This window comes from Lacrimispora brassicae (assembly GCF_054772055.1).
Genome location: NZ_BRYH01000014.1, coordinates 1 through 57,671, shown reverse-complemented (window position 1 = coordinate 57,671; position 57,671 = coordinate 1). Strand labels below are relative to the sequence as shown.

60 protein-coding genes and 1 pseudogene (1 of these 61 running past the window's edge) are annotated in these 57,671 nt (G+C 41.9%); 54 read left to right on the top strand and 7 right to left on the bottom strand.

Features of this window, described 5'->3' with window-relative positions; genetic code table 11:
* Nucleotides 1–1,078, bottom strand: partial view of a UxaA family hydrolase gene (locus tag ACYVD3_RS08730; RefSeq protein WP_460642127.1) — the 5' portion only. Its footprint begins 404 nt before the window's first position; 1,078 of the gene's 1,482 nt are visible here — the first part of the coding sequence; the start codon lies at nucleotides 1,076–1,078; its stop codon lies beyond the left edge, outside the window.
* 287 nt (nucleotides 1,079–1,365) lie between these two features.
* Here ACYVD3_RS08730 and ACYVD3_RS08725 point away from each other — a divergent pair, with 287 nt between their 5' ends.
* The 24 genes and pseudogenes from ACYVD3_RS08725 (at nucleotide 1,366) to ACYVD3_RS08610 (ending at nucleotide 25,822) form a co-directional block, all read left to right on the top strand.
* Nucleotides 1,366–2,373, top strand: a complete 1,008-nt coding sequence (locus ACYVD3_RS08725; RefSeq protein WP_460642126.1) for a LacI family DNA-binding transcriptional regulator — start codon at nucleotides 1,366–1,368, stop codon at nucleotides 2,371–2,373.
* Nucleotides 2,374–2,614: 241 nt separating this feature from the next.
* Nucleotides 2,615–2,971, top strand: a complete 357-nt coding sequence (locus ACYVD3_RS08720; protein WP_460642125.1) for a DUF6145 family protein — start codon at nucleotides 2,615–2,617, stop codon at nucleotides 2,969–2,971.
* A complete protein-coding gene (dusB, locus tag ACYVD3_RS08715) occupies nucleotides 2,968–3,960 on the top strand; it encodes a tRNA dihydrouridine synthase DusB (RefSeq protein ID WP_460642124.1) in 993 nt (330 codons plus the stop codon). The genes ACYVD3_RS08720 and dusB overlap by 4 nt, the downstream gene beginning before the upstream one ends.
* A gap of 84 nt (nucleotides 3,961–4,044) precedes the next feature.
* Nucleotides 4,045–4,527: a transcription elongation factor GreA gene (gene greA / locus ACYVD3_RS08710; protein ID WP_460642123.1), complete on the top strand. Its 483-nt coding sequence runs from the start codon at nucleotides 4,045–4,047 to the stop codon at nucleotides 4,525–4,527.
* A gap of 117 nt (nucleotides 4,528–4,644) precedes the next feature.
* A pseudogene (gene lysS, locus ACYVD3_RS08705) lies at nucleotides 4,645–6,138 on the top strand (lysine--tRNA ligase); the annotation flags it as partial.
* A 349-nt stretch (nucleotides 6,139–6,487) separates the two neighbouring features.
* The gene (locus ACYVD3_RS08700; protein ID WP_460642122.1) at nucleotides 6,488–7,771 is read left to right on the top strand and encodes a LysM peptidoglycan-binding domain-containing protein; all 1,284 of its coding nucleotides are present in this window, start codon (nucleotides 6,488–6,490) and stop codon (nucleotides 7,769–7,771) included.
* 566 nt (nucleotides 7,772–8,337) lie between these two features.
* Nucleotides 8,338–8,547, top strand: a complete 210-nt coding sequence (locus tag ACYVD3_RS08695; RefSeq protein ID WP_460642121.1) for a (2Fe-2S)-binding protein — start codon at nucleotides 8,338–8,340, stop codon at nucleotides 8,545–8,547.
* Between the two features lie 264 nt (nucleotides 8,548–8,811).
* Entirely contained in the window at nucleotides 8,812–9,069 is a 258-nt protein-coding gene (locus tag ACYVD3_RS08690; protein ID WP_460642120.1) for a hypothetical protein, read from the top strand.
* 875 nt (nucleotides 9,070–9,944) lie between these two features.
* Entirely contained in the window at nucleotides 9,945–11,486 is a 1,542-nt protein-coding gene (locus ACYVD3_RS08685; RefSeq protein WP_460642119.1) for a flotillin family protein, read from the top strand.
* A 456-nt stretch (nucleotides 11,487–11,942) separates the two neighbouring features.
* On the top strand, nucleotides 11,943–12,431 hold the full coding sequence (locus ACYVD3_RS08680) for a hypothetical protein (RefSeq protein ID WP_460642118.1): 489 nt from the start codon (nucleotides 11,943–11,945) through the stop codon (nucleotides 12,429–12,431).
* 393 nt (nucleotides 12,432–12,824) lie between these two features.
* Nucleotides 12,825–13,904, top strand: a complete 1,080-nt coding sequence (locus ACYVD3_RS08675; protein WP_460642117.1) for a sulfurtransferase — start codon at nucleotides 12,825–12,827, stop codon at nucleotides 13,902–13,904.
* Between the two features lie 162 nt (nucleotides 13,905–14,066).
* Nucleotides 14,067–14,498 (top strand): hypothetical protein, encoded by a 432-nt coding sequence (locus ACYVD3_RS08670; RefSeq protein WP_460642116.1) that lies wholly within the window; start codon nucleotides 14,067–14,069, stop codon nucleotides 14,496–14,498.
* The gene (locus tag ACYVD3_RS08665) at nucleotides 14,491–15,171 is read left to right on the top strand and encodes a TVP38/TMEM64 family protein (protein ID WP_460642115.1); all 681 of its coding nucleotides are present in this window, start codon (nucleotides 14,491–14,493) and stop codon (nucleotides 15,169–15,171) included. Before ACYVD3_RS08670 ends, ACYVD3_RS08665 begins: the two co-directional genes overlap by 8 nt.
* The gene (locus ACYVD3_RS08660) at nucleotides 15,161–16,162 is read left to right on the top strand and encodes a (Fe-S)-binding protein (protein WP_460642114.1); all 1,002 of its coding nucleotides are present in this window, start codon (nucleotides 15,161–15,163) and stop codon (nucleotides 16,160–16,162) included. The genes ACYVD3_RS08665 and ACYVD3_RS08660 overlap by 11 nt, the downstream gene beginning before the upstream one ends.
* Nucleotides 16,155–16,859 carry a TVP38/TMEM64 family protein gene (locus ACYVD3_RS08655; RefSeq protein WP_460642113.1) on the top strand — a complete coding sequence of 235 codons (705 nt, stop codon included), beginning with the start codon at nucleotides 16,155–16,157 and terminating at the stop codon, nucleotides 16,857–16,859. The genes ACYVD3_RS08660 and ACYVD3_RS08655 overlap by 8 nt, the downstream gene beginning before the upstream one ends.
* 26 nt (nucleotides 16,860–16,885) lie before the next feature.
* The gene (locus ACYVD3_RS08650; protein ID WP_460642182.1) at nucleotides 16,886–17,314 is read left to right on the top strand and encodes a C-GCAxxG-C-C family protein; all 429 of its coding nucleotides are present in this window, start codon (nucleotides 16,886–16,888) and stop codon (nucleotides 17,312–17,314) included.
* Nucleotides 17,315–18,652: a TIGR04283 family arsenosugar biosynthesis glycosyltransferase gene (locus ACYVD3_RS08645; protein WP_460642112.1), complete on the top strand. Its 1,338-nt coding sequence runs from the start codon at nucleotides 17,315–17,317 to the stop codon at nucleotides 18,650–18,652.
* Nucleotides 18,653–18,793: 141 nt separating this feature from the next.
* Complete coding sequence (locus tag ACYVD3_RS08640; protein ID WP_460642111.1) at nucleotides 18,794–19,798, top strand: phosphotransferase; 1,005 nt, start codon at nucleotides 18,794–18,796, stop codon at nucleotides 19,796–19,798.
* A 144-nt stretch (nucleotides 19,799–19,942) separates the two neighbouring features.
* A complete protein-coding gene (locus ACYVD3_RS08635; protein ID WP_460642110.1) occupies nucleotides 19,943–20,845 on the top strand; it encodes a rhodanese-like domain-containing protein in 903 nt (300 codons plus the stop codon).
* 100 nt (nucleotides 20,846–20,945) lie between these two features.
* Nucleotides 20,946–22,190: an ABC transporter substrate-binding protein gene (locus ACYVD3_RS08630; RefSeq protein ID WP_460642109.1), complete on the top strand. Its 1,245-nt coding sequence runs from the start codon at nucleotides 20,946–20,948 to the stop codon at nucleotides 22,188–22,190.
* Nucleotides 22,190–23,071 (top strand): ABC transporter permease, encoded by an 882-nt coding sequence (locus tag ACYVD3_RS08625; RefSeq protein ID WP_460642108.1) that lies wholly within the window; start codon nucleotides 22,190–22,192, stop codon nucleotides 23,069–23,071. The genes ACYVD3_RS08630 and ACYVD3_RS08625 overlap by 1 nt, the downstream gene beginning before the upstream one ends.
* A 2-nt stretch (nucleotides 23,072–23,073) precedes the next feature.
* Nucleotides 23,074–23,895, top strand: coding sequence for an ABC transporter permease (locus ACYVD3_RS08620; protein WP_460642107.1), 822 nt, complete (start codon nucleotides 23,074–23,076; stop codon nucleotides 23,893–23,895).
* Nucleotides 23,896–23,923: 28 nt separating this feature from the next.
* Complete coding sequence (locus tag ACYVD3_RS08615; protein ID WP_460642106.1) at nucleotides 23,924–24,946, top strand: ABC transporter ATP-binding protein; 1,023 nt, start codon at nucleotides 23,924–23,926, stop codon at nucleotides 24,944–24,946.
* Nucleotides 24,947–24,952: 6 nt separating this feature from the next.
* On the top strand, nucleotides 24,953–25,822 hold the full coding sequence (locus tag ACYVD3_RS08610) for a nucleoside hydrolase (protein ID WP_460642105.1): 870 nt from the start codon (nucleotides 24,953–24,955) through the stop codon (nucleotides 25,820–25,822).
* A gap of 127 nt (nucleotides 25,823–25,949) precedes the next feature.
* Here ACYVD3_RS08610 and ACYVD3_RS08605 read toward each other — a convergent pair whose 3' ends face one another.
* Both ACYVD3_RS08605 and ACYVD3_RS08600 read right to left on the bottom strand, forming a co-directional pair.
* A complete protein-coding gene (locus ACYVD3_RS08605) occupies nucleotides 25,950–26,957 on the bottom strand; it encodes a serine hydrolase domain-containing protein (RefSeq protein ID WP_460642104.1) in 1,008 nt (335 codons plus the stop codon).
* A 16-nt stretch (nucleotides 26,958–26,973) separates the two neighbouring features.
* A complete protein-coding gene (locus ACYVD3_RS08600) occupies nucleotides 26,974–27,525 on the bottom strand; it encodes a MarR family winged helix-turn-helix transcriptional regulator (RefSeq protein ID WP_460642103.1) in 552 nt (183 codons plus the stop codon).
* Nucleotides 27,526–27,730: 205 nt separating this feature from the next.
* On the opposite strand from ACYVD3_RS08600, the gene ACYVD3_RS08595 reads away from it, so the two are divergent.
* The 8 genes from ACYVD3_RS08595 to ACYVD3_RS08560 all read left to right on the top strand — a co-directional run bounded on the left by ACYVD3_RS08595 (nucleotide 27,731) and on the right by ACYVD3_RS08560 (nucleotide 35,646).
* The gene (locus tag ACYVD3_RS08595; protein ID WP_460642102.1) at nucleotides 27,731–28,537 is read left to right on the top strand and encodes an MBL fold metallo-hydrolase; all 807 of its coding nucleotides are present in this window, start codon (nucleotides 27,731–27,733) and stop codon (nucleotides 28,535–28,537) included.
* Nucleotides 28,538–28,608: 71 nt separating this feature from the next.
* The gene (locus tag ACYVD3_RS08590) at nucleotides 28,609–29,085 is read left to right on the top strand and encodes an HD domain-containing protein (protein WP_460642101.1); all 477 of its coding nucleotides are present in this window, start codon (nucleotides 28,609–28,611) and stop codon (nucleotides 29,083–29,085) included.
* Between the two features lie 571 nt (nucleotides 29,086–29,656).
* Nucleotides 29,657–30,232, top strand: coding sequence for a TetR/AcrR family transcriptional regulator (locus ACYVD3_RS08585; protein WP_460642100.1), 576 nt, complete (start codon nucleotides 29,657–29,659; stop codon nucleotides 30,230–30,232).
* 15 nt (nucleotides 30,233–30,247) lie between these two features.
* On the top strand, nucleotides 30,248–30,508 hold the full coding sequence (locus ACYVD3_RS08580; protein ID WP_460642099.1) for a zinc ribbon domain-containing protein: 261 nt from the start codon (nucleotides 30,248–30,250) through the stop codon (nucleotides 30,506–30,508).
* A gap of 5 nt (nucleotides 30,509–30,513) precedes the next feature.
* Nucleotides 30,514–30,825, top strand: a complete 312-nt coding sequence (locus ACYVD3_RS08575) for a carboxymuconolactone decarboxylase family protein (protein ID WP_460642098.1) — start codon at nucleotides 30,514–30,516, stop codon at nucleotides 30,823–30,825.
* Between the two features lie 466 nt (nucleotides 30,826–31,291).
* Nucleotides 31,292–32,134, top strand: coding sequence for a BglG family transcription antiterminator LicT (gene licT / locus ACYVD3_RS08570; protein ID WP_460642097.1), 843 nt, complete (start codon nucleotides 31,292–31,294; stop codon nucleotides 32,132–32,134).
* 104 nt (nucleotides 32,135–32,238) lie between these two features.
* Nucleotides 32,239–34,122 carry a beta-glucoside-specific PTS transporter subunit IIABC gene (locus tag ACYVD3_RS08565; RefSeq protein ID WP_460642096.1) on the top strand — a complete coding sequence of 628 codons (1,884 nt, stop codon included), beginning with the start codon at nucleotides 32,239–32,241 and terminating at the stop codon, nucleotides 34,120–34,122.
* Between the two features lie 57 nt (nucleotides 34,123–34,179).
* Nucleotides 34,180–35,646 carry a glycoside hydrolase family 1 protein gene (locus tag ACYVD3_RS08560; protein WP_460642095.1) on the top strand — a complete coding sequence of 489 codons (1,467 nt, stop codon included), beginning with the start codon at nucleotides 34,180–34,182 and terminating at the stop codon, nucleotides 35,644–35,646.
* A gap of 209 nt (nucleotides 35,647–35,855) precedes the next feature.
* On the opposite strand, the gene ACYVD3_RS08555 is transcribed toward ACYVD3_RS08560, so the two are convergent.
* Nucleotides 35,856–36,278: a pyridoxamine 5'-phosphate oxidase family protein gene (locus ACYVD3_RS08555; RefSeq protein WP_460642094.1), complete on the bottom strand. Its 423-nt coding sequence runs from the start codon at nucleotides 36,276–36,278 to the stop codon at nucleotides 35,856–35,858.
* A gap of 93 nt (nucleotides 36,279–36,371) precedes the next feature.
* Between ACYVD3_RS08555 and ACYVD3_RS08550 the strand changes: the two genes are divergently transcribed.
* The 15 genes from ACYVD3_RS08550 to ACYVD3_RS08480 all read left to right on the top strand — a co-directional run bounded on the left by ACYVD3_RS08550 (nucleotide 36,372) and on the right by ACYVD3_RS08480 (nucleotide 51,475).
* On the top strand, nucleotides 36,372–37,313 hold the full coding sequence (locus ACYVD3_RS08550) for a helix-turn-helix transcriptional regulator (protein WP_460642093.1): 942 nt from the start codon (nucleotides 36,372–36,374) through the stop codon (nucleotides 37,311–37,313).
* Between the two features lie 304 nt (nucleotides 37,314–37,617).
* Nucleotides 37,618–38,406, top strand: coding sequence for a PTS mannose/fructose/sorbose/N-acetylgalactosamine transporter subunit IIC (locus ACYVD3_RS08545; RefSeq protein ID WP_460642092.1), 789 nt, complete (start codon nucleotides 37,618–37,620; stop codon nucleotides 38,404–38,406).
* Complete coding sequence (locus ACYVD3_RS08540; RefSeq protein WP_460642091.1) at nucleotides 38,399–39,238, top strand: PTS system mannose/fructose/sorbose family transporter subunit IID; 840 nt, start codon at nucleotides 38,399–38,401, stop codon at nucleotides 39,236–39,238. Before ACYVD3_RS08545 ends, ACYVD3_RS08540 begins: the two co-directional genes overlap by 8 nt.
* Nucleotides 39,239–39,274: 36 nt before the next feature.
* Nucleotides 39,275–39,700, top strand: a complete 426-nt coding sequence (locus tag ACYVD3_RS08535; protein WP_460642090.1) for a PTS sugar transporter subunit IIA domain-containing protein — start codon at nucleotides 39,275–39,277, stop codon at nucleotides 39,698–39,700.
* 23 nt (nucleotides 39,701–39,723) lie between these two features.
* Nucleotides 39,724–40,197 carry a PTS system mannose/fructose/N-acetylgalactosamine-transporter subunit IIB gene (locus tag ACYVD3_RS08530; protein WP_460642089.1) on the top strand — a complete coding sequence of 158 codons (474 nt, stop codon included), beginning with the start codon at nucleotides 39,724–39,726 and terminating at the stop codon, nucleotides 40,195–40,197.
* Between the two features lie 25 nt (nucleotides 40,198–40,222).
* A complete protein-coding gene (locus ACYVD3_RS08525; protein ID WP_460642088.1) occupies nucleotides 40,223–41,077 on the top strand; it encodes a MurR/RpiR family transcriptional regulator in 855 nt (284 codons plus the stop codon).
* Between the two features lie 19 nt (nucleotides 41,078–41,096).
* Nucleotides 41,097–42,023: an N-acetylmuramic acid 6-phosphate etherase gene (murQ, locus tag ACYVD3_RS08520; RefSeq protein WP_460642087.1), complete on the top strand. Its 927-nt coding sequence runs from the start codon at nucleotides 41,097–41,099 to the stop codon at nucleotides 42,021–42,023.
* Complete coding sequence (locus ACYVD3_RS08515; protein WP_460642086.1) at nucleotides 42,004–43,017, top strand: serine hydrolase domain-containing protein; 1,014 nt, start codon at nucleotides 42,004–42,006, stop codon at nucleotides 43,015–43,017. The genes murQ and ACYVD3_RS08515 overlap by 20 nt, the downstream gene beginning before the upstream one ends.
* Nucleotides 43,018–43,190: 173 nt before the next feature.
* Entirely contained in the window at nucleotides 43,191–43,811 is a 621-nt protein-coding gene (locus tag ACYVD3_RS08510; RefSeq protein ID WP_460642085.1) for an HD domain-containing protein, read from the top strand.
* A gap of 200 nt (nucleotides 43,812–44,011) precedes the next feature.
* Nucleotides 44,012–44,971, top strand: coding sequence for a Gfo/Idh/MocA family protein (locus ACYVD3_RS08505; protein ID WP_460642084.1), 960 nt, complete (start codon nucleotides 44,012–44,014; stop codon nucleotides 44,969–44,971).
* Nucleotides 44,972–45,615: 644 nt separating this feature from the next.
* A complete protein-coding gene (locus tag ACYVD3_RS08500) occupies nucleotides 45,616–47,142 on the top strand; it encodes a hypothetical protein (RefSeq protein WP_460642083.1) in 1,527 nt (508 codons plus the stop codon).
* Between the two features lie 893 nt (nucleotides 47,143–48,035).
* A complete protein-coding gene (locus ACYVD3_RS08495; protein WP_460642082.1) occupies nucleotides 48,036–48,749 on the top strand; it encodes a LytR/AlgR family response regulator transcription factor in 714 nt (237 codons plus the stop codon).
* 3 nt (nucleotides 48,750–48,752) lie between these two features.
* Nucleotides 48,753–50,054, top strand: coding sequence for a GHKL domain-containing protein (locus ACYVD3_RS08490; RefSeq protein ID WP_460642081.1), 1,302 nt, complete (start codon nucleotides 48,753–48,755; stop codon nucleotides 50,052–50,054).
* Nucleotides 50,055–50,274: 220 nt separating this feature from the next.
* Nucleotides 50,275–51,267: an IS110 family RNA-guided transposase gene (locus ACYVD3_RS08485; protein ID WP_460642080.1), complete on the top strand. Its 993-nt coding sequence runs from the start codon at nucleotides 50,275–50,277 to the stop codon at nucleotides 51,265–51,267.
* 40 nt (nucleotides 51,268–51,307) lie between these two features.
* Entirely contained in the window at nucleotides 51,308–51,475 is a 168-nt protein-coding gene (locus ACYVD3_RS08480) for a hypothetical protein (RefSeq protein WP_460642079.1), read from the top strand.
* A gap of 151 nt (nucleotides 51,476–51,626) precedes the next feature.
* Here the strand turns inward: ACYVD3_RS08480 and ACYVD3_RS08475 are convergent, their stop codons facing one another.
* Complete coding sequence (locus tag ACYVD3_RS08475) at nucleotides 51,627–51,803, bottom strand: hypothetical protein (RefSeq protein ID WP_460642078.1); 177 nt, start codon at nucleotides 51,801–51,803, stop codon at nucleotides 51,627–51,629.
* Nucleotides 51,804–51,916: 113 nt separating this feature from the next.
* On the opposite strand from ACYVD3_RS08475, the gene ACYVD3_RS08470 reads away from it, so the two are divergent.
* The 7 genes from ACYVD3_RS08470 (at nucleotide 51,917) to ACYVD3_RS08440 (ending at nucleotide 55,932) form a co-directional block, all read left to right on the top strand.
* Nucleotides 51,917–52,375 (top strand): ABC transporter substrate-binding protein, encoded by a 459-nt coding sequence (locus ACYVD3_RS08470; RefSeq protein WP_460642077.1) that lies wholly within the window; start codon nucleotides 51,917–51,919, stop codon nucleotides 52,373–52,375.
* 188 nt (nucleotides 52,376–52,563) lie between these two features.
* The gene (locus ACYVD3_RS08465) at nucleotides 52,564–52,968 is read left to right on the top strand and encodes an ABC transporter permease subunit (RefSeq protein ID WP_460642076.1); all 405 of its coding nucleotides are present in this window, start codon (nucleotides 52,564–52,566) and stop codon (nucleotides 52,966–52,968) included.
* Nucleotides 52,956–53,252: an ABC transporter permease subunit gene (locus ACYVD3_RS08460; protein WP_460642075.1), complete on the top strand. Its 297-nt coding sequence runs from the start codon at nucleotides 52,956–52,958 to the stop codon at nucleotides 53,250–53,252. Before ACYVD3_RS08465 ends, ACYVD3_RS08460 begins: the two co-directional genes overlap by 13 nt.
* A gap of 49 nt (nucleotides 53,253–53,301) precedes the next feature.
* Complete coding sequence (locus tag ACYVD3_RS08455) at nucleotides 53,302–53,454, top strand: hypothetical protein (RefSeq protein ID WP_460642074.1); 153 nt, start codon at nucleotides 53,302–53,304, stop codon at nucleotides 53,452–53,454.
* An 11-nt stretch (nucleotides 53,455–53,465) separates the two neighbouring features.
* A complete protein-coding gene (locus ACYVD3_RS08450) occupies nucleotides 53,466–54,125 on the top strand; it encodes a branched-chain amino acid ABC transporter permease (RefSeq protein WP_460642073.1) in 660 nt (219 codons plus the stop codon).
* 48 nt (nucleotides 54,126–54,173) lie between these two features.
* Nucleotides 54,174–54,620 (top strand): transposase family protein, encoded by a 447-nt coding sequence (locus ACYVD3_RS08445; RefSeq protein ID WP_460642072.1) that lies wholly within the window; start codon nucleotides 54,174–54,176, stop codon nucleotides 54,618–54,620.
* Nucleotides 54,601–55,932, top strand: a complete 1,332-nt coding sequence (locus ACYVD3_RS08440; RefSeq protein WP_460642181.1) for an ISL3 family transposase — start codon at nucleotides 54,601–54,603, stop codon at nucleotides 55,930–55,932. Before ACYVD3_RS08445 ends, ACYVD3_RS08440 begins: the two co-directional genes overlap by 20 nt.
* Before the next feature lie 378 nt (nucleotides 55,933–56,310).
* On the opposite strand, the gene ACYVD3_RS08435 is transcribed toward ACYVD3_RS08440, so the two are convergent.
* Complete coding sequence (locus tag ACYVD3_RS08435) at nucleotides 56,311–57,165, bottom strand: AAA family ATPase (protein WP_460642071.1); 855 nt, start codon at nucleotides 57,163–57,165, stop codon at nucleotides 56,311–56,313.
* 66 nt (nucleotides 57,166–57,231) lie between these two features.
* A complete protein-coding gene (locus ACYVD3_RS08430) occupies nucleotides 57,232–57,501 on the bottom strand; it encodes a phosphopantetheine-binding protein (protein ID WP_460642070.1) in 270 nt (89 codons plus the stop codon).
* Nucleotides 57,502–57,671 lie beyond the last annotated feature (170 nt).

Here is a 57,671-nt window from a genome sequence, read left to right as displayed (position 1 = left end):
AGCCCAGGGATTTGTCCTCCAGGGTGGAGATGCCGCCCTTTTTGTTGCCTGGGGAGGGGTTTTCGTATATGGTCTGGTTATAACTGGTAAAATAATTCTTGAAATCATTGATCAGATCAACGGTTTTTTCAAAGGTTTCTTCATCCAGGCAGCGGTTCATGAGAAGAGTTTCCGCGCCGAACATCTCAGGGACCTCTGTGAGAATGGTGGTTCCGCCTTTGGAAACCAGCATATCGGAGAATGCCCCTACTGTGGGATTGGCCGTAATTCCAGATAAACCGTCAGAACCGCCGCATTTCATACCGATGATAAGTTGGCTGCAGCTTACAGGCTCTCTGTGGAAGGTACCTGCATATTCAGCAAGCTGACCGATGAGTTCCATGGCATCCGCCATTTCATCTTCAGACTCCTGAGCTACCAGGAACTTTACCCTGCGCTCATCATAGTCGCCAATATATGGCTTCAGCTCGGTAATGTTGCTGTTTTCACAGCCAAGCCCCAGAATCAGAACGCCGCCTGCGTTGGGATGGTTGATCAAATCAGCCAGAATGGTCCTGGTGTATTCCTGGTCATCACCCATCTGGGAGCAGCCGTAAGGATGGGGGAATGCGGCCACTTCGTCAATGGTGCCGCCTACGTATTTCTTTGCCATGCGTTCCAGTGCTGTGGCAATGTTATTAACACAGCCAACCGTAGGAATGATCCAGATCTCATTGCGTACGCCCACTTTTCCGTCCGGCCTGCGGTAACCCTGAAAGGAACGTTCGGCCGTGGGAGCAACTGCTGTTTCCTGCTTTTCGTAAGTATAAGTCAGCAAATCCCCCAAACCTGTTTTTAAGTTATGGGTGTGAATCCAGGCACCTGTCTTAATCTGTTCCTTTGCCATGCCAATGGCACAGCCGTATTTGATGACGGATGAGCCGGCAGGTATATCGGTAAGGGAAAATTTATGACCCTGTGGGATATCTTCCAGGAGTGTAACAATATTTCCTCCGATCTCTGCGGCAGTGCCGGAAGAAAGCGGCTTTAATGCAACTGCAACATTATCTCCGGAATGAATTTTGATAAAATCCTGCATAAGCTTCCTTTCCTTTCTTAGTATCAAATTCAATTGACACACGTAATGTAAGTACTTACATAAAACATACACTATTTTAGTGCAGACGTCAATAGGGAAAGAAAAAAAGAGATTTTTCTTTTTATTTAAGGGAATAACTTAAGAAAACGAAATGATTTTTCCATGGATAAAATCTAACGATAACAGTTGCTTTACCGAAAGTTATCCTGTATAATGAATCAAGAAAAGTGTAAGCGCTTACCTCACTTTCTGTATGGAAATTTGATGATGCCAAAGGGACAACCAGAATGAACATTTATGATATTGCACAGCTTGCAGGAGTTTCCATCGCTACCGTGTCTCGGGTGGTGAACGACAGCCCCCGTGTGAGTGAGAGAACAAAACAAAAGGTCAGGACGATTATGGAAGAGAATGGCTACACCCCCAATGTATTTGCCAGGGGCCTGGGGCTTGATTCCATGAAAACCATCGGGATTTTATGTCCGGATGTGTCTGATGCCTATATGGCTACAGCGGTAGCCCATTTAGAGAGCCGTATGCATGAGCACGGTTACGACTGCATTTTGTGCTGCAGCGGATTTGAACAGTCTGTAAAGGAAAAATATGTCAGCATTCTCCTTGCGAAACGGATCGATGCCCTCATTATGGTTGGTTCCACTTATGCCGGGACAGGAGAACCGGATAAGAACACACAATATGTCCGGGAGGCGGCAAAGCAGGTTCCTGTGTTTCTGATCAACGGATATTTGGACAGTGAAAATGTATACTGTGCCTATGGAGATGATTATCAGGCAACCTACAATGTAACCAGCCAGATGATTGAAGCGGGGCGGCGGCGGATCCTGTTTCTCTGTGACTCCCACTCCTACAGTGCGACTCAGAAGCTGGCTGGCTATGAAAATGCTTTAAAAGCCAATGGACTTCCTGTGCTGGGAGATTTAAAGCTTTATGTAAAAAACCGGATTCATACGGTAAGGGATATCCTTCTGGAGCGCCGTGATTTGAGATTTGACAGCGTGGTGGCCACAGATGACGGTCTTGCCGTAGGGGCGATTAAATATGCCAATGCAAAGCTTTTAAAGATTCCGGAAGATTTGTGCATTACAGGATTTAATAATTCTGCCTTGTCGATCTGCAGCGATCCTGAGCTTTCTTCCATTGACAACAGGGCCGAGGAATTGTGCAACATTACCGTTGATAATATGATGAAGATCCTTCTGGGAGAAGAAGGGGAGGTCAGCAGGAGCAACCGGATTCCCTGCCGGCTGGTAAAACGGTGTACAACTGATTTTTGACCTATTGTCATTTCTTTTCGTGTATGCTAAAATATAAAGTCAGTAAAACAATGGAAATACTCAAGGGCATACCTTTATGAGCAGGGCAGGCTCCATCCGGTAACACGAGGTGGGCTCTGCCCAAAAAGCGTGGGCAGCAATAATGAAATACCCTGCAGGTATCCCTTTACACCCGGTAACGCGGGGTGGGCCCTGCCCAAAGCACATGGGCAATAGTGAGGAAAGAGGGGTGGCAGGAACGATGGAGCATGATGGAGGCAATGTGGTGCTTTGCGGCGCCAATTCCTATGAGCAGAAATATTATTTTAACCAGCAGTTTTCAAGTCTTCCGGAGAGTGTTAAGCAGGAGCTTCAGATCATGTGCGTGCTCTATACAGAAGACGTAGGAGGAATCCTTTTTTTGGAATATGACGAGGACGGAACCCTGGAATTTAAGGTGACGGCAGAAGAGGGGGATTACCTGTTTGATGAGATCGGAAGCGTGCTGAAGATCAAGCAGTACCGGAAGGAAAAAAGGGAACTTTTGGAAGCTCTGGAAATGTATTACCGGGTGTTTTATCTGGGAGAAGAATTGGAAGACGGAGATAGAGATACGTGAAGCTTAGAATTGGAAATGTGACGTTGGACAACAACCTGATACTGGCACCTATGGCAGGAGTTACTGACCTGCCATTTCGTTTTCTTTGCAGGGAGCAGGGCTGTGGTATGGCAGTCACGGAGATGGTCAGCGCCAAGGCCGTTTTATATAAAAACAGAAACACAAAAGAGCTGCTGGAGGTGGCTCCTGAAGAGGGTCCTGTAAGCGTTCAGCTTTTTGGTTCTGACCCGGAAATCATGGCGGATATTGCAGCCCAGGTAGAAGATGGGCCTTATGTATTTCTTGATGTGAATATGGGCTGTCCCATGCCCAAGATCGTAAATAACGGAGAAGGTTCGGCACTTATGAAGGACATCAGGCTTGCGGAACGCATCTTGACTTCCATGGTAAAGGCGGTAAAAAAGCCTGTGACCGTAAAATTCAGGAAGGGCTTTACAGAAGACGACTGCAATGCAGTGGAATTTGCCAAAATGGCGGAAAGCTGCGGAGTGGCGGCAGTGGCTGTTCACGGAAGGACCAGGGAGCAGTATTATTCGGGAACAGCGGACTGGAATATTATAAGGAAGGTAAAGGAAGCTGTGGCCATTCCTGTCATCGGTAACGGCGATGTATTTAAGCCGGAGGATGCAAAGGCTCTTATGGACGAAACCGGCTGTGACGGGGTGATGATCGCCAGAGGAGCCAAGGGAAATCCCTGGATCTTTTCAAGGACCCTTCATTATCTGGAAACAGGAGAACTGCTGCCGGGGCCGGACAGAGAGGAGATCTGTAAGATGATCATCCGTCATGGTGCCCTTGAGACGGAGCACAAAGGCGAGTTAGTGGCCATGCGTGAGATGCGCGGGCATATGGCATGGTATACGGCCGGGCTTCCCCATTCCGCAAAGCTTAGAAACGATATCAACCAAGTGGGAACCATGGATGAGTTAAAGTGGTTCGCGGAAGAAAGGATCGGAAAATTCCGATCAGAGAAATGGAATCAGGAATAGTTGTATTCTTGACATTTCCAGATGTTTACGCTATAATATCTGGAATGCGAATGAGCGAGTATGAAACCAGGAGGAATCAAAACCATGGTAGACAAGAAGAATATCTTAACCTATGAAGGTCTTAAAAGATACGAGGATGAGCTTCAAAATTTAAAGGTAGTAAAAAGAAAAGAGGTCGCCCAGAAGATCAAGGAAGCCAGAGAACAAGGCGATTTATCTGAAAACGCTGAATATGATGCTGCAAAGGATGAGCAGAGGGACATTGAGCTGCGTATCGAAGAGCTGGAGAAGCTCCTTAAAAATGCAGAAGTAGTGGTTGAGGATGAGATAGATTTAGATAAGATTAACATTGGCTGCAAGGTGAAAGTCTACGATGTTGATGAGGACGAAGAGATGGAATTCAAAATCGTGGGTTCCACAGAGGCAAACAGCCTTCAGAATAAGATTTCCAACGAATCCCCGGTAGGTCATGCACTGGTCGGCAGGCAAGTGGGAGATGTCGTAGACGTAGAGACACAGTCCGGAGTGATCCAGTATAAGGTACTGGAAATCCAGAGAGTGTCTTAATATAATTTTCTTTACAGAGCCAGGCACAGCGCAGGCTGAGTCTGGAAAATAAGCCGTTCGATGAGCCGTCTGGCGAATCGGACTTCCTTAATACAGTTCACAAAGGAGTGCAAACAGGTGGCAGAACAGCAGAATCAAAACCAGAATCAGGTTATAGAAGAGGACTTAAACCATTTGCTGAAGGTCCGCCGGGAAAAGCTGGCAGAGCTTCAGGAAGCGGGAAAGGATCCGTTTAAAGTTACAAAGTACGATGCAACCGTACACAGCAGTGAGATCAAGGAACAATATGAAAAATGGGAAGGAAAGGAAGTATCCATTGCAGGACGCCTTATGTCAAAGCGCGTAATGGGGAAAGCTTCCTTCTGTAATGTACAGGATTTAAAGGGCAATATTCAGTCCTATGTGGCCAGAGACAGCATCGGAGAAGAGGAATACAAGGAATTCAAGAAGCTGGATATCGGTGATATTGTAGGCATTAAGGGAATTGCGTTTACAACAAAAACGGGAGAGGTTTCCATCCATGCCGAGAGCGTTCTCCTGCTTACCAAGAGCCTTCAGATCCTGCCGGAGAAGTTCCACGGTCTGACCAATACGGACATTCGTTACAGACAGAGATATGTGGATCTGATCATGAATCCTGAGGTAAGGGATACTTTTGTAAAGCGTTCCCAGATCATCAAGGCCATCCGTGACCATTTAGATGCTCAGGGCTTCATGGAGGTGGAAACGCCTATGCTGGTCGCTAATGCAGGCGGCGCTGCGGCAAGACCCTTTGAAACTCATTACAACGCCCTTGATGAGGATGTAAAGCTTCGCATTTCTCTTGAGCTTTATTTAAAGAGACTGATCGTAGGCGGCTTGGAAAGAGTTTATGAAATCGGGCGGGTTTTCCGAAATGAGGGCGTGGATACCCGTCATAACCCGGAATTCACCCTGATGGAATTATACCAGGCTTATACTGATTACCACGGCATGATGGATCTGGTTGAGAATTTATTCCGGTCTGTTGCCCTTAAGGTCCTTGGAACGGCAGTGGTGAACTATGATGGTGTGGAAATTGACTTATCAAAGCCATTTGAACGCATTACCATGGTAGATGCTTTAAAGAAATATAAGGACATTGATTTTACCGCCATTCATACGGATGAGGAAGCTAAGGCTCTGGCAGACCAGTGCCATGTTGAGTATGAGGCCCGCCATAAGAAGGGCGATATTTTAAGCTTGCTTTTTGAGGAATTTGTAGAAGAGCATTTGGTTCAGCCGACCTTTATTATGGACCATCCCGTTGAAATCTCTCCTCTAACCAAGAAAAAGCCTGATGATCCGGATTATACGGAGCGTTTCGAGCTGTTCATTACAAAGCGTGAGATGGCAAATGCATATTCTGAGTTAAATGATCCCCTGGATCAGATCGAGCGTTTTAAGGCCCAGGAAGCACTTCTTGCGGCGGGAGACGATGAAGCCAATACCATGGATGATGATTTTGTAAATGCCCTTATGATCGGTATGCCCCCCACTGGCGGTATTGGAATCGGAATTGACAGGTTTGTTATGCTGCTTACGGATTCTTATGCAATCAGGGATGTGTTGTTGTTCCCGACGATGAAGAGCAAGGACGTTTAAAATATCTTACAGCATTGGTACGTATTGCTATCATAAATAGAATCGTATGACATCTTATAAGTCCATATGCTTGTAGAAATATGAGTATATGGGCTTATTTTAGTGCCTGAATTGATCGGGTGAAGAAAACACACTGACTGACATAAGTTTGGATGAGAAGTGAAGTAACTACGAAAGGCTTCTCAGACCGTGTGTGGATATATGCTCAAAAAGCTTGTTTAACAAGGAATCCATAGCCGGTTTGTAATAGGAAAAATAGCAGATATATTTTGATGAAGTAATATGAACAGGTAAGATTGGCATATAATAGAATTAATAAGATCATTTGAGAGAAAACATGACCATACACGTTGTTCAACCTGGTGAAACCATATTTTCAATATCAGAGTATTACAAAATTCCTGCTGACAGATTAATATTGGAAAACGGAATTATAAACCCTAACAATTTAGCAATTGGCCAAACCATCGTGATTGTTCAACCGGAAACACTCTACACCATCCAGTCCGGCGATACTTTGGAGAGTATTGCAGAGCAGCATGGTGTTTCAACAATGGAATTATTAAGAAATAATCCCTATCTTTCCGATAGACAATTTATCTACCCCGGTGAAATCATAGTCATAAGTTATCAAACGAATAAAACAAGAACAATTGCCACTAATGGTTATGTCTTTTCTTATATAGATAAATCTGTTTTAATAAAAACACTTCCTTTTTTATCATATCTGACCATATTCAATTATAGGGCTACAAGTGAGGGAGAAATTGTCTCCAGCGCTGACGACACGGAACTTATTCAGCTTGCAAAAGTTTACGGTGCTGCACCCATGATGTTTGTTTCCACTATGACAGATGAGGGAATTGTCAGCCGTGAAGTGACCTACAATATTTTAAATAATTCTTCTGTGCAGGCAAGCCTTATTGATAACGCGCTTCGCACAGTGAAAACGAAAGGTTTTTCCGGTATAAACATATATGCCGAAAACATCACTTATGAAAACATCGATATCATTGCAGAATATTTGAAAAGAGCTTCTGAGATATTTCATTCAGAAGGTTACAAGATAATGATTACCATAACACCGATTACGAATATTGACACCCCCAGCATCAGTTTTGAAAAAATAGACTATTCAAAATTATCTGAATTTGTAGATGGAATCATATTTTCTTCTTATGATTGGGCAAGGTCTTCCAGCTATCCGAACGCAATTTTTCCGGTTGATATGTTAAAGGAATTATTAGATTACATGGTTAGTATTATTCCCCCTGAAAAGATTTTTCTGGGAATCACCGCTCTAGGTTATGACTGGACACTTCCCTATGTTCCCGGTGCAACAGAAGCTACTGTAATTACCTATAATAGTGCAGTGCAAATTGCATCGGATAACAATATACCAATACAATTTAATGAAGCAGCACAGTCACCTTACTTCTACTATATGGATAGCGATGGGGTTCTGCATATCGTATGGACTAAAGATGCAAGAAGCTTTGATGCAAGGGCTGGGCTGGTAGAGGATTATGGTCTCCAGGGCTTATCTTTTTGGACCGTTATGAGATTCGATGCCCAAATGTGGTTTGTTATTAATACTCAATATTACATAGAAAAGTTTTAAATGAGTATTTCCCATAAGTATTTCATATAGAATAAATATTTGTTCCATAGGAATTGTATTTACATGGTACAATTCCTTTGTTTTTGCTTATTTTTCAGGGTTTCCGTGAGAAATTGGTCCTGATAGAGTTGAAAAACCGGCTATGGCTCTGTACTTTAGGGAACACTTTAGTTTGATGAAAATCATAATCGGAGCAGGCATTGCTTTTTAAAAGACGGGCAGATTCAAAATGAGCTGATAAATTCTGCGGCGGTATACGGACGAATGGCCTTGATCATAAAGAAAAAGGCTGAATTATAATATCTGATCATAAGATAATGGCATCTTGACATCTTGTGTAACTTGAATTACTATTTCAATATAAAATCAGCCGTTAACGTTGAAGAATTGGAGTATAGACAGATACTTCCATTTTCCTGTCCGGTTGTTGTTTTCAGAGGGAAACAGATAAAGAGTGACATTAATACGAAACAACAATGAATTCATTATTGATCCTCTGGTGCCGGGTATTAACATGATGGAACTTCAACGGCGAAATTATTGATTAGGAAAGGAAAAATTTAATTATGGACAACCAGGAAATTATTGATAAATTAACGAAGGTATGTATCTGCAAAGGAGTTTCCAAACAAACAATAAAGAAAGCGATTTCAGAAGGTGCAGATACCGTTGAGAAAGTATGGAGTATGACGAATACCGGCAATGGCAGTTGTAAAGGAAAACGATGTGGAGGCAAAATTCAGCAGATTCTGGATCAATGGAAAGAAGAGCAATAATCAGAATAGCTATTATTCATAGAATAAAAAAGCCATCAACATATAGACTGGCGGCGGCCTGAGAGACCTAAAGATGTAAGGTCTCTTTTTTTTAGACCTAACATTTTGGATAGATATTTTCAACAATTGAAAATATAACAAGTTTGTGATATATTTTATCATATTATGAGGTTTAATTTATGCAATGTACCATAAATAAAATAGGCTGCAGACAAAACAACATGGCCATTATGGTTCCAAGGAAAAAAGGAGAGGAAGAATATAGTGGAATTTTATTTTAAGTCAAAAGGAGCAAAGATACATCTTTACCGGGAGAATGGGTTTATTGATGAGGATTTAGGAGAACTGACGGAAACATTCACTGGAAAACTGAAGACTAAAAATTTCTTAGGGGAAAACTTTGAGTTGGAAGATGTTTCTGGTTTCTTTTCAAAGGGTAACAGATATTCTATTAAAAGTACTAAAGGACTTAATGGCATTATTGAGAAAAAGGGATTCGGCGACAGATACATTCTGAAATAATAATTGTTTTTCATGGGAAGATCCATTGATGTTAAACGATTATGATAGGTTATATCATTGCCATAAAGTATGCTGGCACATTGATATAAGCTGTAAAAGGGGCATTGGAAGAATATTCCTATGCCTTTTGTAGTAGTAATAATAGTAAAAACTTAAATTAAACAATTGGAGGTGTCAAATTACATTGTCATAGAAAAAACATACAAGATTAAAAGTGTCAAGTCAGTTTATACACAGTGGTCTGAGAACTACAGAAAGATATTCTGTTTAGTAAAGAAAAATATTGAAGCCGGTAAAAACAGCGAATGTCATTTATATAGAAGCGATGTTGTGGTAAAATGGAGATATCATCACGTCATGCTTTAAGGGAGACAGACAATTTGACTTTGCATACAATGGACTTCCGGGTTACTGTTCATTGATAACTTAATACTGACCGTCAGTGAGTAAGGGGGATTCCATTCATGAAGACTATTTATGTTTGAAATAAACTTTACCATGTGAGTGATAAAATGCGAAGCAAATATAATCGACTTTAAAGTAAACCACCAGTTGTATTTATATACTTAAGCAGAAGGAGTCAATTTGCCAAACTGATATTTTCATGACGTGGCATAAGCTGTCATATCCTATAAGTGGGAGAGGCCGTTTGATTATATGGCATGGAATGAATTTAAATAAACTTGAAGGATTGATTTCAAGTGAAGAATTGAGGAGGAAGTAATATGTATAAATATGAGTATTTAATCACTTAAGGCGAGAACACCGGCCACGTTCGTGGTAGGAAGAATCCCCGCTATTTATCCGCTGTTGGGATAAGGAGTAAGTTACTACATAATTATCGCGTATATTAAAATAGTAAAAGGAGAAAGAGTATGTTAAAGATATTATTGAGTATAGCCCCAATCGTTATTATAGCCATTGTAATTTTAGGAATCCTTGCTTCAGGTTATGTAAAAGCCCCGCCGGATACGGCATATATTATTTCCGGTTTAAAGAAGAAAATTTTAATTGGGCGTGCGGGAATTAAAATTCCGTTTCTGGAGCGGCTGGATAAACTGAATTTAAAACTCATTCCTCTTGATATTGTGACAAAGGATCCTGTGCCAACACAAGACTGCATCAATATTTATGTGGATGCAGCGGTAAATGTGAAAATTAAGACAGAAGATGAAGCAATTGATTTGGCTGCTCAGAATTTCTTAAACCAAGGCTCCGAAGAAATTGGTTCAATTGTATCAGAGGTCTTGGAAGGTAACGTCCGGGAAATTATCTGTACGATGAAATTACGTGAATTAATTGGTGATAGAAAGACTTTCGTAAATAAGGTTTCTGAAAATGTAATTCCGGATCTGGAAAAGATGGGCATTGAGTTAGTAAGCTTTAATGTTCAGAATTTCCGTGATGAAAATGACGTTATTAATAACTTGGGTATTGATAATATTTCACAGATAAAAAAAGATGCTGCTATTGCAAAAGCAAATGCCAATAAAGAGGTTGCGATTGCACAGTCGGCGGCCGACAGAGAGGCAAATGATGCAAGAGTTAGTGCTGAGTCGGAAATTTCCATAAGGAATAATGAGCTTGAAATAAAAAAAGCTGAATTACAACAGATATCAGATGCGAAAAGAGCACAAGCAGATGCTGCATATGAAATCCAGAAGCAGGAACAGCAAAAAACAATTCAGACGGCTACCGTGAATGCCCAGATTGCCAGGGCAGAAAGAGAAGCCGAACTGAAAAACAAGGAAGTTGCAGTTATGCAGCAGACCCTGGAAGCTGAAATCAATAAAAAAGCAGATGCAGAACGGTATGCTGTTGAACAGAAAGCTGCGGCAGATTTATCAAGAAGGCAGAGAGAAGCCGAAGCTAAGAAGTATGAACAAGAAAAGGATGCTGAAGCAAAGAAGGCTCAGGCCGAGGCAGAAAAATATTCAATGCTTCAGGAAGCAGAAGGTATAAAGGCAAAGGGTGAAGCTGAAGCCGCCGCAATTCAGGCAAAGGGGTTAGCCGAAGCAGAAGCAATGGAAAAGAAAGCAGAAGCTTATCAAAAGTACAATAAGGTTGCTATGGCGGAAATGATGATAAAAGCTCTCCCTGAAATTGCCGGTAAGATTGCAGAACCTTTGTCCCAGATTGATAAAATAACGATTATTGGCGGAGGAAATGGAGATGCCAATAATGGAATTGGTTCTGTTGCAGGAAATGTTCCTGTTGTTATGGCTAAGTTATTTGAATCAATGAAAGAAGCGACGGGGGTTGATCTCTCCGAAATTATGAGAGCAGAAACTTACGATGCAAAAGTGACGAAGAACCTGAATATCACCGGGATTCCAGAAAATGTGAAAACAACAGATGCCACAGAAGCAATAGTGGCGACAGAAATTGCGGAAGAGGCAAAAACCGAGAAAGAATAAACCGGTGAGTCTGTTTGCTTGTAACGGGTCTATTAAGAACATATAGGTTTGGGATGGGAAAGACAGGAAAAGCAAGTTTTGCCTATGAAGTCATTGGATAAGCAAAAATGTAAGGATGGTTTAAATCAAGGTTTTCAAAGTTATGGTATAGCCGTAAATAATAAATACGGACATTAAAAATAAGCCCATTTGCTCATAGTATTATGAGTATAAGGGCTTATTTTAGTATCTTATATTTATTGGATAATGAAATACACACGGCTATAAAAACTGAATTTTAATACCATACCAGATATTATTGAATAGAGCTGATGTTTGTGATAATATTGTTTTAGAATGAATGCATGAGCATTGTAGGAATAATATATTTCTTTTATTGAGGGTTGTTTACCGGAGAACGGGTTAGCCGGTGTTTGTAAACTATTAAAATGATTGATATGGGAAAGGCGGGACATTATGTTAGCAGGAAATACAAAAATAGCTTTGGCTGACGGATCAATGAAATATATTAAGGAGCTATGGACCGGCGAACAGGTATTAACTCAAAACGGAACACCCGGTATCCTTGTGGACACCCTTTCGGGGATGGAGAATTATGTAATGATGATAAGAACTGGGAATAAAGAGATATGCGCATCGGTGGATCAGACTTTCTTAACGGTTTCCGGTTGGAAAAATGCTGCTAACATTTCTGTGGGTGATAAATTATTGGACATACATGGAGCGGAATCAGAGGTATTACAGATGGAGCTTGTGCCATACGATAATATTGATTATGGCTTGGTTATTCAGGACAATCATTCATTTTTTGCAGAGAATATTGTGGCTGGAGATGAGTCTATGAATGCTGAAATATCAAGTAAAATATATGATAGAGCAAAGGAGAATGATGCTTATATCAATGAAATGATGGAATTAATGAAGAAAATGGGAGAATCGTTTTAAAGCGGAAAACTTTATCCTGTATCTGCCGCATTAAAACGATTGCAGATAATAATTCTTTGAGATAATTATAAATTTTGGTTTAAAAATGAAAGTCCTGTGATCCTTTATTAAAAAGGGGTTCAGGATTTTTTATTTATTATGATCAGCGGTTAAAGATAAAAACATAGCTCTTATCATGAATTTATGATATTAGTTTTAGACCCAGAGAACTTGAAAACCAATCCTGTAAAACCAGATCAGATATTTTTAAGGGAGAAAAGAGGGGGAAAGTATATAGATAACATCTATTAATAACCACTTACTTATTGAATAAATCAATTGGACGCAAAAGCCGTATCTCCCTATAATAGATAGATATAGTAAAAAAATATACATATTGGGAGAAGACGTATTATGAAAAAAAGGGTACTAGGTGCATTGCTGTGTCTGACTATGGCAGCGTCACTGATAACAGGATGCGCTGCAAAGTCTGAAAGTAAATCTGCTGACAGCGAAAAGAAGACAGGGGAGGAAGAAAAGTCTGATGTAAAAGCTGATCCGGTGGATAAAAAAAAGGTGTACGTATCGCCGGAATGGGTGAAGAGCGTAATTGACGGGAATCAGGAAGAGTCTTCTGATTATGTGATTTTGGAATGTGGATGGGGAGAGGAAGCAGATAATCCTGCATATACGGAAGCACATATCAAAGGTGCATACCATATGAATACGGATTATATAGAATCGGATGAATACTGGAACATCCGCACGCCGGAGGAAATAGAAAAGCTCATGGCTGATTACGGAATCACAAAGGATACTACCGTAATCTGCTACGGAGCCGATGGAGTAAATTCTGCGGACGACAGAGTTGCATTTACGCTGCTCTGGGCAGGGGTGGAAAATGTAAAATGCTTAGATGGCGGATTTGAGGCATGGACAAAGGCCGGATACACCACGGAAAAAGGCAGTAATAAGCCGAAAGCAGCGGACAAGGGATTTGGAACAACAGTTCCTGCACATCCGGAATATATTATTTCCATTGATGATGTAAAAGAAAAGCTTGAAAATGACAGCAACTTCAAATTAGTGAGCATCAGAAGCAAGGCGGAGTTTTCAGGAGAGACCAGCGGATACGGATATATTGACAAGGCAGGAGAACCAAAAGGCGCGATTTGGGGACATGATACGGACGATGGCTCTTATAATAAGGAAGACGGAACAACCGTCGGTGTGGATGTGGTGGAAGGATATTTAAAAGAATCAGGAGCATCCCTTGACAATGAACTGGCATTTTACTGCGGTACGGGATGGAGAGCCACAGTCCCATTCCTGATCTGCTACGAAAACGGCTATACCAATGCAAAGCTTTATGATGGGGGCTGGTACCAGTGGCAGATGGATGACAGCCTTCCGGTACAGGTGGGAGATCCTGAAAGCGGTAAATGTGAGTATACCACAGTGGGAACTCTTTCCACAGATAAAGCAAAAAAATAAAAAATAAATAACATGAGCGCTGGACGCGGAAGCGGCAGCGCTTATTTGTGCAAGTGACGAGCCAGGCCGGACATGCTTGTACGTTCAGTCGGCGGCCACAGCGGCAACGAGGGAAACTCCCAGAGCGTGTTTCGTCTCGTTTTAACATGGGAAGATGGGAAAATGAAAAAAATCGGATATTTTATTGTGACCCTTGTGGAAATACTTTTTTTAGCCGGCGCATATATCATCCACTATTTTACCCGAAAAAAAATGGGGATGGCAAGATATGTGATTTATAAAAATCAAGGCTGGGAGCGGACGCTTCCCATGGAAATATTGAAATACACGTCGGTGGCAGTTTTAACGGCATTGACGCTTTTGCTTTTGGCAGTGCTGATTATCCGCCGGAAACAGAAGGGGAGGCTGACCGCTGCCATGCATTTTACAATGGTTATTCTCACACCGCTGTATGGAGCTTATACCTGTATCAGCTCCACAGAGACGATGAGAGCATACTATTTTATCAGCCTGATGCTTGGGGCGGCAGCACTGCTCCAGATCATAAAAACGGGAGCGGCACTTGTGATGTGGGGAAAGAAAAAGGATGAATAATAAAAAAATGTGGGTGTTTGCAGGAATCACCTTTGTGGTTCTATGCTTTAATCATATCTTTGGCTGGTCTTCCTATATCAGGAATATGGATAATCTGGCTTTTTTAAAGCAGGCGGTAGAGAATAATCTCCCTTATGCCATTGCAATTTATATGCTGCTCACCATTGCAGGCTGTGCCTTTCTGGCCCTTCCTGGTGTCACCTTTGCAATTTTTGCCGGTCTTTTGTTCGGGCCGTTGCTGGGAACGGTATGCTGTTCCGCAGCAACTACAATAGGAGCGGCCCTAGCATTTGCAGCAGGACGGTTCTTTTTAAAAGACACCATCAGGCCAATGGTAATAAAGAACAAATATCTGAACAAATGGTTGTTTGACAGTTCGGGAAAAAACGAATTGTTTGTCCTTATCATTACAAGGCTTGTTCCGGTATTTCCCTATAATCTTCAAAACTTTGCCTATGGAATTACGGATATTAAATTCAGCACCTACATGGTGGGTTCTCTGGTTTTCATGCTGCCGGGGACTGCCATGTATACGGTTGGAACGGCAGGACTTGCGGACAAGGAAAACCGTATGGTGTATATGGGCATTGCGGCGGTATTGGCAATTGGAGTAATGGGAATGGGAATATTCCTGAAGAAGAGATACATACAGGAGGACCAGGATGGAACATAAGCGGAGAATCATGGATCCGGATGAATGCGTTCACTGCCATATATGCCAACAGCACTGTCTCTTTCTGGAAAAATATAAAATGGATGTGGGAGATAGGGAAAAGCTGGAGGAGCTTTCATATCACTGCTTTTTGTGCGGCAAATGTTCACAGGTCTGTCCCAAGGGAATCGACGGAAGAGAAATCGTGTTAGGGATGCGTAAGGAGCAGGTGAGGAGCAATGACGGAAAGCTTCGTGAAAAAGGCTATGGGTTGCTTGTAAGGGAAAAACAGAACTATTTATTTCAGAACTACAGTCATGGAGGGAAGAAAAGCGTACTTTTTCCTGGATGTAATTTTCCCGCTTTTTATCCCCGGACAACCAGGTACCTGATGGAGCTGTTCCAGGAGAAAGCAGGCGCCGGGACCGTATTTGACTGCTGCGGAAAGCCCATTGCAGAGCTGGGAATGGAGAAGCAGGAAGAACTGATTATAGAAGGGCTGGAGAGAAAGCTAAGGAAAAACGGTGTGGAGGAAGTGATCACCCTCTGTCCAAACTGCTATGCTTTTTTAAAGCCCCGCCTGAAGGTGAAGGTAGTGGACATATATGAAAAACTCTTGGAGCTTGGCATCGGAAGGTTAATTGAGGGAAGGCTTACCATATTTCCGCCTTGTCCGGACAGGGAAAGCAAGGAGCTGCTGGGCACCATACAAGCATTCCTGAAGGAAGAACCGGAAATGATTTCCCATGTGCAGTGCTGCGGGCTTGGAGGCTGTGCCGGGAGCAAAGAAAAAGATCTGGCAAAACAGATGATTTGCTCCATGGGACAGGAGAAAAGGGAAACCATTTACACATACTGTGCTTCCTGTTCCGGGAATTTTGTAAGAATGGGATACAAGGATACAAAGCATATTCTTTTAGAAATATTAGAGAGAAATGAGCGGCCGGACACAGGCTGGTCTGTGGTAAACCGCATAAAGACGAAATACCGGAGAGAGAAAAATAATGGCTGAAAAAAGTAAATGGATTAAAAAGTTCGTGTTGATTTCAGGACTTGGGGCGGCGGCCGCAAGTTATTATGGGATCCCATCAGTAAGAGAAACCATGAATCAGGTAGTTAAAATGTTTGCAAGCGGAGATTTTGGAGTGGTAAAGGATTTTATAGGGTCCTGGGGGGCGTATGCGGCAGTCATATCCTTTGGACTTATGATCTTCCAGTCAATAGCAGCTCCTTTGCCAGCCTTTCTCATTACCTTTGCAAATGCCAATCTGTTCGGGTGGTGGCAGGGAGCCATTCTCTCGTGGACAAGCGCCATGGCGGGAGCGGCGCTGTGCTTTTTTATCGCAAGGGTTCTGGGAAGGGATGGGGCAGAAAAACTCACAAGTAAGGCGGGATTAAGGCAGGTGGATGCCTTCTTTGAAAAATACGGAAAAAGCACGGTTTTGGTATGCCGCCTTTTGCCCTTTGTATCCTTTGACCTTGTTAGTTATGGGGCGGGACTTACTTCCATGTCCTTTGGTTCCTTCTTTCTGGCAACCGGAATCGGGCAGCTTCCGGCGACCATTGTTTATTCTTATGTGGGAGGAATGCTGACAGGAGGCGCAAAATTATTTGTAACAGGTCTTATGATGCTGTTTGCATTGCCGGCGCTGATGGTAATGGCAAGAAAAATATACGTGGAAAAACAAATGAAAAAAGGAGAAAAGTAAGAATGGCTACTTGCGAAAGACAACAGATTCCCTTTGAAGAGATCCGGGAGTTATTCCTCCAGGGAATTGACTGCTCTCAGGTGGTGGCAGGGGCGTTTGCGGAGGAATTAGGGGTGGATAAGAAGTTTCTCAGAAAGGTTTCCTCCTGCTTTGGCGGGGGCATGCATTGCGGGGAGACATGCGGTGCTGTCACAGGGGCTTTGATGGTGCTTGGAATGAAGTACGGACACAGCCAGGAGGGAGATTCCGGGCAAAAGCAGGTGATGATGGAAAAAACCAGGGAATTTAAGAAGCTGTTTGGGGAGAAATATCCTTCCTGTATCTGCCGTGATCTGCTGGGGCATGATATTTCCAGGAAAGAAGAACTGGAAAAGGTGATGGAGAAAGGGCTGCTTTTGCAGTTCTGCCCCAAGGTTGTGGAAGATACCATAGAAATTTTAGGAAAGATCTTATAAATGAAACAGGCGATTATCATATTTACAAGAGTGCCCATGCCGGGAAAGACCAAGACCAGAATGATGCCCTGTCTTACTCCAGGGCAATGTGCAAAGCTTCATATTTGTTTTTTAAAAGACATTGGAAAAGAATGTGAAAAATGCAGGGCGGATATATTTGTCTGTCATACCCCGGAGGGTGACATGCCCAAACGGCTTCTGGAGAAAATACTGGGAAAGCAAAAAGGGTATTTTCCACAGCGGGGGGAACATCTGGGGGAACGGATGTACCGGGCCTTTGAAGAGGTGTTTTCCAGAGGATATGAGAAATGCCTCCTGATTGGCACCGATGTGCCGGAGCTGCGGTCCGGTGATCTTAAGAGGGCATTTGAAGTACTTAAAACTCAGGATGTGGTGTTCGGGAAAACCTATGACGGAGGATATTATCTCATAGGGATGAAGAAAGCCCGGCAAGAAGCCTTTGGCCTTGACCAATATGGGCATGGAGCTGTCCTGGAGGATACCATAAAGGCACTTTTCCGGGCTGGAATTACGGTGGGCTATACAAAGAAGCTGTGGGATATGGACACTCCATCGGACGTAAAAGAGTACCGGAAACGGATGGGCGTCGGCAAAGAATTGAAGCGGACGGAAACCGGGCGTTATGCTGCAGGAATCACCCCTGTTTCAATCATTATCCCTATTTATAATGAAGAAAAAGGAATTGTAAAGCTTCAGGAGCAGTTAAAGGCGTTGCAGGGGAAATGTGAAATATTGTTTGTGGACGGAGGAAGCACTGACCGGACACTGGAATTAATTAAACCAGGTTATCCTGTGGTCCATAGTGAAAAAGGAAGAGGAAGACAGATGAATGCAGGAGCAAAAGCAAGCTGCGGAGATATTCTGTTTTTCCTCCACTGCGACAGCCAGCTTCCTCCAAAGCCTCTGGCGGAGATCAGAAGAGTGATGAGGGATCACCGGGCAGGCTGCTTTGGGATTGCATTTCACTCCCGGAATTTTTTCATGTTCACATGCAGGGTGATTTCCAACCACAGAATTAAGGACCGGAAGATCATGTTTGGAGATCAGGGAATTTTTGTGGACCGGGAGCTGTTTTTTGAAGCCGGAATGTTTCCTGAGATTCCCATCATGGAGGATTATCAGTTTTCCCTGACATTAAAGGAAATGCGGGTGAAGCTTGGGATGGCTGGGAGAAGAATCTATACATCGGACAGGCGATTTCCCAAAGGGACCATACCGAAACTGAGGCTTATGTGGAAAATGAACCGGCTTCGAAAAATGTACCGGGAAGGGGTTCCCATAGAAAGGATTTCGGATTTGTACCGGGATATCAGATAGGGGGAAGGTTGAAAGAAAAACGCCTTTTAACCTTGAGTTTGTGAACAGCGTGCCCTGCTTTACCGGGCACAGTGCGCCCCGCTTCATGGGGCGTCAACTGGATATGCCTGCATATCCGCGTGATTTATCCAGGAGGTAAATATGGATCAGGTACAGGGATTAAGAGAATATGTCAAATGGAGGGGATACCGGGAACGTCTGGGGCTTCCAGAGAAGGTTACTGAAGAGTACCGGATGCTGGCCCAGGGAGAGTATAACAGAAACTACCTGTTTCTTCACCCGGTGACAGGGAAGAAGCTTATTCTGCGGGTGAATTTCGGAAGCCAGATGCATCTGGAAGACCAGATTGAATATGAATTCAATGCATTGAAGCTGTTAAAGGATTCGGGGCGCACACCAAGGGCCTTATATGTGGATGGAACAAAGGAGAAGATTCCCTGTGGGGTAATGGTGATGGAGTATCTTCCGGGACATGCATTGGACTATGAAAAAGAACTGCTTTATGCGGCGGACTGCCTGGCGGATATACACAGCATTCCCGTTGGAAGGGAGCCTCCCCTGGTGGCACCGGATAATCCTTTAAAAGCAATCTTAGAAGAATGTGAGGAAATGTTCCGGACGTATGAATCGTCCGCTCTTGGGGACAAGAGGAAGAAGAGAAAGATGCGCAGGATGCTGGACAGAGGCTTTCCCAGGGCAGACAGCTTGCCAAAAACAGTTTACCGGTGCTGCATCAATACTGAACTGAATTCTACGAATTTCCTTATTAACGGGGAAGGAAAAGGAAATTACCTGATTGACTGGGAGAAGCCGATTTACGGTGATCCGGCACAGGATCTGGGACATTTTCTTGCGCCAACCACCACCTTCTGGAAGACGGATGTGATTCTGGAAAACCAACAGATGGAGAAGTTTTTAGATGCGTATATTAAAAAGACGGCAGGGAGATTTGATATTGAGGGGCTGAAAGAACGGACCAGGGCGTATATTCCCATTACATGCCTGCGGGGAATCACCTGGTGTGCAATGGCCTGGGTGGAATATCAGCAGCCGGACAAAGAAATAATCAATGAATCCACAGTCCGTAAGCTGGAGGCGTATTTAAGCCATGAATTTTTGGATAAAATAGCAGGATTTATTGGTTGATAGAAAGTATCTATAGATATATGGGATAAATGAATAGGTAATCATGACGGTTCTCCTTGAATGAAGCGGGAGTAACCTTTATAATCACCATGACGCGGCGCTAAAACGATATACGGGCGCCGGAAAACCAAGGAGGAAATAAATATGAAAAAGAAGTTTTTAGCAGCAGTTTTAATGTCAGCAATGACGGTATCCATGATTGCAGGATGCAGCTCCGGAAATGGGGCAGAGAAGAAAGAAACAACGGCAGTGGAAAGCACAGCAGCAGAAAGCACAGCAACAGGGGAAAGTACAGCAATAGCAGAAAGCACATCAGTGGCAGAAAACACAGCGAAAGAAGAATACCAGTTTGTATCAGCCGGAGATGCGGTAAAAGCAGCGGCTGACGGAAAAACACATGTCCTTGATGTAAGGGAGTGGTCAAACTACGGAGCAGGAAGAGTTGCCAATTCAGAATGGTGTCCGATCTTCCCGCTGGAAGACGAATCCCTGGCAGATGAGATGAAATCATATGCGGAAGAAAGCTTAAAAGACGGAGAGAAAATCTATATTATCTGCAACAGCGGACAAAGAGGGGCCCAGAAGTCTACAAAGGTGTTGGAAGAAGCTGGGATCGATCCAGGCCTTATCTATACGGTTGAAGGGGGAGCAAAAGCCCTGGCAAAAGAAAAAGGCGCCCTGATAACAAACCGTGCAGAAGAAAGTATAGACTGGCAGTATGCAAAATCGGCAGATGTGCTTGGAAAGAAAGATGCGCAGATCGTGGATGTGCGTGATGACGATACATATGCAGGAGGCCATTTAGAAAATTCTCTTCAGATCAATTTAAAGGATTTTGAAAGCGCCGATGCACAGACAGCAATGTACCAGTTGGCATCAGAGAAGCTTAATAAAGAAGAACCGGTATATTTCTTATGCTACAGCGGAAATAAATGCGCCAAAACAGCCATTTCCGTATTAAAGGATGCAGGATTTGACGAGAAGAATCTGTTTATTATTGAAAACGGGGCAAAAGACGGTGAGGTTCAGGCGGCATTTGTAAAATGATTGTTACAGTTCAGCCATGGAGAAATATTTGTCTGACATGGCTGAACTGTAATGAATGATCAGCCGGCAGCAGGAAAACAGTAAGAGACGGAGAGAAGAGATGAAAAAAAGAATTTCGGCAGCGCTTCTGGCGGCGGTAATAGCTCTTTCCATGACAGCCTGCGGGAACAATGAAAAACCGCAGGAAGAGAAAAAGCAGGCTTCAGAAACGGAAGAGATGTCCTTTGACAAGCTGAAGGAGGAGGCAAAGGGCACTGCCGTTACATTTTATGGCTGGGGCGGGGATGAGAAGCTGAATGATTGGCTGGACAATACCTTTGCACCGGTAATGAAGGAAAAATATGATATTACCATGGAACGTGTTCCCATGGATATTGACCAGGTGTTAAGCCAGTTATCGGGAGAAATCCAGGCGGGAGAAAAGGACGGAAGGATCGATATGATCTGGATCAACGGAGAAAACTTCCGGTCTGCAAAGGAAAACCATATGCTGTACGGACCATTCGCGGATAAACTCCCCAATTTCCAGGAATATGTGGATTCAAAGTCAGAAGACGTGACACTTGATTTTGCATATCCCATTGAGGGATTTGAAGCTCCTTATGGAAAAGCGCAGATCGTAATGATTGCGGATAGGCTGGTGACCCCGGATATTCCAAAAAGCGCCGAAGCCTTAAAGGCGTTTGTCCAGAAGTATCCTGGAAAGGTGACCTATCCGGCCCTTCCGGATTTTACAGGAAGCGCATTTGTCAGAAATATTATCTATGAAATCTGCGGATATGAGCAGTTTTTGGATATGAAGGGGGATAAGGAGACGGTGAGAGCTGCCGTAGAACCTGCAATGGCATATTTAAGGGAGTTAAATCAATACCTGTGGAATGAAGGAAAAACTTTCCCGGATTCCTCAACAACCCTGGACAATATGTTTGCAGACGGAGAAGTAGTTCTGAATATGACATATGACGCTTATGGAACTGCTGTCAAAATAGCGGACGGAGCATATACCCAGACAACCCAGTCTTTCCAGTTTGACAAAGGCACCATAGGAAATACCAACTTTATGGCCATTGCGGCAAATTCCGGGAATAAGGCAGGGGCAATGGTGGCAATCAATGAAATGCTGTCACCGGAGATCCAGGCTGACCGCTATGACACCATGAAGATCATTCCTGTGCTTGACAACTCAAAGCTTTCTGGGGAACAGAAAGCTGCATTTGATAAAGTGGACCTTGGAAAAGGAACCATTCCCCAGGATGAATTGCTGTCAAAACGTCTTCCGGAAATGCCCGCAGAGCTGGTTCCGGTCATTGAAGAAATATGGGCGGAAGAAGTGGCAGGAAAATAATGAAAGAAAAGCTGATGCCATATTTACTTTTGGCTCCCCAAATATTGCTTTCCATTTTATTTATGATTGGACTAATCACTGGAATTACCCAAAGCTTAGGGGTAATTCCAGCTTTTGGGTTAAAGAAGCCAACATTTTTTTATTATAAGGAGATTCTGTCAAGGCCGGATATGCTTCAATCGGTGGTGTACAGTCTTAGGATCGCACTGATTTCAGCGGTGCTTGCGACGGTTGGGGGCGTATTTTTTTGCGGTGTTTGCGTCATGGGGAAGAAAACCAGGGGAGTGGTGGTGCGCATCATCCAGCTTCCTATTATCGTTCCTCATGTTGTAACGGCGCTTTTTATGATTAATATTTTTTCCCGGAATGGAATCCTGGCCAGGGTAGCATATGCCCTGGGCATGATACAGGAGCAGCGGCAGTTTCCCATGCTCATCTATGATCCCCATGGAGTGGGGATCATTATGGCATATCTGTGGAAAGAAATCCCCTTTATTATTTATTTTGTCATTGCGCTGATGGCAAATATTAACGGAAGCCTGGGGGAAGCAGCCACAAACCTGGGAGCAAAAAGGTGGACCGTATTCTTAAGGGTGACACTGCCCTTGTGCAGAAATACGATTATAAGCGGTTTTCTGATCATTTTTGTATTTGCCCTTGGAGCCTATGAGCTTCCCCTTCTTCTGGGAGCCACGATTCCCAAAGCTTTGCCGGTCCTTGCCTATCAGGAGTATATCCATCCGGATCTGAGAAACCGCCCCTATGCCATGGCTTTAAATGGAATTATTATTGTAATTTCCCTGATGAGCGCACTTGTATATTGTTTGATGATGAAGAAGGTTGAGAGAAAAAATGTGAAATATTTAACGGATGAAGAATAGCCATGAAGAAAAAAAGAGAGCCAATCGTTACGGAACTTACACTGCTTGTGTTGATTGCTGCCATTCTTATTCCGGCAGCCACTTTGTTTCTATGGATTTTTACGGAGAGATGGGCATGGCCGGATCTGGTGCCACAGATGTTTTCAAAAAGAGCACTTTTAGAAATTGCAGGAAGAAAAAAGGAACTTTTACGGATCATAGGGTCCAGCATACTGATTTCCACGGTTGTAGCGGCTTTATCTGGGGTGATCGGCATTATGACGGCGAGAGCAATCCTGTTGTACCGCTTCCCTGGGAAACAGTTGATATATTTTTTTACCATACTCCCCTTTATGGTTCCTGCTACTGTATTTGCAATGGGGATACAGATTACGTTTATTAAAATAGGACTGAACAACAGGATTGCAGGGGTCATCATTGCCCACCTGGTCTGTTCCCTTCCTTATGGGGTCCACCTTATTATGGATGGGACCATGGCGGTGGGAAACCGGCTGGAGGAACAGGCCAGAGTCCTGGGGGCATCTCCCTTCCAGGCATTTTACAAAACGTCTCTGCCGGTGCTGGCACCTGTGATCCTCTCCGCAGTAAGCATGTCATATATTGTCTCATTCAGCCAGTATTTTCTCACCTTGATGATCGGTGGTGGGAGTGTAAAGACCTTTACGATCCTTATGGTACCCTATCTGCAAAGCGGGAATAGAAACATTGCCTGTATATACAGCGCCTTGTTTCTGGGAGTGACGCTTCTGATATTTGCGGCGTTTGAATATGGGGCTGGTCATTGGCTGAAGAATGGCGGCGGCGGATTTTATACATCGGAATGAAATACCCAAGAAAAGGATGAGAGAAACCATGAGCCTGACGGTTGAAAATTTGAAAGTAGTTCTGCAGAAGAAAGAGATTCTTCATGGGATTACCCTTGGAATACAGGAAGGAGAATTCACCTCCCTTCTGGGACCTTCCGGGTGCGGGAAGACAACGCTTTTAAAAAGCATAGCAGGACTTCTGGAAATCCGGCAGGGGGATATCCTGATCCAGAATGCATCGGTTGTGGGAGTCCCTCCTGAGAAGAGAGGGATGGTCATCGTATTCCAGGATTTAAGGCTGTTCCCTCACATGACCGTGGAAAGGAATATTGCCTTTCCCATGGAGATACAAAAAGTGCCGAAAAATATCCGGAAGGAAAAAGTGAAGAAGCTTCTGGAAGAAGTACAGCTTTCTGGCTTTGAGAACCGCAAGATAAAAGAAATGTCCGGGGGGCAGATGCAGAGGGTGGCCCTGGCCCGGGCTCTTGCTGCAAATCCCAGAGTATTGCTTTTGGATGAACCCTTTTCAGGACTGGATGAATGCCTGAGGCTGGAAATGGGGAATCTTGTGAAAAAGCTTCACCGGGAGCGGAAGATTACCACGATTCTTGTGACTCATGAAAAAAGAGAAGCGCTGCAGCTTTCAGACAGGATCGCCCTGATGAGTCAGGGACAGATTTTGCAGTATGACACCCCAAGGAATATGTTCCGGCACCCGGTTTCCAGAGAGGTGGCGGAATATTTTGGCAGAGTGAACTATGTAAAAGGGAGCATGGAAAATAACAGGTTCTACAGCAGTCTGTTTGAGATGAGTGCACAGCAGGAAGACGGGGATTATGAGGCAATGATAAGGCCGTTCTCCGTGAAGCTTGAAAGGGAGGGAGCCTATAGGGTTTCAGGCATCACATTTATGGGAGAGATGGCGGAAGTGAAGTTAGAGGTACCGGATGGCATGATCTTGAGCCACGTTATGAGTCATGAGCTGGAACGGCTGGGACTGGAAGAAGGGGACCATGCCGGTATTTTCATAGAGGAAAACGGAGTGACCTGTTTTCGGAGGGGAGTGTAAAATCAGATGAAGCATGTGGTATTTGACTGTGACAATACATTTGGGGTAAAGGGCTGTGATGTGGATGATGGGCTTGCGCTGATGTATCTTCTTGGCTGTCCTGAGGCAAAACTGCAGGGAATCACGGCGACCTATGGGAATAATCAATTGGATGTTGTATACAGCATCAACCGAAAAATGTTAAAGGACCTGGGACGTGAGGATATTCCGGTAAAAAAGGGCGGAGAAAAATGCGGGGCATACGAAAGTGAGGCAGCAGACTATCTTGTGGAGATGGCGGATAAGTATGCGGGAGTATTATCCATCCTTGCAACCGGTTCCCTGACAAATCTTTGGGGAGCGTATGAAAGGGATCATCATTTTTTTGAGAAGGTAAAAGAAATCGTGGTGATGGGAGGGATCACAAGCCCTCTTGTGTTTGAAAAAAAGGTGATGGATGAACTGAATTTCTCCTGTGATCCCCTTGCCGCCCATACGGTGCTTACGAAAGGAAGAAATGTTTCTGTGATCACAGGGAATCATTGCCTGAAGGTGCTGTTTACAAGGGAGGAATATAAGGAACGCTTATTCGCCTCAGACAACAAAGCCGCCGCATACATCCGGGAGAAGACGGATTACTGGTTTGGATATAATGAGGAGGATTATGGCATCGGCGGATTTTATAACTGGGATGTGACGGCAGCGGCATATCTGATGCATCCGGAGCTGTTTATGGATGAAATGAGGACGCTGCTGGTTTCTATAGAGGACTTGAAACAGGGGTATCTGCGGGAAGCGGTGGAGGGAAACTGCCTGTGCAATCTCCCGGTGATTGGGGAGGAAAAGGCGTATAAGGATCATATTTATGATGTGTGGATGGGGGTTCCTATGGATTAAGGGGGTGGGGCAATGTCACTTGGGAATGATTAAATTACCGCTGGATTTATGGCGGGGATAGAACAATCCCCAAGGGTAATATAAACGGCTTTGCCGCCCGGCGCTCCCATAAGCGGCGGGCGGCAGTTCATTTAAGATGTTCTAAAACTGAAATCCCGATTTTCTTATCCGAATCAAATCCTAACCTGTAATTGGCTAATACAACAGAAGCGACCTTTTTGCTCTTATCTATTGCCAAATAGGAGCTGAAGCAACCTGTTCCGCCTCCATGTTCCATGATATTATTATTATTCTGCCGCAGCCACCATCCAAGTCCCATATCATAATTTCCGGGCCCATTTGAATGTTTTTGGTGGCAGAGCAGGAAATATGGCTTTTCTTCATACATATTTAACTTTGCATATGTTAACAAATCTTCTGCTGTTGAGCTTATGGCTCCTGCCGGAGCTGTAAGGTTACTTTTCTCCCAATGCCAATTTCCGCATTCCTGATTTTTTGTGCCAAACCCAGACAGATTTTTATTATCATATGTACCTAAATAAGTATGACTTAAGCCAAATTCCGTTGATAAAAAATCCTTCATGGTATCCCAATAGCCTTTACCAGAAACAATACCTGCCCCATAACCAAGCAATGAATATCCAAAATTAGAATAGTTCCACCTATAGTCTGTATCCCTTAAACGGGTCTTTTGGATAAGCATTTTCATGCAGTCCAAATCCATTTGCAGCGGGTTTATTCCTTGATTTTTCCCCAATATCATATCAATGATCAAATTTAGATATTCCCTTTGACTAATAGGATATGTGGGTGAATATCCCGCCGTATGAGTAGCAATCCGCCGTAATGTAGGGTAGTAGTTATTTGTATCCAGTCCTGCAATATATTTCTGAATGGAATCGTTTAATTGCATCTTATTTTCAAAAATATACTTTGATAAAAGAGAAGCCGTAAATGTTTTTGTTATTGAGCCAATTTCGTATATGCAGCTTTCCGCAGGAAGCTCACCTTGTTCACCAAAAACTTTAATTGCAGTGTTGCCGTCATTAAAAAACCCTACCGTCAGTTTGATATGCTTTTTGCCTTTGCATGTTTTGTTAATAAGGTCCATTGTTTTTGAATCCAGTTGGAACATCGTAATTCCCCCTATCTCAGCGATTTCTTCTTCGCTTAAATTCCTCTAAAGCTTTTGCCTGCAAGTCGGAATAATCACCCTCTAAACGCTGGCTTGCGTCATCTTCAAAACCTGAAAATTTTTCGCCATCAAAGCAATGGAGCTTTTTCAGTAAATGCCATAATGTTGCCAATTCTTTTTCGTCAAATCCGTTGAAAATATCCGCCATAAAGATGGTACCGATTTCCCCATTCTCCACCATAGCCTGTAAACCGGCATCAGTCACCTTAATATTGACAGACCGTTTATCAATGTCACTGCCTGATATAGTTATATAGCCTTTTTTCTCTACTGTGGTAAGCAATTGGTTCGCGTTTTGCTTGGTAGTACCCAATTTTTTTGCTATATTTTTGACTGTTGTTTCGTCCGGCGGTAAATGCAGAATTGCCAGTATGGCCATGTACTGCCTTGAGGTTAGTTTCTTATAATATTTATCGGCCTGTTTCTCAAGTTTATTGGCGGCAGACATAAGCGTTGCATACGCTTGCTGCATTAAAAAAAGTTCATGGATTTCTTTTGAATACTCCATAGCATCCTCCTGAATTTCTTGTTAGTCAATGTATTGACTAATTTTAGTATAGCAGAATATTGGAATTTAGTCAATGTATTGTCTATTTTAAAGTGTGTTTTTCGTAGGATTTGAAATATTTGCTTTTATATGGCCATTGCAGTTTTGCGGATCGTACAGTATAATAAATTCACTAAAAAATATCTATGATTGGTGAAAAATAAAGATGAAGATAAAGGTTTTATTAGATAACAATACATATATTGATCAATATTATTTTGGCGAACCTGCTGTCAGTTATTATATAGAAATCGATGACAAAAAGATATTATTTGACACAGGGTATTCCGGCATTCTTATAAAAAATGCCAAAGCCATGGACATAGACTTGAATTCTGTCACAAACATTGTTTTATCCCATGGTCATAATGACCATAGCAATGGCTTAATGTATTTAAAAGAAGAAATTGATTTGTCAAAAATCCGATTGATTGCGCACCCTTTATGTTTTCAGCCGAAATCAGAAGGAACGGAAAATATAGGTTCCCCTTATTCGGAACAGGAAATATCAAAGATGTGCCAATATGTTCCTGCAACTGCGCCATACAGAATTTCAGATAATTGTTTATTTTTAGGCGAAGTGCCGGCTTTCAATGACTATGAAAAGCGCCATAAAATAGGAAAAACTGTGATAGATGGTGAAACGGTGGATGATTTTGTTTTTGATGATTCTGCCCTGGTATGTAATACAAAAGAAGGAATCTTTATTATCACCGGCTGTTCACACAGCGGGATCTGCAATATAGTGGAATATGGGAAACAAATATGCAATTGTGAAAAAGTTGCAGGTGTATTAGGCGGCTTTCATTTATTTGACTGCGACTGCCGTTTGAGTAATACCATCCAGTATTTAAAAAATACACTGTCAGGAACATTATATCCCTGTCATTGTGTGTCGCTGCAGGCGAAAGCTGAAATGATGAAATATGTTGATGTAAAAGAGGTAGGCGTAGGATTAAGTATTGATTTATAATGAGTTCAGATTGGCGGAACAGATGAATCAGGTTTTATCTTTTTATATTATTTATCAGTGAACAGGGAGGAATGCGTGTGAATCGAATTGAAAAAGTCCGGGAACATGTTGATGCTGTACTTTTAACAGTAACAGATACCAGGGAAAGAAGATGCGGCTATCTGCATTTGTACGGAGTCTCCCAAGCCTGTGCATTGATAGCATTAAAGAGAAATGAAAATGCTGAATTAGCGACAATCGCCGGCATGCTTCATGATATATATTCGTATTCAGCCGGGGATGCAAAAGACCATGCCCACAAGGGCTCGTTGATGGCTAGGAAAATTCTGGGTGATATGAAGAATTTTGATGAAAACGAAGTCCATGTTATCTGCAGCGCCATATACAACCACAGCAGCAAGGAAATAACACATTCGTCCTTTGATGAGGTGCTGAAAGATGCTGATGTTTTGCAGCATAGCTTATATAATCCTTTGTTTGATGTTATGGATCACGAGAAAGCAAGATTTGAAAAATTAAAATCAGAATTTGGAATTGACAAAGGGTAAATCCGGTTGTTTTTTGCATCCGCTATCAGGGTTGGGATACTCATATCTTTGATTTTATCATAAAGACTTTTAAAGGTTCTGCTGTTATTTAAACTTCCAGGGTTCACTGTGTATCCAATAGTTAGGAAGGAAAAACTTCAGTTCTTCATGGTTACATGCTTTTCCAGAACAAAAGCGTTCATTGATACGTTTACAGTATAAGTTACAGTATAAGTTACAGGGCCATTTGCCTGCAGTATAAAATATCTGCACCAAAGGCCCTGTTTGCAAATTAATAAGCGTAAAGTTTTTGAATTCAATTCTTATGGCCAAATCTAAAATCAGCTTTTCTTTCCGGTCAATCAGATTATCAGATAATCGTAATGCGGCCGGCACTTTTTTGAAAAAATATTCCTATAATTTTTCCATTCATTTTTCTCTTCTGTTATTATTTTAAGAATCATTCAGCCTACTCATTAAGAATTCATAGCCGGAATGGTAATTGGCATTAAAATAAACGGAAACAATGTCTTGACAGCTCATAAAAAACAATTTATAATGAGTATACACTCATTGAGTTGGAGGTCATTATTTGAAGTCAAAAAGGCAGCTACAAAAAGAGAATACCCGAAGAAAAATAATGGAAACAGCCTATCAGGTTTATTCTGAACAAGGGTTTTCAGCTACAACGGCTGTTATTGCAAAGGAAGCTTGCGTATCTCATGGCACAATATTCGTCCATTTCTCGTCATTGGATGAATTGCTGTGTTGTCTGATACAAGATTTTGGTGATGCTTTGGGATCAGAGATCCACCGGTTAGCGGAAACAAAAGATAATATTGAGGAGTTGCTGAAAGCCCATTTGGATGTTTTGGCCCGGCACGAAAAATTTTACATCCGGCTGATCGCTGAAAGGAGTTTATTGCCGGAAGAAGCAAAATTAACATTTTCAAATATTCAATCCATTGTCGCCTACCACTTTAACAAGGTATTTGAACGGGAAAACAACACAATTAAGAATATTCCTGTTCACCTGTTGTTTAATACATGGATGGGGCTGATCCATTATTATTTGTTAAACAAGGATTTGTTTTCGCCGGATATCCCGCTTTTAGAGCGGTATGGCTCAGAGCTTACGGAAACTTTTTTGGAATTGATTGAAAAATGAACAGGAGGACATAAAATGAAGATGTGTATTGCTTGCGGTATGCCAATGAAAGAAGCTTCAGAATTTCCAGGCGGTGACACCAGTAAGGACTATTGCGTATACTGTGCCCGTCCGGATGGGACTATGCAGTCATTTGAAGAAAAGAAAGCAGGTATGATCCGCTATATCATCAAAACTCAGGGATTTGATGAAAAGGCTGCGGCCCAACTGGCCGAAAACAGCATGAAAAAACTCCCTGCGTGGAACGGTTTTTTCAATACTCTAAAGGAGGTGTGATTCTAATGAAGGTAAGCACAGCATTTCAGGCTTTTTCGAAAGAGGCTCCCGGAGTGGAAAGGGCCTGGATGGAAATGGTACAAAAACTGGACAGGGAAAGCGCACTGGATAAGAAGACAGAGGAACTTGCCTATCTTGCGGTGATGGCTGCCGTACGGCTGGACAGCGGTTTGCCGTTCCATGTTAAAATGGCAAAATCAAACGGAGCCACAAGAGAAGAGATTATAAGCAGTATTCTGGTAGGGTTACCTGCTGTTGGAAATAGGGTTATCCAGGCCTTACCCATAGCCCTGGAAGCATTTGATGAGGAAGTGTGAAATACGGAAAAAATACAAAGACAGGCCTCTTATTTTTCTGTGGTTTTTGAGAGGAATGGGCCGTAACCCTCTGATAGGATAGATGTAGGGAGATGATACAATGGACAGATAAATAACCGCCTCATTTCACTTGCAGATGACGGTAATATCTTTCCTTTTTCCGGGGGGCTGTAAGTAAAAAATTCATTGCCGTTATATTATTCCCAGGGTCCTTAATCTGCCGGATAAGGTCCTGGGCAGGTCTGTAGAAACTTTAAAAACCATGATATTGACAATATGACGAATTAATGTTATAGTAAAGACAAGTTAATAGTGAGTGTTACTGATTCGATCAGGCATCATCAAATACAAATATCCGCATAATAGAGGATATTGGTGTTTGATGATTTTTTTTACTTTATTTTTTGGCTATTATTACCTTAAATGAATTTGCAAGGAAAGATTTTAGTGAGAAGGGAGGTGTAATATGTTCGAATTTGTAAAATCACTGAATAATAACATCGTTCTTGCCTACGACGAGAATCATAATGAAGTCGTGCTGTTTGGAACCGGGATCGGATTCAGCCGGAAGAAGGGAGATCGGGTGGAGGAATCTTCTGTCAGCAAGCTTTTCATCAATGACAGCAATAAACGTCTGGCTCCCATGATTCAAAATCTGTCGGAGGATATTGTTTCCGTCACGGAAGATATCATCCAATATGGCTCCAGGGTATTGGAAAAACAGCTTCATGCCTCCATTCTGATCGTACTGGCGGATCATCTGTATTTTGCAATGGAGAGGGCGAAGAAAAGCCAGAGTGTGGATAATCCCCTTCAATGGGAAGTTCCCCATCTGTATCCAAAGGAATATGAAATCGGAGTAAAGGGGGTGAAGCTCATTGAGGAACGGCTTCAGGTAAAGCTGCCGCCTCAGGAAGCATCTTTTATAGCCCTTCATTTTGTAAATGCACAATTTGAAAGTCAGGATATGAGTGATACCCTGAAAATAACAGAAATCATCAGCCGGATCCTGGATATCGTCAGCTACCATTTTCAATTGGTATTGGATGAAAATTCATTATACTACTCCAGGTTTATTGTACATCTGCGGTATTTTATTATCCGGCAGGAAACTCATATGAAGGATACCATCGGCTTAAACGATGAGGATTTACTGGAAACGGTAAAGACCCGCTATAAAAAAAGCTATCAATGTGCCGTAAAGATTGCAAAATATCTGTATGATGCATATTCCTGGGATGTTTCCAAGGATGAAATCATTTATTTACTGCTTCATATTGAAAGAATAACAAGTGTCATTAAAAAGTGATTAAAACAAGTGTCAAAACAAGAGTGTTACTATTCAATTAGGCATTGTCTGCGAAGAAAAGTTTATTTTATTATTAAAAATAAAACGAAAAGGAGACTTTGTGTATGGAACATTTAAAATTAGCTCAGGAAATTATCCGGTATTGCGGTGGGAAGGATAATATTACCCAGGCATGGAACTGCATTACCAGGCTGCGTTTTCATCTGAAAAACAGGGAAAAGGCAGATGTGGAGGCCATTCAGGCTTTAAACGGTGTCTTAGGAGCCCAGTTTCAGGGAGACCAGTTCCAGGTGATCATCGGGAATGAGGTATTAAAGGTATTTGAAGGGATAAAGGAAGAGCTGGGAGACCTAGTGGTTTCTTCGGGAGAAAAAAAGCAGAAGGATAAAAAAAGGGAGAATCCGGTCAACGTGGTTTTCGGCGTGATCTCAGGAATTTTCAATCCCATATTACCTGCTATTACAGGGGCCGGTATTATAAAGGGGATCCTGGCGCTGCTGGTATTTCTTAAACTGCTCAGCCCTGAAACAGGAAATTATTTCGTTTTAGACATGATCTCCAATGCCACCTTTTATTTCCTGCCCTTTCTGGTAGCATTTTCAGCGGGAAAGAAATTCGGGGTAAATGAGCATCTGGCTGCTACCCTTGCAGGGATCATCATGTATCCGGCCTTTGTGAATTTAAGCGGGCAGGGGATCAGTACGGTGAACTTTCTGTTTCTGAATATTCCTGTAATGGATTATAACTCCACGGTGATCCCTATTATTTTAGGCGTCCTGTTACTGAGCATTGTATACAAATTTATAGACCGTTTTGTGCCGGGCTTTTTAAAGCTGATCGTAACGCCTGTGGTTTCCCTTCTGATCACAGCCCCAGTGGTTCTTGTATTCATCGCTCCTCTGGGAAGCTATGTGGGCAAATATGTAGCAGCCTTTTTCATTTCCCTGTTTGGAGTGGCGGGACCGGTGGCCGGTCTTCTCATGGGAGGGCTCATGTCTGTCATTGTAATGACCGGCATGCACTATGCGTTTTTCCCGTCCACCTTTGATGGGCTGGGGGGCGTTGGCTACGATATTTTACTGCTTCCCATGAGCATTGTAAGTAATATGGGCCAGTGCGGCGCTGTTTTAGGAGCGGCCTTTAAAATTAAGGATAAGAAAATGAAATCCATTGCATTTTCCAGCGCCCTTTCCGCTTTGTTCGGCATTACGGAACCTGCCATATATGGAGTGAACTTAAAATATAAAAAGCCCTTTTATGCCGCATTGACAGGCGGAGCAGTGGGAGGAGCCATTTACGGTATCTTTCATGTTAAGGCTTATGCTTTCAGCATTCCGGGAATTACCGCTTTGCCTACCTATTTGAAAGAAGGAGAGTTAAACAACTTTATCTGGGCCTGTGTGGGTGTTTTTGCTTCCTTTCTCACTGCCTTTATCATAACCATTATTCTTCCCCTGGAGGAAAAGGAAAAGACAGAAGAAAAGAAGAAAGAAGCTGATATAATCACCCAGGATCAGGAAGGGCACATTGTAAAAATACCGGTTGCCGCTCCCATGACGGGAAAAGCAGTGGGACTTGACCAGGTTCCTGATAAAATGTTTGCAGAGGGCATCCTTGGAAAAGGAATTGCAATCATACCTGATGAGGGAACGGTGAAAGCCCCATTTAAAGGACAGGTAAAAATGATTGCACCTACAAAGCATGCCATCGGCCTGATTTCCGACCAAGGCGTAAACGTGGTGATCCATATCGGCATTGACACGGTAAATCTTCAGGGAAAGGGCTTTGAAATCCTGGTAAAAGAAGACCAGTGGGTGGAGCAGGGAGAGCTTTTGATGAAGGTAGACTTAGAATTTATTAAGGAGAACCATTTAAATACCATCACCCCCATGATTGTGACAAACTCAGATGAATATGTAAATGTACTGGATCTTCCTATGGACAAGGCCCAGGCAGGAACCAGCCAGGTTCTGATGGTATTCCAATAGCCTTTCGTTAAAAGGCCAGCAATTTTTTCAACAATATATCAAAAAAGGAGAATGATCATGAAACAAAAAGTAGAATACGGATTTCCAAATGGCTTCTTATGGGGAGGGGCAACCGCTGCCAACCAGATCGAGGGAGCCTATGAGGAAGATGGAAAAGGAATGTCCACATCGGATTATGCTGCTTATAAAGATCCTTATGCAACAGGAGAAGTAAATAATTTCACCTTCAATGTCACCTCAAAGGAGCTGGAGGAATACCGTGCCCACGAGGAAAAATATAAATTCCCCAAGCGTTGGGGAATCGATTTTTACCATCATTATGCAGAGGATATCGCACTGTTTGCAGAAATGGGATTTAAGGTGTTCCGGTTTTCCATTTCCTGGGTAAGAATTTTCCCTACAGGACTTGAGACGGAACCAAATGAAGCCGGATTTGCCTTTTATGATAAGGTGATCGCCGAGCTGAAAAAGTATAACATAGAACCTTTGATTACATTATCCCATTATGAATTGCCCATAACTCTGTCAGAAAAATATAACGGATGGCAGAGCCGGGAGCTGATCGAGTGTTTTGTCCGATTTGCAACTGCATGCTTTAAACGCTATAAGGATGACGTGAAATACTGGATCACATTTAATGAAATGAATATGAACTTAAACAGCCTGTACACCGGGGCAGGCAGCTTTCCGGACAAGGTGGATCATCTGGAGCAGGCGGCTTACCAGGCTTCCCATTACCAGTTTGTGGCCAGTTCCCTGGCAGTAAAGGCGGGAAAAGAAATCATGCCTGATGGAAAGATCGGCTGTATGATCAACCGGATCGAGTCCTATGCAAAGACCTGCAAGCCGGAGGACCAGTTACAGGCATTAAAGGCTGACCAGATCAACCTCTTTTATCCGGAGGTACAGGCAAGAGGAGAATATCCCTCATACATGTCCCGGTATTTTAAAGAAAGAAACATAAAGCTGGAAACAGAACCGGAAGATTTTCAGATCATCAGGGATTATACGGTGGATTTCATCGCATTCAGCTATTATATGACCCATGTTACGGAAGACAGGCCGGATGCCAATGAACTGGCTGGAAAACTGGACAGTCCCATCAAGAACCCTTATTTAAAATTAACAGAGTGGGGATGGCCCATTGACCCCATCGGACTTCGCATTACCCTGAATAAAATGTATGACCGTTACAAAAAGCCCCTTTTCCTGGTTGAAAACGGATTGGGAGCCAGGGACAAGGCAGAGGCCGATGGAAGCATTCATGATGGTTACAGGATTGACTACATTTGCGAACATATTAAGCAGATGAAGGAGGCGGTGACAGACGGCGTAGATTTAATGGGATATACTACCTGGGGCTGCATTGATCTCATTAGCTGCGGAACATCGGAAATGACCAAGCGTTATGGTTTCATCTATGTGGATCAGGATGATGAGGGGAACGGAACCTTAAAGCGCTCCAGAAAGGATTCCTTCTACTGGTATAAAAAGGTTATAGAGACCAACGGAGAAGAGTTGTAAGACTGTTCTGAAAACGGTATTGAATAAGTTTTAAAAGAATGGCACAGCGTAAAGGCTGTGCCATTCTTTCGTTCACCGGTGTGTTCAGTTCCGGCAGAATACCGGGTAAGCCAAAGTTGATGTGAATTTTCTGTCTGTACAATCTGCTTGGGGCGAGAGGTGGTTTGCCCCATCACGCTGGTTTATTGCTTCTACGTATATACCCATTATCAGTCAGCTAAATCGTATGTTTCTATGTTATCAAAATCTAAGGTGATAAGGGCTGATTCAAAGGAAATTTCAAAGAGAACCAAGTAATCTCCAGCCTGTTCTATGGTATCTTTGTAGTCGGGAATTTTTTTGATGAAATCTTCTGCTGCATCAAATACGGTACGGCTGCTTTTTTGCACTGTGCCTTTTGCCCTGATATGCTCATTCCCTCCGTGGGGAATGGTTGTAAATGCTACCTTGTTATTGCCTTCAAATTCCTTGACTTTCTCATTGTTTCCAAAAGTGGAAAAGAGCATCACTTTGGCGGCTTCGTCAAAGTAGAAATTTACAATCCTCACACTGGGCAGGCCGTCAACACAAGTAGCCAAAGCAATTTCAGTTTGTGTGTTCATCAGCCGGGTGAATTCTCGTTTTGTATCCATTTTTAAGTTCTCCTTTATTTGTTGTTATGTTAGCAGTATAATATATAATGGTGTCAGTTAGTGAAACCATTTAATCAGAAAAAGGAAAAAACCATGAAAAAGTCAGAACGGTTAAATGATATGATGATATACCTAAATGATAAAAAGTCTTTTAATCTCAAAAACATAATGGACAGATATTCTACTTCCAAAAGTACAGCACTTCGGGATATTCAGTCATTAGAAGAAATCGGCATGCCAATTTACTCAAGGTCCGGACGAAACGGTTATTATGGCATACTCCCTAATCGCTTATTGTCCCCCATTGTCTTTACGATTGATGAGGTTGACGCATTGTATTTTTCCATGCAAACCCTTAGTGCCTATCAATCCACACCTTTTCATTTAAACGTCCAAAAGCTAAAGCAAAAATTCGAAGGATGTATATCAGAAGAACGAATAAAAAAACTACGTAAAATGGAATTGATTTTTAGCTTAGGGAGTTACCAAAACAAGAATGAATGTAACTGCTTAGAAGATATTCTGCATTTTGCGGTTGATGAAAGCGTGTGCGAAGTCCACTATATAAAGGGAGAGACTGAAAAGCAGTATTATGTTCAGTTCTTTGATATTACCTCTGCCTATGGGCAATGGTATGCAACGGCGTACAATTTCCAGACGAAAAAGCCGCAGGTGTTCCGCTGTGATAAAATTCAATTTGTACAGCCCTGCTATAAATATACAGCAAAGCCGCTTTCTGAATTTCTCATTTCCTCTAAAGAAATGTTTCGGGATAAGGAGGCAATTGACTTTGAAGTTGGTGTTTCTGTAAAAGGCGTTGATTTATTCTATAAAGAGCATTACCCATCCATGGAACTGCATTATGAAAATGGGAAATATTATGTGAGAGGTTTTTATAACAAAGGGGAAGAACCGTTTATTGCCAATTATTTCGCTGTCTACGGTGAACGGATTTTCTCTATCAGGCCAACCAACTTGAAAAACCTAATTCTTGAACGGTTGGATACAATAAAAAACCATTTCATTTCAATGTAACAGTTGAACAAAGTAAAACAAGGCATCGGCGGCTGCCTTGTTTTTTAAACCTCTTACTCGGCAGTACCCATAAACATTTTGTTTCATCCGCCTTATGGAGGGTGCCTGAATAAGCCCTTTTATTTCTTAAAAAAACAAATTGCTTTACGGAATAATGTAATATGATTACATTTAAAACAAAATATTTTAATATATTGTAAAATTATTACATATGTGTTATAATACTAAACATAAGCGCTTATATTATAAAAAACCATACATATTGCCGAGTGAAAAGGCATGAAGCAGGAAAAGGAGGTAGACCATGCAGGGAATTTCTATGCTGGTTGTCATTGGATTGATTCTGTATACCGTGATTGCTGTGGTGGATCAGATTTCCATTCAATGCGGATTGTATACCCCGTTGTTTGCGGCTGTTATTACGGGGGCGTTATTGGGAGATTTACAGACAGGACTGGTGGTTGGTGCAACTTTGCAGTTGATGACATTGGGAGTTGCTACTTATGGAGGTGCCACGGTTCCGGACTATTTATCAGGAGCGATCATGGGGACCGCTTATGCAATCATTTCCGGACAGGGGGCAGAATACGGAATCGGTCTGGCGATTCCCATCGGGCTTTTGCTGACTCAGATGGATATTCTGGGAAGGATGACCAACTCTTTCTTTCAGCATTACGCGGACCGTTGTGCGGAGAAGGCAGATTACAAGGGAGTGGAACGGGCAAATCTTTTAGGACTGCTGCCCTGGGTCCTTTCAAGGGTGATTCCGGTTGCATTGGGACTGTGCTTTGGAGAGGCAGTGGTAACCGGAGTAAATGCTGTTATACCGGCCTGGTTCATGACAGGACTTAAAACCGCAGGCGCCATTCTTCCTGCAATGGGTATGGCTATCCTGATGCGTTATCTGCCCATTAAAAAATATTATCCATATTTTATCTTCGGCTTTGTGCTGATTGCCTTTGGAGGCGGAACCTTTACCGTTATGGCGGCTGCATTGGTGGGCCTGGCTCTGGCCGCACTTCATCTTACAAGAGTGAGGGACCGGGCAGCAGTGCAGACTTTGGATGAAGAGGAGGTAGAAATCGATGGCTGATAAAAACCAGACAGGAAACGGGAAATTGGAAAAAAGCGATATCAGAAAAGTATATCTGCGTAATTTATTCACTTTGCAATTTGGCTGGAATTATGAAAAAATGCAGGGGCTTGGTTATGCTTATGTCATCATGCCGGTTTTAAAACGGCTGTATTCCGGGGATCCTGAGAGGATGAAGCGGGCATTGAAGATGCACCTTGGTTACTTTAACACCACTCCGGCAATGTCTCATCTGATCATTGGTGCCGATATGGCTTTGGAGGAAGAACTGGGAATTGAAGCAGAAGAGGCTATTACCGGTTTAAAGACCGGACTTATGGGCCCGTTTGCGGGAGTTGGCGATACCCTGTTCATTGCGATCTACCGGGCCATCGTGTTCTCCATTGCATCTTATATTGCCATGCAGGGGAATCCCGTTGGACTTATTATACCTCTCATGGCATGTGCCGGAGTTTTGTGGATACGTTATAAATTTACCTGCATCGGCTACCAGTCCGGGCGAAAGCTTGCAACAGGATTTGCGGATAAAATATCTCCTATTACAGAGGCGGCCAGTATCCTGGGGCTGACTGTGGTGGGAGCGCTGATCCCTTCTGTGATCAAATACCGTACAGATCTGCAGTTTACCATGGGAGAAGTGACCTTTGCATTGCAGGATATGCTGGACAAAATCATGCCTTCTCTGCTTCCCCTGGGAATCGTGGCGTTCTCATACTGGCTTCTGGGAAAGAAGAAGGTGGATTCCACAAAATTAATTTTTATCCTCATTGTTTTAGGCATAGTGCTTGGCAACCTGCAGTCTATGCTGACCTTTGCAGCCGGTTTATTTTAGAAAAATGGAAGTTGAAACAGGAAAGGAAATAGTGGTATGATTGGAATCATAGTAACCGGTCATGGTGAATATGCCTCCGGTTTGACCAGCGGGCTGAAGCTGCTGGCCGGAGAGACAGAATATTATGAAGCTGTTGATTTTAAAGCGGAGGATTCCACGGAAGTTCTGGCAGAAAATCTGACAGAGGCGATCCGGCGTCTGAAGGACTGTGAATCAGTGGCAGTGCTTGCGGATCTTACGGGAGGCTCTCCCTTTAATGTGGCTTCCAGACTGAAAATGTCCGGTATCCATGAGAATATGGAGGTGGTGGGAGGCATCAGCCTTCCTCTGGTCCTCCATGCCTACCTGTCCAGAGCAATGATTTCAGATATCAGGCAGCTTTTGGATGCCTCCATGGAGATGGGAAAACAGCATATGGTGTATTTTCAACCATCAGATGAAGCATGTGAACTGGAAGAATAGGGACAAGAAAAGGAGAACGATCCATGGCAATTGTGCACGCGAGAGTAGATGAGAGGCTGATCCATGGTCAGGTGGCTATGGTTTGGACCAATACCGTAGGAGCGACCCGGATCATGGTGGTCAACGATGAGGCGGTAAAGGATGAAATGATTATTGCAGGCCTTAAGATGGCAAAGCCTGCGGGAGTGAAGTTATCCATTCTGTCTTTGAAACGGGCTGCTGAAAAGTTTGCAGAAAAGGCCTATGAAGGAGAGAAGGTATTTCTCATAACCAAAAACGTGGCGGATATGGCATCACTGGTCCGTTCTCAGGTTCCCATCAAGGCCTTTAATGTGGGAAACGTGGCAAAAAGAGAAGGAAGCCGGCCCATTAAAAAGTCGGTGAATCTGACGGAAGCAGATGAAAAGGATATCCGGGAAGTGGTAGGGCTGGGAGTGAGTGTTACGGCTCAGATGCTGCCCAATGAGTCGGACCAGTCCATTTTGAATATGCTGTAAAATAAGTGGATGGAGAAGAGGCGGAATGGAATCAGTTAGGTTAAAAATAAGAGAACAATACAATGAAATGAGCAAGGGAGAAAAGAAAATCTCGGATTTTGTATTGTCAGACACCAAAAACTGTCTTGGAATGACGGCAGTGGATATTGCAGGAAAAAGCGGGGTATCCTCCGCCTCTGTGATTCGTTATGTTCAGAAGCTTGGTTTTGAGGGTTTGGAGGGTTTTAAGCTGGCACTTGCTGCAACCGATGCCCAAAGTGATAAGGAAGATATGGTGGATCCCATTATTTCCAGGGAAGATGATCTGGACACTTTGTGCCGAAAAATGGATGCCCTGGTGGATGCGGCTTTCCAGGACTTTTTCTATCAGTTGGATAAGGATGCGCTAAAAAAGGCAATCAACAAAGTAAAGAAAGCCCGGCGCATTTATCTGGTGGGGATCGGAAGCTCTTCACTGCCTGCTTATGATCTGTTTCATAAACTGAAGCGGGCCGACATCAATGCGGCTTTTTACCAGGATATCAATATGATGGTGGAATTTTTTAATTATATTGACAAACGGGATGTGGTGATCGCATTTTCCTACAGCGGGCAGTCCCAGGAGGTCCTTTACGCCTGCAAGACTGCAGGAAAACAGGGAGCATCGGTCATAGCAATCACCCGTAGAGGAGATTCCCCTATTCAGGATATTGCAGATATATGTCTCCATGTGCCGGACAACGAAAAGGTCATGCGGATTGGTGCGTTTACCTCTCTTCATACCTCCATCATGATGGCGGATCTTTTGTACATGGGAGTGATCCAGGAGAATTTAGAGCATTATGAAGTGGAGCTGATCAAGACCAGAAAACTGGTGGAAGGGCTGAAAATAAAGAAATAGAGGAAGTTTTATGGTCAATATGGAAAAACTAACAACGGAATCAACCAATGAATCCACCCTGAACATTGACAGGCTGGAATCATTGGAAATCGTTACATTAATAAATAATGAAGACAAAAAAGTGGCGGAAGCCATAGAAAAGGTGCTTCCCCAGATCGCGGAAGCAGTGGATGCCATCGTGGACCGCTTTAAAAAAGGCGGCCGGATCATTTACTGCGGCGCAGGGTCTTCCGGCCGGATGGGTACACTGGATGCAGTGGAACTGACTCCTACTTACAGCGTATCCCCTGACAGGGCTTTTGGTCTTCTTGCAGGCGGGGAAGAGGCTATGTATACGGCGGTAGAGGGCGCGGAAGATTCAGAAGAACTGGCAGTAGAGGACTTAAAGCGGGTAAAGCTTACGGCAGATGACTGTGTGATCGGCATCGCAGCCAGCGGAAGGACTCCCTATACAATGGCGGCTCTGGAATTTGGAAAACAAACAGGGGCCTTTACCATTTCAATCACCTGTAATCAGGCCAGCGCTATGGCAAAGATCGCGGATATATCCATTGCCCCGGTAGTAGGATCGGAGGTAATCAACGGATCCACAAGAATGAAGGCAGGGACCGCTCAGAAAATGGTTGTCAATATGCTTTCCACCGCTGCCATGGTAAGGCTTGGAAAGGTCTACCGGAATTATATGGTCCATATGCAGCCCACCAATGAAAAACTTATGAAGCGGGCCGTTCAGATGATCAAGGAAATAACGGATGCAGAAGAGGAACTGGCTCTCAAAGTGCTTTATGAAGCAGATAAGGATGTGGCCGCTGCCATTGTGATGATCGAATGCGGCTGCAGAAGAGACCAGGCCCAAGAAGCCCTTTTAGAGTCCGGCGGTCAGGTTAGGAAAGCCATTGGGGCTGTGGAAAACGGAGTTTATACAGATGGAAAGAGCCTGGAATGATGAACATGAATTGATTCTGGAAAAAATGGCGGAGCAGCTTGTCAGGGATCAGGTGATCTGGGGAGTCAGTTACGGCTTTGTCAGTGAACAGGGGATCCGCTTAAAATACGCCGGAAAGCAGGGGGTAATGACGCCCTATAGTGATCAGAAGGTGGAAGCAGGTATGTATTACGACCTTGCTTCCCTGACAAAGGTCATTGGGACAGCTACCCGGGCCCTTCAGTTGGTGGAAAAAGGAGTCATAAGCCTTTCCACTCCGGTGAAGGAGATACTGGAACGTTTTTCCTATCCGGATGTCACGGTGGAACACCTGCTGCTTCATACAAGCGGGCTTCCTGCCGAGATACGGAACAAGGAAAGCTGGAGCCGGGAAAATCTTCTGGAATATCTTTACACCACGCCAAGGGAAAGGGAAGCAGGAGAAGGGTTCCTTTATTCAGATGTGGGGTTTATCCTGCTGGGAAAGATCATTGAGCGTGTGGATAATACAACTCTTGAGGAGACCTATCAGGAGCACATCTTCCGTCCTCTTGGGATGGCGGATACCTCCTATTTCTTTCAGGGCGGCAGGGACCGCTGCATTCCAACGGAATGTACAGAGCAAAGAGGCTGTATCTGCGGAGAAGTCCACGATACCAAGGCTTACCTGCTGGGCCAATGCGGCAGCGCTGGTTTGTTCTCCACATTGGAGGATGTGGCGGAGTTTGTTAAGGCGTATCTGGAACATTCCCGACTTTTATTTAGTGAAGAGATGTTTGAAACGCTTTGCAGCACCATAAGATTTGGACGCACTCTGGGCTGGAGCAAGGAGTATGGAAAGGATACCCTTTATCATACTGGTTTTACGGGAACTTCTGTATTGATGGATTTAAAGAATAGAAAAGGATTTATTCTGCTGACCAACAGGATTCATCCCAGCAGGAATAATGAGGAGTTCTTAAGGATGAGAAAGAAGATGAATGAAGTTTATCTGAATATGGCTTTTAGGAACTAAGAAAATTTGAGGGCGGCTCTTTCGCAAAGAGCCGCCCTTTCCATTTGTCAGGAATGTTTTTATCAGCAGCCGAAAATAAGAATTTTGTTTATTTCAGTAAATATTTGAAATAATAGATATCTAGTGTAAATTGAATCATACACTGGCATTCAAAAAACAGAAAGGCAGATGTTATGGCAAATAAAAATAATCTAGAAGAGTTGTTCCGACAGATAGAATATCACTTGTATCATGATGAACGTCCATCGGAATATCTTGAACAAATTAGCAGCGAACCGTGGTTTTCTGATTATCCGTTTTCCATGCTTGGCAGGATGAAGGAAACCCCACAGTCAAAACGATATCATCCGGAAGGGAGTGTATGGAATCATACCATAATGGTAGTGGATGAGGCAGCGAAACGGAGAATGGAGAGTAAGGATGCCCGAACCTTGATGTGGGCGGCTTTGCTTCATGATATCGGCAAACCGGGAGTGACGAAAAACCGGAAAGGAAAAATCACTGCATATAATCATGATTCAGAGGGAGAACAGTTGGCAGTGGATTTTTTATCCTGTTTTTCCGGTGATGAGTCATGGATCAGAGCGGTTGCAAAACTGGTCCGGTATCATATGCACGTTCTGTATGTGACAGGCGGGCTTCCTTTTGGGGATATTGCCGGTATGAAGCGGGAAACAGATATTAGTGACGTTGCACTTTTGGGACTTTGCGACCGGGTCGGAAGGGGCGGAAGTATTCTGGAAGATGAAACAAAAGTGGTCAGGGAATTTCAGAAGAAAATGCGGAATATGTGAGATTAAATTACCTCTGTTTAGTCTCTTGTAATAAAATGAATCATTAATTCCATTCAGAAGAAAACATGGCCGATTGAATTGGGAGGCTGTTGTAGTAAAATATTCTCTTTGCAAATATCATTCGGAAATAGGCAAATGATTATTATTGTATTATAATTAAAGAAAGGTTACGGAAATCAATAAATTTACAGAGGCTTACTATGAAAATAAATTATGGAATTATATCAACGGCTGCAATTGGGAAACGATTTATCAGCGGGGTGAGGGCTAATGGGGGATCGGTGACTGCGGTTGCATCAAGGTCATTGGATAGGGCAAGGGCATTCTGTGAGGAAAACAACATTGAGAAGGCTTATGGCTCTTATGAGGAACTTTATCAGGATCCGCAAATTTCGGCTGTGTATATTGCCACCATAAACCGGGAGCATTTTTATGAAATGAAGCAGGCTTTGAATAACGGCAAGCACGTGCTCTGCGAGAAACCGTTTACGCTGTCGAAATGGCAGGCGGAAGAAATTTTTCGATTGGCAAAGGAAAAAGGGCTGTTTGTCATGGAAATGCAGAAGAGCCTTTTTCTTCCTGTCACCGTTCTGATTAAATCATATATTGATTCTGGGATGCTGGGAAAACTCCATCAGGTGGATATGAGTGCATCCTTTCAAAGCCCCAAGGCTTCATGGATGCATGAGAAGGATCAGGGGGGAGTTGTTTACGGCAGCGCTTCTTATACCTTTGAATATCTCGATTATCTGCTGGAGCCTGCCGATGTAATCGTGCAGGCCCTGGGGACCAGAGGTAAAACCGGAGTTCAGGACTCTGTCAGTTTTAATATAAAAATGGATGAGGTGCTGATCAACAGCCGTATTTCCATGCGGGGACCGGCGGAAAGTTTTGCAGTATTTTATTTCGAAAATGGGTTTATAAAAACCAATGAATATTGGAAGGCGGACCGCTGCGAAATACATACTGGCCAGGGAGTTGAGCTGATTGAGAATCCGGTTGATTTTGAAATGAAATATGAGGCGGCACATGCGGAAGAGTGCATCAGACAGGAGCTGACGGAGAGCCCGGTTATGACTGGTGAAAGAACAATGCGCTGTTGTGAGCTTGTGGATCAGGTGGTGGGATCCTTGGACCGGCAGCAGGGGAGAGGGGAATGATAGAATTGGGGACAGCTGGAATCGGATGAATATCAGATTCTTTTTGCAGCTGCGACACTTTTAGCCAAGAGATCATGGTGTTATTGTGGAGTACCGGCTGCATCATACAAGCGGATTTCCTGCCGGGATACGGAGAAAGGGAAGCTTGCGCCGGGAAAGATCATTGAGAGTGTGGACAAAAAATCTGCCCCATGATAGTGATTTACGCCGGGTTATTCCTTTAAAAATTGAAAGAGAAAGTGGAATGCCATGACGTGCCTCTAAAGGTGTTAAAGACAAAATGGCATTGGGATATAAACCGGATGTCATTTTGCCTTTTTTTATTGGAGGTATTGGGTTACTGCAAAAGGTCTTTTACAAAATTACATATAAACCGCTACTAATTACATAGTGGGGTAAATCGGCGAAAACTGTAGTATAATGAAAAAAAACAATGGGGGCGGTTATTTTGGAGTTAAAAAAATTAAGAAGTATTTAATTTATTATTTTTTGGTTATGGCGAAAGTTTTTAGTTTTTATAGAACGAATATTTGTTGCTGTTAATTAGGGTTGATTTTAATATAAGGGAAGAGTGCTTTTCATTTTGGAAAAATATGATTGCTGTCATGATCGAAATGAAATGATGGAGTTAAATGGAGGAATAAATGAAAATAATACAAAAAAGTAAACGTATTTTGGTAATAATAGAAGCTCTTTTAATGCTGGTATATATTTCTGCCTGCTCTTTCCAGGAAGAATCAGAACCACAGACAGAACATCGGGAAACATTTGAAATACAGTCAGATATGTCTGAGGTAGTAGAATCCACAGGCCTGCAGACCGCCCAAACCACAGAGCCTGACGGATTTGCTTCGGCGGAAAGTGCTGTTAAAGCCTACCTGGATGGGCTTAAGGCCAGTGATTTTAAACGCATGGCAGACACCTTTGCGGAAGAAAATTATTTAGATGATATTCTGCGCCAATACACAGTCCTCTGCCAGTTGGAGTTGAGCCCCGGTGGTTACATACAATTAAAAGAAGATGGGGATGTGAAACAGTTTATGAAGAAGCTGACGGGGCAGATGAAGGCAGTGGATTTAGGAACTATGAAATTGCAGGGATTTATACCTCCGGAATCACTCGAAGACACATATGGATCTGAGACACATCAAAAAAATATGGTCAAGCGGGCGGAAAAGTATGGCGGTGACAATATGGAAAGCTGCGTGGCCGTCATTGAATTGGGAGATAATAAGTACATCCTTTTATTTGATGTGATAGAATTCGATGGCCGATGGTTTAATCTGGAATTAGGTGGTTTTTTGACTAATATGGCAGATATAGATAGGGAGATGGCCGGAACTGCGTTGCTGGACCAGGAAGGATGGCAGGTTGTTAAGCAATTGATAGTCGACTCGTCAAAGGACCTATTGGAATCCGGAACAGAAAGACCTGATGCAAAGGAACCTACGGAAATTATTTTTGAATCCGAAGGATTTGATTCTCCGCAAAAGGCTGCAAAAGCCTATCTGGAAGGTTTTAAGGCTAATGAATTAGACCAGATGATAAGTACGTTCTCTATAGAAAGCTATGTGGATCATTACGATTTACAGTCCAGTTTAGAAAGTGTCCATGGGTATGCTTTTATGCATCAGGAATTCAATCTGCCTGCTGTAAATGATTTTTCAAGAGGCTTCAATATCCAAAGCAGAAAAAAACAAATTGTACAGGATATAGCAAAACAATCTTCTGCTGTTTGTATTATAAATGAAGGGTATTTCCGGAAATCCACTTTATTGGATGATGAAGATATTTCTGATGAAAATATTTCTTCAGTACTAATAGAACTGTTGAATCAATTGGATTTAAAGTCCATGAAAATCCTGGGGTACATCCCTCCGGAAGTACTATCAGAGGTATATGGTTCGGAAGGCTTCTTGGACACCAAAGCCAGGCAGACAAAGGTTTGCGGTGCTGACAGCCTGGAAGGCTGTGTTGTCGTCTTTGAACTTGAGGGGAATAAGTATTGCTTCTGTTTTGATGCAGTACAATATAAGGACAAATGGTACATCAGGCAGCTTGGCGGTGAGATTTCCTCATTGTTGGGTATATCCACCAATTTTATAGGGATCATGCCGGTTGAAGCATTGGAAAAGCCTGAGGCTGAGAAATTGATTGTTCCTATCACGTAATAGAAATCATAAGAAAAATGCACATACTGTTCCGCCGTGGATCCGGAATGAGACCATTCATTGCATGTAGAATATTAGACCAGATGTAATAACGGATTAATGATAGGAAGAAGTGATATAAAAGGGAATGTAATTTTAACTTTAGTCGGCAGAATTGGAGGGAAATCCATTCTGCCGACTAAAATTTTATGGTATATTTCTCAAGAATGATCTGAGGAGATATCTTTAAAAAGTCATTGAGTTACTGCCAGGTATATTGAAAAAGAGATTAAGAATGAGAGCCAGAAGATTAAAAAAAGAGAATAAAAAATAGTTATTAAATACATATAAACGGCTATTAATCACATAGTGGGGGGATGTAACGAAAAATGTATTATACTTTAAAATGGAAAAAAAGTAGTTATTTTTATTCTAAAAATGTAAGCCTTACTTGTTTGATGTTCTTGATTTTAAAGTATGATTCCTTTGTATATCAATTGTTCTTGGAATTGTAGCGTCAATAAGTATATTTGCCTGGGTGATATTCTTAATTAAGAATCAGAAATGGATGTGAAGGAGGAAGAGAATATGGAGAGAAGATTAAAAGAATGGTATGATATGGTTCTTTTTGGGTTTTAAATGAATATTGAATGACCTCATAAAACAGGAAAAATGTAATGCAATATTCTGTGGCGCGAAGAGCCTTTGGAATCAGAAAAATGAAAGCCAAAGGGGGCATGAAAAGGACAAAGCTTGTTGAAATTTATGAAAATAGAAAGGAACGAATTTATAAAAAAAGAATTAATGAATAAGTTTCAGAAAAATTTGTTTTGCTTCCAGTCCCTGATATATTAAGAAATGACTGATATGACAGAACGGGGATTGGAAAGCTATATTTATAGGGGAAAATGATTGTGATTGAGATAGCTGTTTGTGATGATGAGCGTTACTTGCTTAGAGATTTGGAAGAATGTTTGTATGAACTTGGGAAGAGTGCGGGCATTCAGGTAGACGTGGAATGTTATGAAGACGGCGAAGACCTGGTTAAGGCAGTGGAAAAAGGAAAGCGATATGATATTATTTACCTGGATGTTCGAATGAGATATATGGATGGTCTGGAAGCTGCATATAAAATACGTGAAATAGACCGTACGGTACAGATGGTATATGTGACATGTTATGACAGATGCATGAAAGAGACCTTCCGGGTAGCTCCAATTGGATTTATTACGAAACCCATAGAAAAAAATGAATTTGAAGAAACCTTTTATTATGCATTAAAGCTTGTAGAGGAGCAGGATGCGTATTACCGTTTCCGGTATATGAAGTCGGATTATAAGGTGGCAATATGTGATATTTTGTATTTTGAAAGCAAGCTTCGGGTGGCAGAAATTATCTTGCAGGATGGCCGTTTAAAAGAATATAGAGCGTTGAATGAGATAGAAAAAAGTCTGATACAAAGCAAAGGGAGATTTTTACGGGTACATAAGTCTTATCCGGTAAATTACCAGCATATTATCCGCATAGGCTATGAAGAGATAGAAATGCCGAAAGGAATCATTTTGCCTTTAAGCAGGACGTATAAAAATGCGGTGGATGAAAAACTGAGACAATTTAAAAAGAGGTAAAAAATGAATGCAGTTAAAATGATATTTACAGGCGTAAGCATGTCGTTATATTCTGCACTGTTATTAAAAGTATATCTGGATATTTTTCTCGTAAAAAAGAGTGGATATATGGGGATGGTCGGCTGGCTCTTTTTTTTTCTATGGAAGATTTGTATTAATACGGAAATGGTCTTTTTCCATCCCCTAATAAACCTGATCCTGACATTAACGGCAATTTTGTCAGTTAGTTTTATCTCCTATGAAGGGATATTATGGAGACGGTGTCTGCTTCCCCTGATATTCATGATGATGTGGATGCTTTTGGAGGGGTTAGCAGAAGCTTCTTATGTATATTTAAATAATGGGCAAAATACGTCATTTATGTTTAACTCCATTTTTGCAAAAATATTGATGCTTATAATGGTAATGGGAATCCGCCAGTTCATGAACCTCCATGGATGCGGAAGAGTCCCCTATGGCGGAGGAGCTTATTTAGCTATATTTCTGTTATCTGGAATGTTCCTGTATCCTGTATTTTATATGTTGGTTGAAACAACGGAAAGTAAAGGATCTGATTCCTTTGGCTGGCTATTAATGGCAGCATTGATATTAACGGTTATGAACTTATCCATGTATTCCATTTATTTAAGATTAGTGAAAGCTATCCAGATAAAAAGAAATATCAATATGTATATAAAACAGTTGGAGTATTATGGAAGGCAGCGTGATTTAGAATCAGCAGCAACGGCAGAAATCCAGGAAATGAAGCACGATATGAAACAGCGATTGATTTATTTACAGGAACTTGCGAAATCAGGTCAAAAAGAAAAATTATTAGTGACTTTAGAGGAGTTAATCGGCCAATCCGTGAGTGTAGGGCAATTGAAGTCAAGAACCGGAAATTTGATAATAGATGCCATGGTGAATCATGTGTGGGAAAAAACGTGTAAAAAAGGGATTCTTTTACATACAAAGCTGGAAGTACCACGGATAATGAAGATAAAAGATGAAGATCTGGGGGTACTGCTGGGAAATGCCTTTGATAATGCAGTAGAGGCTTCAGAACAAGTGGAAAAGGGTAAGGGAGAGATTTGGATAGAGATAACGTATGAAAAAGGATATATGTATATTTTAGTTAAAAACCGGTATCAGGGAAAAATAAAGCAAAATAAAGAACGCAGGCTGGTAAGCCGGAAAGAAGACGCGTTTCATGGCTGGGGGATTTACTCTATGAAGAAGATTGCAAAAAAATATCATGGGCATGTGGTACTGGACTGGAAAGAAGACATATTTTCCATGGAAACCATATTGTATGATGATATATAGATAAATTTAATAAAAAACGATGGTAGTAAGGACAGAATGACATTGGAATATAAACCGGATGTCATTTTGCCTTTTTTTATTGCACTTGGGGCACTGATGAAAGCATTAAACTTATGCCGGGAATTCTGGATTTTTAAATTATATTTTAAAAGAGTTAACGCTGTCATCTGAGGTTGCCGGTACGGAAGCTGATTTGGTGGAAACAAGATCAGGAGGACAAGTGCAGAGAAGAGAAAACTACCTATATGTGGGGATTGACCTCCACAAAAGAAGCCATACCGCAGTGTTAATTAACTGCTGGAATGAAAAATTAGACGTGATTGAAATTGAAAACAAGCCCAGCGAATTCAAAAAGCTGGCAGAAAAGGTAAATAGAAAAGCAAATCAGTTAGCACTCAAACCTGTTTATGGGCTTGAAAATGCCTACGGCTACGGCAGATCATTGGCAGTGTGGCTGCTTGAAAAAGGCTATGAGGTAAAGGACATCAATCCTGCCCTGGCCTATGACCAGAGAAAAAGTGCTCCAATGCTCAGTAAAAATGATGAGTATGATGCCCATGCAGTGGCAACGGTTTTAATTAACCAGCTTCATACCCTGCCGGATGCAAAGCCAACGGATAACCATTGGACCTTATGCCAACTGGTAAACCGCAGAGATTTATTAATCAAGGATGGCACCCGGTTTAAAAACGGACTCCATGAGCAGGTATCCCTCGCATACCCAAGCTACCAAAAGTTTTTTAGTGAAATAGATGGAAAATCTGCATTGTATTTCTGGAAAACATATCCCTCTCCTGCCCACTTACAGGGCAAATTAGCAGAGGAATTGACAGAAGAATTACGAGAAATATCAAAGATTTTTAAACTCAACAAAGCGGAATTCATTCTGGAGTGTGTCAAAGCAGACGGAAATACCACCCGTGATTTTCAGGCTTCCAGAGATTTTATCACCGGAAGTCTTGTGCTTGATCTGGAGCATCAAAAAGAGACTTTGGCTCAATTAGATAAAGAAATTGAAAAAGTGCTGTTAAGCTTTGACTGCAAACTAACCAGTATGCCCGGAATCGGAACTTATGTAGCAGGCAAGCTGCTTGCAGAAATCGGTGACATCCGCAGATTTTCAAACGCAGATAAGCTGGCAAGGTATGCGGGGGTAGCACCTGTAAAATTCAGCTCTGCCGGAAAAGGCAGAGAACAAAGCTCCAGACAATGACATTATAGAGGAATATGAAGAGTTTTTAAATGAAAGTTTATTGGTAATTGGTGAGATGGAAAGAGAAAATATGAATCTATTTCTATCAAAAACCGGTAACTTTTATGGTGGATATGATGATTGTATTATAAAGTGGGGTACAGATTTTAAAGTTATAATTTACAATTTAGTTAATGGGATTAAAGGTGATATGGTAATTATAGATTAATTTGTAACCTCCGAATCAATGTAAATAAGGTTCTCTGATTCGGAGGTACTTTTTCTATAATTGTTAAATAAATTTTATAACCCTCATACCATCCATAAATCCATCCTGATACAGAAAAGCTTCTTCTAAAGCGAATTGGTCTATAAGAGTGTCAATTAAATTTTCTATCAGCTTTTTCTTTGTTTGGTAAATTTTCAATAAAAAGCTCAGCTTGTAGAATTTTTTCATGTTTCTTCACAGTTTTCTCAGGCTGGTTTTTATGGAATCTATCAATTAGCATATTGATTCGTTCCTGAATAATCATATCCAGTAATTCCTGTTCGGTCATAATGTTTTCCTCCTTTGAGAACATAGGATACCGAAATTATTGTAGGAAGTCGATACAAGAAATCACTAATAATAAGTCTCAAAAACAGCAGAAATGGACAATAGGAATGATAGGTGGCTGTTCAAGAGCACCTTAAAAACACCTTAATAGCGTGGTTTATTGTTGGAGCCGTTATGGGTGGCGACGGCTGGGATGGAACGGATACGGCAGGCTTTGAAGATAAGTTTGAAAACTGCTATTTTACCAACCATTATTCTTCAGAAGATACCGTTCCGGCTGTAGTCAATTTTGTATCAAAATATACAGAAAAGTACGGTACGGAAAACTTAAATGAATGTGCGGCTCTTTACTATGATGCCATTTACATGCTGGTGGAAGCTGCCAAAAACGGCGGTGCATCTGACTCGGCTTCCCTGGTTAAGTGGATGACGGGAATTACTTTTACAGGTGTGGGAGGAACCTTTACTATGGATGAAAACGGCGATCCGGAGAAATCTGTAGCGATCAATACCTTTGAGGCCGGCAAGGTGAAATGGCTTATGATTCTTTCACCGGAAGGAACAAAGGAATAAAGCAGCATAAATCTTACAGGAGGGTCTGAAAGGCTGAAAGAAAAGCTTCATTCAACCTTGAGTTTATGAATCAACTGGATATGCAAGCATATCTGCTTGATTCATTAGGATACAAAATGATAGGGAGATGTGCATAAAGGCTTGAGAGGTCTTTGGTGCACATTTTCCTTTTGAGAAAGGAAGATCCTATGACATTTTCATTATTCTTTCAAAGCCTGATAAACGGACTGAACCAGGGCGCTATCTATGCTTTGATTGCACTTGGCTATACCATGGTGTACGGAATCATCCGCATGATTAACTTTGCTCATGGCGATTTTATCATGATTGGAGCTTATACATTATTTTATTCCATTCCTTTGATGATCCATGCAGGAATGCCTGCATGGATCTCCGTTTTCCTTGGGGTGGTCATATGCGGGGGGGTGGGGGTTCTGGTTGAGGTGATCGCCTATAAGCCGGTTCGCAAGGCAGGCTCCATGTCAGCTCTTATTACAGCACTTGCCATGAGTCTATTTCTTGAAAATCTGGCCATGGTTTTTTTGGTGCAAAGCCTCATAATGTCCAGAAGATATTTGATTTGCCTTCTGTAAACGTGCTGGGAGTGAATCTTCCCCTGAATGTTATTTTAACCATCAGTATCGGGCTGGTTATGATGGCAGGCCTTCAGATATTTATAAAGAATACCAAGATGGGGAAGGCCATGCGGGCAGTTCCCCAGGACCGTGATGCTTCCATCCTTGCGGGGATCAATGTCAATAAAGTAATTACCATGACCTTTGCCATCGGTTCTGCATTGGTGGCAGTTGCAGCCCTTATGTACTGTACAAAATATCCCCGTGTCACCAATGATATGGGTTCCATGATGGGACTTTAAGGCCTTTATTGCCGCTGTCCTTGGAGGAATCGGAGTCATACCGGGAGCAATGCTTGGAGGAATCCTGGTTGGCTTAATTGAGATTTATGTAAGGCTTTTTGCACCAGGCTGGTATGAAGCGATTACCTATGCCATTCTCATTGTGATTCTTCTGGTGATACCGTCCGGCATTCTTGGCAAGAATGTGGGCGAGAAAGTGTAAGGGGGTGAATCATGGAAAAGCGGTTTAAAGTTTCCTATTTCATTAATTTCCTTGGTGTTCTGGCAGTTTTTTTCCTGTTTGTCCTGCTTTTCGAGAACAATGCTTTTGTCAGGTCCACCCAGTATATCAAGGGAATCAGTACCACTGCCTGCTATACGGTCATTATGGTGGCTTCCTTAAATCTGGTGGTGGGCTGCATGGGGGAATTTTCCCTTGGCCATGCGGGCTTTGTATCCGTGGGTGCATATGCCTCGGCCATTGTGTCCAATGGACTTGCCGGAAAAGGACTTCCGGATATTGCCTTATTCCTGATCGCTCTTCTTGCGGGAGGAATTGCTGCCGGTATAACGGGGTTCCTGGTTGGAATACCGGCTCTCCGTTTAAGAGGAGATTATCTCGCCATTGTGACCACTGCTTTTGCAGAGATCATCCGGGTTCTTTTCTGCAATCTTTCTATTACCGGCGGCGGAAAGACCATGAGCGGCATTTTGAAGCTTTCCAACTTCTACTGGAGCTTCTGGATCATGGTGATCTGCATCACCGTCATGTACATGTACGTACGCAGCCGTTTTGGCAGAGCAGTGAAAGCCATTCGGGAAGATTACATAGCGGCGTCTGTATCAGGAATCAATGTGACCTATTATAAAGTGGTTCTTTCCGATATTAGTTGATATTAATGTGATAAATTGGTAAAATCCCCATATAGGATGGTGGTATATATGGAACAAGTACTTATTAAAGAATTGGATACGAATTTAGAATGTTCAGATTGTAGAATAAAAAGTGATAAAATAATTATGGAAGTTCATTCTGTGAAAAAAGCAGTGAATTGCCCATATTGCGGAAATTCATCATTTAAAGTTCATTCTATTTATCAGCGAGAAATTCAAGATATTTCCTTGCAGGATAAACAAACAATTCTTCTGCTTAGTGTAAGAAAAATGTTTTGTGATAATCCTCAATGCTGTCATAAAACATTTTCAGAACGGTTTGACTTTATTACTCCTAACGCTAAAAAGACAAAACGGTTAATTAATAAAATTTTAATTACTTCAACTAAATTAAGTTCCGTCAGGGCGGCAGCATTATTGAAATCAAGCAGAATTAAAACAAGCAAAAGCAGCATCTGTGACCTGCTTAAAAAAAATGCCAGCCATTGTGGATAAATCCCTTATAACTAAGGTCTGTGTGGATGATTTTGCTTTCCGAAAACGATACACATATGGAACAGTAATGGTTGATTTAGAAAGTCATAGAATTATTGATATCATAGACTCTAGGGAAACAAAAAATGTTGAAAAATGGTTAAGAACCTATCCTAACCTGCAAGTTATTTCACGTGATGGAGCACAAACCTATTCTTCAGCAGCAACAAATTCACATCCCCGTGCCTTACAAATCAGTGATAGATTTCACCTTTTAAAAAATCTATCTGAAGTTGCAGAAAAATATATGCGTCGTTTATTTCCATCTAGATTAGTTATTCCATCAACCATAACACAAAATGCACAAATGCAGGCACTTTATAATACAAGAAATCGTTCAGAGAGAATACGTTTTGCGAGGAAGAAACGGTCAGAGGGTTATACTGTCAATGATATTGCCTTACTTTTACATTCAGCTACAACAACCATTAACAGATACTTGGCAATTCCGGAAGATGAAATTCCAGAGTTACAAGAAAATGTCATGGAACGAAAACATATTCAGCAAATGGAAAAAAAGAAGGCTGCCATAGAGGAAGTTCGAAAATTATATTCTCAGGGACATACCGCAGATGAAATCAGCAGACTGACCGGGCATACATGGAAGACCGTAACCAATTATTTAAAAGATAACTGCTTACTAAATAATGGTCACTATGATCTCAGACTGCCCGGGAAACTCGCTCCTTATGAACAAACAGTAATTGAAATGCGATCAAAAGGATTTACTTATTCGAAAATTCATGAATATATTACAGAGAAAGGATATACCGGAACATTGGCATCATTGCGTGTATTTATGCAAAAGGAGCGAACTCATCGTCAAAGAGTAGAAAAGCAGTTTACTGAACCAGTAGAATATATTCCTCGTAAATTTATGTGCCAACTAATTTATCGTGAATTGGAAGATGTAAAAGGTTTAACACAGGATCAGTATGAAGCGGCATTAAAAAAATATCCGATATTGGGTAAATTATACACCCTACTAAAAGAATTTCATAGAATTGTATTCTCACAGAAAAGCAGTGAACTGGATGCATGGATAGAAACAGCTTCTACTTTACAAGTGGATGAGCTGGAGAGCTACATAGTAGGATTGAAAAAGGATTTGATTGCCGTAAAAAATGGTATTGATCATAAATATAATAATGGATTAGCAGAGGGAAGCGTAAATAAAATAAAGTTAGCTAAAAGGATAATGTATGGAAGAAATAGTTTTTTACTGCTCAAAGCAAAACTTCTTCTAAATGAACACTTTTATCAAATCAACTAACTATGGAAAGAACCTTTGAAGCACTTACATTTCTTATAAAGTAAAAAGAACCCATCATTTTATTTACTCAAACATCGCACTTGAATAGATCTCTATTTTTTATGAAATTAAATTTGCGAAATTAATTATACCTTATCCTTGAATAAGTATATATGCACCTTGCTACGAAAATAAATACTTCGTAGCAAGGTGCATAGTTAAAATCTATGTGCGAAGTTTGAGTTATTTAAAACAATAAATTCTTTGCTTTTAGAAAAAAGCTTTTCAGTTCGATGGATTCTGCAGTAGCAAGAGAATACGGATATAAGCCTGATAATCGTTATTTGTATTATGTCAAACTAGTCTATTTATCCCCTCTTCCGTAATCTTTAATTCACCTTAAAATTTTTCACTATGCTCTTTAAAGAAGTTATAATATATCCGCACATTTTCTAATTCGGTCCACTTTTTTATATCAACAGGTGTTTCATCAAAGTCATAAATTTTTGCTCCATGCATAGCTAATAGAAATGGCGAATGTGTGGAAATAATAAATTGACATCCAAAAAAGCGCGCGCCATTTTCGATAAAACGCATTAACTCCATTTGTCGGTTCGGAGAAAGACTATTCTCAGGCTCATCCAAGACATACAGAGCATTTTCACCTATTTTCTCGGTAAAATACATATAGGCACTTTCCCCATTTGAATATTCCTTTACATTATCAATTAATTCACTTCTGATAAACCGAGACTGTGTTTTATTTCTAGAACTATTTACTTTTTTGAGCTTGTCATAATCAGCCATAGACCGCATTTGAAATTTAGCGTATTTAGCTTCTAAATATTCATCAAACAGCGTTTCTCGTTTTGTATCAATTCCTTCGTTTAAATTTCTGATATTTAACATATAATCAAACACATCATCACTTGTGATTATCCTGCTGTCGGTAGGCAATTTAGTTTTTAGCCGCATGCTACACAGCCTTAAATAATTGGGATAAAAATTAGATTTATTAAACACTGAATCTCGCGAAATTCCAGTTTTTTCTGCAATGACATTTAATGCTGTAGATTTCCCACACCCATTTCCACCATATAAAATAGTAATGGGTTCAAAATCTATTCTTCCAAGACGGTGTTGTGACAGTACTCTAAAAGGATAATATGAATCATAACATGTTCTTTTCAAAGATAAAAAAAAGTCTGTTTCCGTTTCTTCATTAGGGAATGTAAAGTAATCTAAATAAATCATCTTAATTTGTATGAGCATTAATTATCTAATTGTCATACTTTTCCTTTCTACAAATTATCATATCTATTAACTTTGATTGGGCGTGGCTACATCTATTTTGCTTTGAACATAATCGATAAAGTTATCTATGGCTTTAAATTTTTCTTTATCAAGATCCTCATCGGGAAACTCGAATCCATATGTCGATTCAAGCGCCACAACAACTTTTATCAGGTTAAATGAGTTCATTCCTAAATCATACAAATTATCTGTATCGCAAATTTGCTCAATAGGTATTTCTGTATCGATATTTTTATGTACAATTTCTCGGATCTTAATTTCGATTGTCTCATCCATATTGACTACCTTCCTCTTAAATAGTTATAAATACCAGGACCCTTTAGATGTATTCACTTTTTTGATTTTCCGATGTAAAATCTGATATGATTTGTCACTTTACTACAAAATATAAATATTCTACAGTATAAGATATCAAGATTATAAAGTCAACAGTAAGCGTCTAATCT

Coding starts and splice junctions, on each gene's coding strand:
- ACYVD3_RS08725 (WP_460642126.1), top strand. CDS start 1,366: ATGAACATTTATGATATTGCACAGCTTGCAGGAGTTTCCATCGCTACC.
- ACYVD3_RS08720 (WP_460642125.1), top strand. CDS start 2,615: ATGGAGCATGATGGAGGCAATGTGGTGCTTTGCGGCGCCAATTCCTAT.
- greA (WP_460642123.1), top strand. CDS start 4,045: ATGGTAGACAAGAAGAATATCTTAACCTATGAAGGTCTTAAAAGATAC.
- ACYVD3_RS08700 (WP_460642122.1), top strand. CDS start 6,488: ATGACCATACACGTTGTTCAACCTGGTGAAACCATATTTTCAATATCA.
- ACYVD3_RS08695 (WP_460642121.1), top strand. CDS start 8,338: ATGGACAACCAGGAAATTATTGATAAATTAACGAAGGTATGTATCTGC.
- ACYVD3_RS08685 (WP_460642119.1), top strand. CDS start 9,945: ATGTTAAAGATATTATTGAGTATAGCCCCAATCGTTATTATAGCCATT.
- ACYVD3_RS08680 (WP_460642118.1), top strand. CDS start 11,943: ATGTTAGCAGGAAATACAAAAATAGCTTTGGCTGACGGATCAATGAAA.
- ACYVD3_RS08675 (WP_460642117.1), top strand. CDS start 12,825: ATGAAAAAAAGGGTACTAGGTGCATTGCTGTGTCTGACTATGGCAGCG.
- ACYVD3_RS08670 (WP_460642116.1), top strand. CDS start 14,067: ATGAAAAAAATCGGATATTTTATTGTGACCCTTGTGGAAATACTTTTT.
- ACYVD3_RS08665 (WP_460642115.1), top strand. CDS start 14,491: ATGAATAATAAAAAAATGTGGGTGTTTGCAGGAATCACCTTTGTGGTT.
- ACYVD3_RS08660 (WP_460642114.1), top strand. CDS start 15,161: ATGGAACATAAGCGGAGAATCATGGATCCGGATGAATGCGTTCACTGC.
- ACYVD3_RS08655 (WP_460642113.1), top strand. CDS start 16,155: ATGGCTGAAAAAAGTAAATGGATTAAAAAGTTCGTGTTGATTTCAGGA.
- ACYVD3_RS08645 (WP_460642112.1), top strand. CDS start 17,315: ATGAAACAGGCGATTATCATATTTACAAGAGTGCCCATGCCGGGAAAG.
- ACYVD3_RS08640 (WP_460642111.1), top strand. CDS start 18,794: ATGGATCAGGTACAGGGATTAAGAGAATATGTCAAATGGAGGGGATAC.
- ACYVD3_RS08635 (WP_460642110.1), top strand. CDS start 19,943: ATGAAAAAGAAGTTTTTAGCAGCAGTTTTAATGTCAGCAATGACGGTA.
- ACYVD3_RS08630 (WP_460642109.1), top strand. CDS start 20,946: ATGAAAAAAAGAATTTCGGCAGCGCTTCTGGCGGCGGTAATAGCTCTT.
- ACYVD3_RS08625 (WP_460642108.1), top strand. CDS start 22,190: ATGAAAGAAAAGCTGATGCCATATTTACTTTTGGCTCCCCAAATATTG.
- ACYVD3_RS08620 (WP_460642107.1), top strand. CDS start 23,074: ATGAAGAAAAAAAGAGAGCCAATCGTTACGGAACTTACACTGCTTGTG.
- ACYVD3_RS08615 (WP_460642106.1), top strand. CDS start 23,924: ATGAGCCTGACGGTTGAAAATTTGAAAGTAGTTCTGCAGAAGAAAGAG.
- ACYVD3_RS08610 (WP_460642105.1), top strand. CDS start 24,953: ATGAAGCATGTGGTATTTGACTGTGACAATACATTTGGGGTAAAGGGC.
- ACYVD3_RS08605 (WP_460642104.1), bottom strand. CDS start 26,957: ATGTTCCAACTGGATTCAAAAACAATGGACCTTATTAACAAAACATGC.
- ACYVD3_RS08600 (WP_460642103.1), bottom strand. CDS start 27,525: ATGGAGTATTCAAAAGAAATCCATGAACTTTTTTTAATGCAGCAAGCG.
- ACYVD3_RS08595 (WP_460642102.1), top strand. CDS start 27,731: ATGAAGATAAAGGTTTTATTAGATAACAATACATATATTGATCAATAT.
- ACYVD3_RS08590 (WP_460642101.1), top strand. CDS start 28,609: ATGCGTGTGAATCGAATTGAAAAAGTCCGGGAACATGTTGATGCTGTA.
- ACYVD3_RS08580 (WP_460642099.1), top strand. CDS start 30,248: ATGAAGATGTGTATTGCTTGCGGTATGCCAATGAAAGAAGCTTCAGAA.
- ACYVD3_RS08575 (WP_460642098.1), top strand. CDS start 30,514: ATGAAGGTAAGCACAGCATTTCAGGCTTTTTCGAAAGAGGCTCCCGGA.
- licT (WP_460642097.1), top strand. CDS start 31,292: ATGTTCGAATTTGTAAAATCACTGAATAATAACATCGTTCTTGCCTAC.
- ACYVD3_RS08565 (WP_460642096.1), top strand. CDS start 32,239: ATGGAACATTTAAAATTAGCTCAGGAAATTATCCGGTATTGCGGTGGG.
- ACYVD3_RS08560 (WP_460642095.1), top strand. CDS start 34,180: ATGAAACAAAAAGTAGAATACGGATTTCCAAATGGCTTCTTATGGGGA.
- ACYVD3_RS08555 (WP_460642094.1), bottom strand. CDS start 36,278: ATGGATACAAAACGAGAATTCACCCGGCTGATGAACACACAAACTGAA.
- ACYVD3_RS08550 (WP_460642093.1), top strand. CDS start 36,372: ATGAAAAAGTCAGAACGGTTAAATGATATGATGATATACCTAAATGAT.
- ACYVD3_RS08545 (WP_460642092.1), top strand. CDS start 37,618: ATGCAGGGAATTTCTATGCTGGTTGTCATTGGATTGATTCTGTATACC.
- ACYVD3_RS08540 (WP_460642091.1), top strand. CDS start 38,399: ATGGCTGATAAAAACCAGACAGGAAACGGGAAATTGGAAAAAAGCGAT.
- ACYVD3_RS08535 (WP_460642090.1), top strand. CDS start 39,275: ATGATTGGAATCATAGTAACCGGTCATGGTGAATATGCCTCCGGTTTG.
- ACYVD3_RS08530 (WP_460642089.1), top strand. CDS start 39,724: ATGGCAATTGTGCACGCGAGAGTAGATGAGAGGCTGATCCATGGTCAG.
- ACYVD3_RS08525 (WP_460642088.1), top strand. CDS start 40,223: ATGGAATCAGTTAGGTTAAAAATAAGAGAACAATACAATGAAATGAGC.
- murQ (WP_460642087.1), top strand. CDS start 41,097: ATGGAAAAACTAACAACGGAATCAACCAATGAATCCACCCTGAACATT.
- ACYVD3_RS08515 (WP_460642086.1), top strand. CDS start 42,004: ATGGAAAGAGCCTGGAATGATGAACATGAATTGATTCTGGAAAAAATG.
- ACYVD3_RS08510 (WP_460642085.1), top strand. CDS start 43,191: ATGGCAAATAAAAATAATCTAGAAGAGTTGTTCCGACAGATAGAATAT.
- ACYVD3_RS08505 (WP_460642084.1), top strand. CDS start 44,012: ATGAAAATAAATTATGGAATTATATCAACGGCTGCAATTGGGAAACGA.
- ACYVD3_RS08500 (WP_460642083.1), top strand. CDS start 45,616: ATGAAAATAATACAAAAAAGTAAACGTATTTTGGTAATAATAGAAGCT.
- ACYVD3_RS08490 (WP_460642081.1), top strand. CDS start 48,753: ATGAATGCAGTTAAAATGATATTTACAGGCGTAAGCATGTCGTTATAT.
- ACYVD3_RS08475 (WP_460642078.1), bottom strand. CDS start 51,803: ATGACCGAACAGGAATTACTGGATATGATTATTCAGGAACGAATCAAT.
- ACYVD3_RS08465 (WP_460642076.1), top strand. CDS start 52,564: ATGACATTTTCATTATTCTTTCAAAGCCTGATAAACGGACTGAACCAG.
- ACYVD3_RS08455 (WP_460642074.1), top strand. CDS start 53,302: ATGCTTGGAGGAATCCTGGTTGGCTTAATTGAGATTTATGTAAGGCTT.
- ACYVD3_RS08450 (WP_460642073.1), top strand. CDS start 53,466: ATGGAAAAGCGGTTTAAAGTTTCCTATTTCATTAATTTCCTTGGTGTT.
- ACYVD3_RS08445 (WP_460642072.1), top strand. CDS start 54,174: ATGGAACAAGTACTTATTAAAGAATTGGATACGAATTTAGAATGTTCA.
- ACYVD3_RS08440 (WP_460642181.1), top strand. CDS start 54,601: ATGCCAGCCATTGTGGATAAATCCCTTATAACTAAGGTCTGTGTGGAT.
- ACYVD3_RS08435 (WP_460642071.1), bottom strand. CDS start 57,165: ATGATTTATTTAGATTACTTTACATTCCCTAATGAAGAAACGGAAACA.
- ACYVD3_RS08430 (WP_460642070.1), bottom strand. CDS start 57,501: ATGGATGAGACAATCGAAATTAAGATCCGAGAAATTGTACATAAAAAT.